The following is a 57,671-nucleotide window of genomic DNA, read 5'->3' on the forward strand; positions in this document are numbered from 1 at the left end:
ATGGTGCAGATTTCTTGTGTTATGTAACGCCTGCTGAACATTTGAGACTCCCAAATGTAGAAGATGTTCGCGAAGGAATTGTAGCTTGCAAAATTGCAGCTCATGCAGGTGACATTAATAAATTAAAGGACGCAAGAAATTGGGATTTAGAAATGAGCAAGAGACGCCAAAAAATTGACTGGGAAGGAATGTTTGACCTTGCTCTTGATAAGGTTAAACCAAGAAAGTACAGAGATTCATCCATGCCTGAAGAAGAAAATACCTGCACAATGTGCGGCTCAATGTGCTCTGCAAAAAATATGAATTTAATACTTGAAGGCAAAGATATTAAAATAGAAGCTTAATCTAAGTGAACTAATATTAAAAATTAAATAAATTTAGTTCAGTGTAAAAATTTAATTAAATAAAAAAGGGAGCTTGTTGACAGGCTGAGAGGAAATTGTTAATTTCGACCGTTACCTGATTTGGATAATGCCAACGTAGGGAATAGTTTTAGTTTTTATGTCAGCACTCTCTAGGAGGTAAATATGAAATCTAATACTAAGAAGTTAACTGTGGCAGCTCTTTTTGTTGCCCTTGGCGTTGTTTTTTCCTTTGTAAATTTTCCAGTGGGACTATCAAAGTGTTATCCAATTCAGCACATGGTAAATGTACTTTCTGCAGTAATATTGGGACCTCTCTATTCAGTCCTTGTTGCCTTTTGCATTTCACTTATTAGAAATTTATCAGGCACAGGTTCTTTAATGGCCTTTCCTGGTTCAATGGTTGGTGCCTTTTTAGCGGGCATCTTATATTACAAGACAAGAAAGCTTTCCCTTGCCTTTTTGGGTGAAGTTTTTGGAACAGGAGTTATAGGTGCCCTATTAGCTTATCCAGTTGCCAAGTTTATACTTGGAAAGGAAATGGCATTTTTTGGACTAATTATTCCTTTTTCTGTAAGTACCCTTGGCGGTTCAATAATAGCTACAATAATTATTTTGAGCCTTAAAAAGACAGGTCTTAATGATTATCTTAATTTAGAAGGAAATAAACATGGAAATTAAAAAGATTTTAAGCATAGCTGGGTCTGACTCTAGCGGTGGCGCAGGTATCCAAGCCGACTTAAAAACCATAACTTCTTATAAGTTTTATGGCATGACTGCCATTACAGCAATAACTGCACAAAATACTATGGGAGTTCAAGCATCCTCACCTATAAGTGAGGAAATGCTTAAGGGTCAGCTTTTGTCAATTTGCCAAGATATTATGCCCCATGCTGTAAAAATTGGCATGGTGGCAAGTCCAGGACAAGTAGAAATTATATCAGAAGTAGCTGAAAAATATTTTAAGGATCTGCCCATAGTTTTAGACCCAGTTATTACATCAACTAGCGGCTTTACTCTTGTGCCTGATGAGACACTTGAGAAGATGAAGGAAATTTTATTTAAGAAGGCAACTTTAATCACCCCGAATCTCATTGAAGCTGGGATTATTTACGGCAAAAAAATTGAAAGCCTTGAAGAGATGAAGGAAGTAGCAGAATTTTTATATAACAAATATAAAGTAGCCTTTCTAATAAAGGGAGGTCATCTAAAAGACTCAAAGGATGATGTGCTTTGTGGAAGAGATGGGCTCTTTGTAATAGAGGGAAAAAACATAGACAACAAAAATACCCATGGCACAGGTTGCACCCTATCCAGTGCTCTAGCTTGTGAACTTGCAAAGGGAAAAAGTCTTTATGATGCACTTGTAGCTGCAAAAAAATATTTAAGTGGTGCCATAGCTTATGGATTTGATATAGGAAGGGGCAGGGGACCCCTATATCACATGTATAATTTGAGTGATAAAAATGAAAATTAAGGCAAATTTAAAAAATCTAAGGGACAAGTCTCCCTTAGTACATATTATTTCAAATAGTGTTACAAGAGCTAGACTTGCTGACTTAGTTTTATCTCTTGGGGCAAGCCCAATGATGGCAGAGTATTCCAAGGAAGTTGCTGAAATTACAAAAAAATCTTCTGCCCTGCTCTTGAATATGGGAATGTTAAATGAAGATAAAATTGAAGCAATTAAAATTTCTGCAAAAGTTGCAGAGAAAAATAATATTCCTCTGGTCTTTGACCCAGTTGGAGTTGCTTCTAGTAGCCTAAGAAAAGACTTGGCAAAAGACCTTATCAGTAATTTTAAATTTAATGTCATAAGAGGAAATTTTAATGAAATTAATTACTTGGCAAGGGGCAAGACCTTTACTGGCGTGGATTCAAAAGATGATAATTTATCTCTAGAAGATTTTATAGATATTGCCTTAGAACTCCAAGAAAAAAGTAAAGCTACAGTTGTAGTTAGCGGCAAATATGAAGTGATAGTAAACTCTCATTTATTGATTTCAATTCCTGGTGGCGATGAAAATTTAAAAAAAATCACTGGCTTAGGAGACATGGAATCTGCCATGATAACTTCTCTTTTGGCTGCACCCATGTCAAATTTAAAAGCCTGTGCTCTTGCTGCAATATTTTTAAGGCAGCTTGGTAAAAATGTCATAAGAGATAAGGGAGTAAATGCCCAAGATATTATAAGTAAAATGCAAGGCATAGATGAAATAAGTGGAGAGATTGAAATTTTATCTCCTTCAACTAAATTTATTAAGCCAATTTTATATGGGATTTCTGAAGGCGATGATTTATGGAAAATAAAAAATGCAGTTAAGGCTGGAATGAGAATTTATCAGCTTAGAGACAAGTTTGCAGATGAAGATGTACTTGGAGAAAAAATCTTAAATATAAAAAGTGAAATTGATGGTAAGTGCCTTTTTATCTTAAATGACAACTTAAAGCTTGCGAAAAAATATGGCACTGCACTTCATCTTGGTCAAGAGGATGAAAAAATTTCTCGGGCAAGAGAAGTCTTGGGAAGAGATGAAATAATTGGTGCAACGGCAAAAACTGTAAAGCTTGGCATTGAGGCAGAAAATATGGGAGCATCTTATATTGGGACGGGAGCTTTTTTTGAAACAGAAACCAAGAAAGATGCCTCAAGGATTACACTAGAAAGCTTTAAAGAAATTAGAGAGGCTCTCTTAATTCCAGTCTTTCCCATAGGAGGAATAAGTAAGGATAAGTTAGACTTTTTCATGGGGCTAGACTTAGATGGTCTTTGCATGTCAAGAGCCATCTTTTCAGTGAGGGAAGATGAAGTAGAAAAAAATGTGAGAGAAATAATAGATAAATTAAAAAATTTATAATATAAAAAAATCTGCTAGAATTTAATTTTTAGCAGATTTATATTTTTTAGCCAGCAGAATTAGATCTTGCTTTAGCAGTGTCCTTAATATTATTTAGGCAAAGGGTAAGGGCAAGGAGGGCTTCTCTATAATTATCGTCGTGAACTGTTAGCCTATAAGTGTCAGTCATGGCAAATAAAGTTTTTTCAATTTCGCCAATTAAGTCAGAGCCCTTATAAATGTCAAAATTCATGTCCCAAAAACTGCCTTGCAAATTTAAAATCTCGCCATCATAGTCTACGTCAATTTTTCTTTTTAAAAGGCTAAGTTTTGATTCAACTCTCATATATCTTCCGTCAGTAAAATTTACATTAAATTTTTGAAAGAGACTGAGAATTTCTTTGTCAATGTCAAGGATGGTATTTTTATTTGCATCAGAAAGACTTGACTTATAGCCTAAAAAAGTAAAGTCTTGGTCCACATAGTAGGCAGGATTTTCATCGTCGTCTAATATAGGGTAGTGGTCTGTAATTTTAAAAAATTTTTCCTTGAAATAATAATTTTTCATTCTGCACCTCTTTATAAGTAAATTATACCATGAGGTCACGACTTTTATTAATTGTAAAAAAAGAATGAGGGCATAAAAAAGCCCCACAGTTTCCTGTAGGGCAATTTAAGATTATTTATTAGTCGATATTAAGTGAATCAACAGCATTATCAATTAGTTCATCTTTTACAAGATAAGGAATTGTAATGTGTCCGTATTCGCTGTCTTCGTTAAATTCTTTAGTTACTTCGATAGCGTGATCATTTCTAGCCCAGTTACGTCTAGCAACACCACTCATAACGTCCCAAGTAAGTGAAAGTTTGATGATTTCGTCAACCATTTCAGATCCGTCAAGTACTAGACCAAATCCACCGTTGATTGATTTACCAATACCAACTCCACCACCGTTGTGAAGAGCAACAAGAGACATACCTCTTGCACAGTTACCTGCGAAACATTGAGTAGCCATGTCAGCCATTACATTAGAACCGTCTTTGATGTTAGAAGTTTCTCTAAATGGAGAGTCTGTACCAGATACATCGTGGTGGTCACGACCCATCATAACAGGACCAATCTTTCCTTCTCTAACAAGTTCGTTGAATTTAAGAGCAATGTCAACTCTACCCTTAGCATCTTGGTAAAGAATTCTTGCTTGAGTTCCAACTACTAATTGGTTCTTTTCAGCGTCTCTGATCCAGATATAGTTATCCATATCTTGGTATCTTCTGTCTTTATCTATACATTCCATTGCAGCGTGGTCAGTTGCAATTAAGTCTTCGTGTTTACCACTTAGGCAAACCCATCTGAATGGTCCATATCCATAGTCAAATAGAAGTGGTCCCATGATGTCTTCTACATAAGAAGGCCAAATGAATCCGTCTTTGTCGTCTTTACCGTTCTTAGAAACTTCTTTAACTCCAGCATCGTAAATAGCCTTTAAGAAAGAGTTACCATAGTCGAAGAAGTAAGTTCCCTTAGCAGTAAGGTTCTTAATAACTTCAAAGTGTTCTCTAAGAGTTTTGTCAACTAATTCATGGAATTTCTTGATGTCAGTTCTTAATAGTTCAGTTCTTTCTTCGAAAGTGATTCCTACTGGACAGTATCCGCCATTGTATGCATTGTGGCAAGAAGTTTGGTCAGAAAGTAGGTCAATGTGAACATCGTTCTTGTCCATGTAGTGAAGAAGATCAACAATGTTTCCGTGGAAAGCAATTGAAAGAGCTTCTTTCTTTGCAAGAGCGTCTTGAGCAAGTTTAACTGCTTCTTCAGGAGTTTCAGCAAGTTTCTTAATCCATCCTTGTTCAAGTCTAGTTTCAATTCTTGAAATATCAACTTCAGCAATAATAGAAACAGCGCCTGCGATGTCTCCAGCCTTACCTTGAGCACCAGACATTCCACCAAGTCCTGATGAAACGAATAATTTTCCAGCTAAGTTATCTTTTTCGCTAAGACCAAGTTTTAATCTACCAGCGTTAAGAATAGTGTTGTAAGTTCCGTGAACAATACCTTGTGGTCCAATGTACATCCAACCACCAGCAGTCATTTGTCCGTAGTTAGCAACTCCCATTTCTTCTGCGATTTCCCAGTCTTCAAGGTTATCGTATTCACCAACCATAAGTCCGTTAGTGATAATAACTCTTGGAGAATTTTTTCTTGACTTAAATAGTCCAAGTGGGTGACCAGATTCCATTACAAGAGTTTCGTCATCGTGCATGATTTCAAGATATTGTTTGATTAAGTTGTATTGCATCCAGTCGTGACAAACTGAACCAGTTTCTCCATAAGTAACAAGTTCATATGGATAAAGAGCAACTTCAAAGTCTAAGTTGTTGTCAATCATTACTTGGAAAGCTTTTCCAGCTAAGCAATTTCCTTTGTATTCATCAATTGGTTTACCGTAAATTCTTCCTTCTGGTCTGAATCTGTATCCGTAGATTCTTCCTCTAGTTGTAAGTTCTTCTAAAAATTCAGGAATTAATTCTTCATGATATTCTTCTGGGATATATCTTAGAGCATTTCTAAGGGCAACCTTAGTTTGGTCCTTTGAAAGTCTAAATCCTCTATCAGGAGCTCTTCTAATTCCTTGTTCAAAAGATTTTTTTTCTGGTAAGTTTTTGATTTGTACCTTCATAATCTTTTGAACATCTGCGTTATGATTATTAATCACTTTTATCAACCTCCATTTACTGTCCATTATAAATTAAAATATTTAAAAAGTAAATACAAAGGGAAATTAATTTCCTAAAAATTTAAAAAAATTTTAAAATTTCATATAAAAAGTGAAAATCTTGCGATTATTGCTGTTATCAGCAATAATGGACTATCTGTTGATTTCTTTACCATGATAAATTAAAGAAATGAATCGTTTTCAAATTAAGAAAGCAGATTAATATATAGGATTTAATTTATAAAAATTTTGCTAGAATATGAAAAAATTTATCCATTATAAATCCTATAAAATAGAATAAATATCCTATGAAATTTTTTGCTATAAAAATAGAAAAAATAATTTATTATTTAATGGGTATAAGATTTGTGTTAAGATAAGGACATATAAAAGGAGGAATTATGAAAGCGGATAAAATATTAATTAATCTTGAACAAGTTTTTTCACCAAAGGACATTGGTAGACCATTAAGAGGTGAAGAAATGAATGAAGCCGACATCTTAGAAAATGCTTACATCGCTATTAAAGATGGAAAGATTTTAGAAGTTGGCGAAGGCAAGGGATACGAAAATTTAAAAGACGACGAGACAGAATTAGTTGACCTAAAAGGAAAGGTTGCAACACCAGGTCTTATTGACGCTCACACTCACTTAGTATATGGCGGAAGTCGTGAAAATGAATTTGCAATGAAGCTTAATGGCATGGAATATCTTGATATTCTTGCAGCAGGTGGAGGAATCCTTTCCACACTAAAGGCAACTGAATCTGCAAGCTTTGATGAACTTTATAATAAGACTAGAGACTTATTGGAACACATGCTTGTTCACGGTGTAACAGCTGTTGAAGCAAAAAGTGGTTATGGAATTACTCTTGAAACTGAACTTAAGGAACTTGAAGTTCTTGAAAAACTAAATAAAGATTTTCCAACAGAACTTATTAGAACTTTTATGGCAGCTCATGTAATTCACGAAAAATATAAGGACAATTCAGATGAATATGTTGACATAGTAATTGACATGATGCCAGAAGTTGCCAAGAGAAACTTGGCAGAATTTTGTGATGTTTTCTGCGAAAAGGGAGTATTCACTGCTAAACAATCAGAAAGAATCCTTGAAGCAGCTAAAAAACAAGGCTTTAAATTAAGAATCCACTCTGATGAAATTGAAAACATTGGTGGCGTAGATGTTGCTGCAAAGGTTGGAGCAGTTTCTGCAGAACATTTAATGGTAGTAGATGAAGGTGAAATTGAAACTCTAGCAAAGGCAAATGTAATTGGGAACTTGCTTCCAGGAACAACATTTTCCCTAATGCTTGACACTTATGCTCCTGCAAGGAAAATGCTTGACAAGGGAATGGCTATTACACTTTGTACAGATTCAAACCCTGGATCTTGTCCAACAGCAAATCTTCAATTCATTATGCAACTTGGTTGTCTTGAAATGAAATTAACTCCAATTGAAGTATTTAACGCAGTAACTATTAACGCTGCTTACTCAGTTGACAGAGCAAAGACTATGGGCTCCTTTGACAAGGGCAAGAGGGCAAACATTACAATTTTTGATGCTCATAACATTGACTACACACTTTACTTCTTCGCAACAAACCTATGTAAGCAAGTTTATATAGATGGAGAACTTGTAGTTGAAGATAGAAAACTAGTTAAATAATGTTTTTAATTTAATAATTTAAGATAAGTGCAGGTGAAGTTCATTTGCACTTTTTCTTTTATAAAAAATAAAATTTTGCCTAAAAAATAATTTTTTAAAAATATTTCTATAGATAAACAATGATTTAATGCTGTTAATAGAAGAGTTAGAGAATTTTTTTAAAACAATTTTACACAAGAAAGACTGTAGTGCATAGTAATATGTTAGCATGAAACGATACTAACGGATTGTATTTTTTATTGAAATTTTGCCATTTTTTTAATTATTTCATTGACTTGTAGCTTAATCTAGGTTAGAATTTACTTAGAAAACATTTTCAGCCATACAAAATTCTTATTAAATTGTTTGGCGTGCATATTAAAATTTTTTATGCAAAATTAATATGCTAAATGAAAAGTTTAGGAGGTAATTATATGAAGAACGACGGTCAAAGGACTGTTAGAGTGCCTAGCATTATTGAAGCGTTTTTGCCAATAATCGCAATGGTTTGTCTAATGGTTTATGTTTTCAACTTCAGTGATGGAAAATATGACGCAGCTCATATGCCACTAGTTGTTGCAATTACTATTGCATGTATAGTTGGTGGAATTTGTGGACACAGTTTTTCTGACATGTTGGAAGGTATAATCGAAAGACTTACAGCTACTCTTGAAGCAATTTTAATTTTACTTACAGTAGGTCTATTGATTTCATCTTTCATGATTTCAGGAACTATCCCAGCAGTTATTTATTACGGATTAAAATTACTTACACCACAATTATTCTTGCCAGTAGGTTGTATGCTTATTGCAGTTGTATCACTTGCATGTGGTTCATCTTGGACAGCAACAGGTACAATTGGTATCGCTTTTATGACAATAGGTGTTGGTCTTGGAATTAGCCCTGCACTAACAGCAGGTATGGTAATTTCTGGAGCATATGTTGGAGATAAATTCTCTCCACTATCTGATACTACAAACCTAGCAGCTGGTGTATCTGGAACTGGTCTATTTGACCACGTAACAGCAATGGTTTCTACAACAGGTCCAGTATTTTTAATTTCACTTGTTATTTATGCAATTCTTGGATCAAGAATTAATGTAGTAAACTATGACCCTACAATTGCACAAGGTATTGAAGATGCAATCGCAGCAAACTTTAACCTTAACCCACTTGTACTTCTACCTATCGTAGTTATAGTAGTAGTATGTATCTTAAGAGTTCCTGGACTTCCTGGAGTTCTTATTTCAGTAGCAACTGGTGTATTATTTGCAGTTATTTTCCAAGGTCAACATAATCTTGCTGACATCTTTAATATTCTTCACTATGGACCATCTGTTGAAACTGGAAACGAATTTGTAGATAAGGCTCTTGCTAAAGGTGGTATGGACCATCAAATGTGGACAGTTAACTTAATTTTACTTGCAGTATCCTTTGGTGGTGCTCTTGAAAAATGTGGTTCTGTTGAAAGAATTTTTGGAAACATCAAACACAAAATCAACTCTGTTGGCGGACTTGTTTTCGCTACAATGCTTACATCAATATTCTGTGACGCAGCAATGTGTGATCAATTCCTAGGAATCGGTGTTCCTGCTCCTCTATATGATACTAAGTATGATGAACTTGGTCTTGCAAGAAATATGCTTTCAAGAACACTTGAAGATGCTGGTACACTTTGGGCTTGTATGTTCCCATGGACAGCTTGTGGAGCTTACCAATCTGGTGTACTTGGAATGAATCCATTTGTATACTTCCCATTTGCTTTCGTAAACTTACTAAACCCAATTTATGCATGTGTAACAGCATTAATGGGCAGAAATATATTCTGGGCTGACGGAGCTTACACAAATGTATTTGGTAAAACTAAGATGAAGAAAGTTGCCGGCGCTCCTGAAGAAGCACACGAACGTGCTCTTGCTAACCTTGAAAGATTAAGAGCTGAAGGTAAAGCACCAAAGGTTAATGCTTAATTAATTAAGAAATAAAATTAAAAATTAAAAATTAAAAGAAATTAGAAAGAAGTGATTATGTGTCAGATATAAAATTACCTTGGGATGATGACAGCGAAGCAATTAAATACGTATATGTGAATCCTAGAAAAAAGTTTTCTGAAAAATATGCCTACGTAATCACTTCTATTTTGATTATTTTAGGTATAATAACAAGGTATAAGCTTACTTTAATTCTTGCACTTTTATTATTATTGTCTTTATTATCTAAGAAATATGTGGCAGTAAGTTCCAAGGGGCTTGAAATGTACACTGACATGAAAGTAACTCACACCTATAATGTGTGGGATTGGTCAGAGATTGAAGCTATTACCTATGAAAAAAAAGCCGAAGAGCCAAAGTTAACACTTTTATATTTCACAAAGGGAGATATAACTAAAAGATTTTTCTTTGATGAAGATTCAAAAGAAAAAGTTTTTGAAGTGGCTAAAAAGCACAATAAAAAAATAAAAATTTACGATGCTTGGGAATATAAACAAGATCTCAAGAGATTTAAAAAAGAAATGAAAATTTCCAAAAGAATTGCTCGTAAAAAATAATAATTTTAATTTTAAGAGAGACTTCAATTTGAAGTTTCTCTTTTTTTATTTGAGAATTTTTGAAATTTTACTTTAAAGAAAATTTTCAAGAAAAATTTTTGATAGCCAATAAAATTTTTCAGCTGGCAAATATTTTTCTATAGAGTCACTAAAAGTTGAATTATTTGCCTTTTAATTATAGAATTATCTTTAGTTGATAAAGTTTTTAATGAAATGTTTTTAGAAATAGGAAAAAAATAATTTTTTATAAATTTGAGGATGATTAAATGAATTTTGATTACAATAAATATCCCTATCCTTCTACAAGAATGACCATCTTTGGGAAAAAGGGAATGGTGGCAACTTCTTCACCCTATGCAACAAGTGCTGGAGCAAAAATTTTGCTTGAAGGGGGCAATGCAATTGATGCTGCCCTTGCTGTTTCTATGACTCTATCTGTTGTTGAACCAACAGGCAATGGCCTTGGCTCAGATATGTTTGCTCTCATATATTTTGAAGGCAAGCTTTATGGCATTAATGCCAGTGGAAGAAGTCCAAAATCTATTTCCATAGAAGCCTTAAAGAAAAAGGGCTATGACAAAATGCCTTCTTGTGGTGTAAATGTAATTAATACGCCGGGACTTATTGGCGGCGCCATGAAAGTTCATGAAGACTTTGCCACAATGAGCCTTGATAAAATTTTTGAGCCTGCAATTTCCTATGCAGAAGAGGGCTTCCCAGTGACACCACAAATTGCAAAACTTTGGGGGGAAAGCCTAGATAAGTATAAAAATTTTAATCGCGAGGAATTTAATGAGTTTTTTAATACTTTTTCAATAAATGGAAAAGCGCCGAGAGCGGGAGAAGTTTTTTCCTGCAAGGACATGGCAGAGACTCTAAAAGAAATTCGTGACACCAGGGGTCAGTCTTTCTATAAGGGTAGGCTGGCAGAAAAAATTTCTAATGAAGTAGAAAGGCTTGGCGGATTTTTAAATGCAGATGATTTAAAGAATTTTACTCCAAAGTATGTTGAGCCGATTTCAACAAATTACAGAGGCGTTGACATTTGGGAGATACCACCTAATGGTCACGGCATTTCTGTCTTAATGGCACTAAATATTTTAAATAAAATGGAAATAAAAGATAGAGCTGACATAGGAACTATTCATAAAATTATTGAAGCCATAAAATTATCCTTAACTGATGCAAAGACCTTTGTGGCAGATCCTGATTCAATGAAGATAAAAATTGAGGAGCTTTTGTCAGAAGACTATGCTGAAAAGAGAAGGGCTGAGGTAAAAGATTTTGCTGAAATGCCAAAATCTTATTCTATAAAATCTTCAGACACAGTTTATTTTGCCACAGCAGATAAGTATGGCAACATGGTTTCCATGATTCAGTCAAACTATGCTGGTTTTGGCTCAGGAATTGTTGTGCCAGGGACTGGAATTGCACTTAACAACAGAGTTGAAAACTTTTATTTTGAAGAGGGGCTGGCAAATTCTCTTGCAGGAGGAAAGCTTCCCTACCACACAATAATTCCTGGCTTTATGACAAAAAATGGCGAGGCCCTTGGAGCTTTTGGAATAATGGGAGCCTTTATGCAGCCGCAAGCTCATGTCCAGGTCCTCATGAATATGCTTGACTTTAATTTAAATCCACAGGCAGCTCTTGATGCACCGAGACTTATGTGGACTGGCGACAAAAACATCGAACTTGAATGTGATTTTGATGATGATATAATTAATGGTCTAAAGAAAAGAGGACACCATGTAAAGCTAATAAGTGATTTTAAAAACATGGGACGAGGACAAATTATTTTAAAGAAAGACGATGTATATATTGGCGGAACAGAAAAGAGGACTGACTCCAATATTTTTGCTTTTTAGAAGGTGATTAAGTGAAATTTAAAATTCATTCAGACTACAAGCCTACTGGCGACCAACCTCAGGCAATTGATAAGTTAGCTGAAGGCATAAAAAAGGGCTACAAGCACCAAAATCTTTTAGGTGTAACAGGCTCTGGCAAGACCTTTACCATGGCAAATGTAATAGAGAGAGTACAAAAGCCAACTCTTGTCATTGCTCACAACAAGACTCTTGCCTACCAACTTTGCTCTGAGTTAAAGGAATTTTTCCCAGAAAATGCAGTGGAATTTTTTGTGTCTTACTACGATTATTATCAACCAGAGGCCTATGTGCCTGGGACGGACACTTTTATAGAGAAGGATTCTTCAATAAATGATGAAATAGATAAGCTTCGCCACTCTGCAACTATGGCTCTCTTTGAGAGAAAGGATGTAATAATTGTAGCATCAGTTTCCTGCATCTATGGCTTGGGAGACCCAATTGACTACGAAAAGCTTGCCATTTCACTTAGACCTGGCATGATAAGAGATAGAAATGATGTCATGAGTAAACTTGTAGACATCCAATATGTGAGAAATGATTATGAATTTAAGCGTGGAACTTTTAGGGTTCGTGGAGATATTTTGGAAATTTTCCCTGCATCTTCTTCTGAAAATTCCATTCGCGTAGAATTTTTTGGCGACGAAATAGATATAATCACAGAAGTAAATGCCTTGACTGGGGAGGTTCTACATTACTTAAATCACGCCTACATCACCCCGGCATCTCACTTTGCAACTTCAGAAGAAAAGGTGAAGAGGGCAATAGTAACCATAGAAGAAGAACTTGAAGAAAGGCTAAAGGTCTTAAAGGACCAAGAGAAACTTTTGGAAGCACAAAGGCTGGAGCAAAGGACGAGATACGATTTAGAAATGCTTTCTGAAATGGGCTTTTGCTCTGGCATAGAAAATTATTCAAGACACTTATCTGGCAGAGCGCCAGGCTCAAGACCCTACACCTTAATAGATTATTTTCCCAAGGATTTTCTAACTATAATAGATGAATCTCACCAAACAATTCCACAAATTAGGGGAATGTTTAACGGCGACAGATCTCGTAAGGAAACCTTAGTTGAATATGGATTTAGACTTCCTTCTGCCCTTGACAACAGACCACTAAGGTTTAATGAGTTTGAAGAAATGATGAATCAATGCGTCTATGTTTCTGCAACGCCAGGTCCCTATGAACTTGAGCATACAGAGCAACAAGTTGAGCAAATTATTAGGCCTACGGGACTTCTGGACCCAATAATAGAAGTTAGACCAATAAAAAATCAAATTGACGATATAATAAATGAAATAAATGGAGCTATTGATAGAGGGGAAAGAGTTTTAATCACAACTCTTACTAAGAGAATGTCTGAAGATTTATCAAGACATTTAAAGGAAATTGGGTATAAAGTAACCTACATGCACTCTGATGTTGATACCTTGGAGAGAATGAAAATTATAAGAGACTTGCGTCTTGGAGAGGTAGATGTTCTCGTTGGCATTAATCTTTTGAGAGAGGGTCTTGACCTTCCAGAAGTTTCAAGAGTTTGCATACTTGATGCAGACAAGGAAGGCTTCCTTCGTTCTGTGACATCACTTATCCAAACTGCAGGTCGTGCTGCGAGAAATGCTGAAGGAAAGGTTATAATGTATGCCGATACAATAACTCCGTCAATGCAAGTTGCTCTTGATGAAACTTCTAGGAGAAGAAAAATTCAAGAAGCCTACAATAAAGAGCATGGCATCACTCCAAAGACAATAGTCAAGGGTGTGCGCGAAGTCATTAACACTGCCATTGCTGCAGAAGACAGCCTTGACTTTAAAGAACTTGTAGATACAGAAAATGAATTTACAAAAGATGAAATAAATGAAATGATTGATGCTCTAAAACCTGAAATGTACAGGGCAGCAGAGGAACTTGACTTTGAAAAGGCTGCTGAAATTAGAGATAAGATAAAGGACTTAAGAGAGAAGAAAAAATCTGCCCTTTTATAAAGAGGTGTTATATTGAAAGATGAAATAATAGTAAAGGGAGCCAGAGTCAACAATTTAAAAAATGTTGATTTAAAAATCCCTAGAAATAAATTTGTAGTTTTCACTGGACTTTCTGGTTCAGGAAAGTCATCTCTTGCCTTTGACACAATTTATGCCGAAGGTCAAAGGAGATATGTTGAAAGTTTGTCTTCCTATGCCAGACAATTTTTGGGACAAATGGATAAACCAGAGGTGGACTACATCGAAGGCATGAGTCCTTCAATTTCCATTGACCAAAAGACTACATCAAAAAACCCAAGGTCAACAGTGGGCACAGTTACAGAAATTTATGACTACCTAAGACTCTTATATGCAAGAGTTGGTCATGCCTTTTGCCCAGAATGTGGCAAGGAAATTTCTTCCTACACAATTGATCAAATGGTTGATGAAGTTATGAAACTGGAAGAGAGAACTAGAATTCAAATTCTTTCTCCAGTAGTAAGGCACAGGAAGGGTCAACACAAAAAAGTTTTTGAAAAAATAAAAAAAGAAGGCTTTTTAAGAGTTTCTGTTGACGGAGAAATGCATGACATTTCAGAAGAAATAGAACTAGACAAAAATAAAAATCACGACATAGACATTGCCGTTGACAGAATTATTGTAAAGGAAAAAATTGAATCAAGGCTGGCAGACTCTCTTGAAATTGCCACAAATTTAAGTGACGGTATTGCTAAGGTAAATGTTATTGATGGTGAAGATTTAATATTTTCAACAAAATTTGCCTGCCCTCACTGCAATATTATAATAGAAGAAGTTACGCCAAGGTCCTTTTCCTTTAACTCACCTCTTGGCGCCTGCCATGAGTGTAAGGGACTAGGCTTCTCCAAGGAAGTTTCCAGGGACTTAGTAATTCCAAATAAGGAACTTTCCATAGACGAGGGAGCAATTGCCTGCTACTCAAATTCTAAGGGAACTTATTATTATGAAATAATTTCTGAAATTGCAAAGAAATTTAAGTTTAGCACCAAAGAGCCAATTAAAAATGCGCCAGAAGAATTTATGAAGGCAATTTTTGAGGGTTACAAGGGCAGATTGAGTTTTTCCTTTAACTCCTTCTTCTCTGGAGAAAAAAAGTACTCTGGTGGCTTTGAGGGAATTTTAAAAAATTTAAAGAGAAGATATACTGAGTCCAGCTCAGACAAAATGCTTGATAAAATTGACGAATTTATGGAAGAAGTTCCCTGTCCAAAATGTCACGGTTCAAGGCTTAAAGATTCTTCTCTTGCCATAAAAGTTGGCGGTCTAAATATTTTTGAGCTGACAGAACTTTCCATAGATAAGTCTTTGGAATTTTTCAAAAATTTAGAGTTCACAAAAAATGAAATGATTATAGCCGAAGAGCTTTTAAAGGAAATAAAATCTCGTCTTGAATTTTTGGTAAATGTAGGTTTAGAGTACCTTTCTCTATCAAGAATGGCAGGAACTCTTTCTGGTGGAGAAGCACAGAGAATTAGACTTGCCACACAAATTGGCTCACAGCTTGTGGGTGTAATTTATGTCTTAGACGAGCCCAGCATTGGACTTCATCAAAGAGACAATGCAAAACTTTTGGAATCGCTGAGAAATTTAACTGACATAGGAAATACTCTAATCGTAGTTGAACACGATGAAGACACAATGTTTGCAGCAGACCAAATTGTAGACATTGGACCCCTTGCTGGTGTAAATGGTGGAAGGATTGTTGCACAGGGGACTGCTGAAGAAATTATGAAGGTTCCTGAATCAATTACTGGTGCCTATTTAAGTGGCAGAAAGAAAATTGAAGTGCCAAAGGAAAGAAGAAAGTCCAATGGCAAGTCAATAAAGGTCATAGGGGCCAGTGAAAATAATTTAAAAAATATTGATGTAGAATTTCCTCTAGGCGACTTTATCTGCGTAACTGGTGTTTCTGGTTCAGGTAAGTCCTCTCTAGTAAATGAAATTTTATATAAAAGTCTTGCACAAAAAATAAATAAATCGAGAATAAAACCTGGCAAGCATAAAAGAGTAGAAGGACTAGAAAATATTGACAAAATTGTGGATATTGACCAATCGCCAATTGGAAGAACTCCAAGATCAAATCCTGCCACATATACTGGTGCTTTTGATATAATAAGAGATATATTTGCATCTACTAACGAGGCAAAAATGCGTGGCTACAAGAAGGGAAGATTTTCCTTTAATGTAAAGGGCGGAAGGTGTGAAGCCTGCAAGGGCGATGGAATTTTAAAAGTTGAAATGCACTTCTTGTCTGATGTCTATGTGCCTTGCGAAGTTTGCCATGGTAAGAGATACAATCGTGAAACTCTTGAAGTTAAATTCAAGGGCAAAAATATTTACGATGTCCTAGACATGACAGTGGAAGAGGCCATTGACTTTTTTCAAAATCACGAGAGAGTTTTGAGAAAACTTGAAACCCTAAGAGATGTTGGCTTGTCCTACATCAAACTTGGACAATCTTCTACCCTTTTATCAGGAGGAGAGGCACAGAGAATTAAACTTGCCACAGAACTTTCTAAGAGGGCAACGGGCAGGACTCTCTATATTTTAGATGAGCCTACAACTGGACTTCACTCCGAAGATGTAAATAAACTCATAAAGGTTTTGGAAGAGCTAGTAGATAGAGGCAACACTGTTATAACTATTGAGCACAACTTAGATGTCATAAAGTGTGCCGATTATATAATAGATTTAGGACCTGAAGGCGGCGACGGTGGAGGAGAGGTTCTTTTCACTGGCACTCCTGAAGAAATTGTTAAGTGCAAAAATTCTTACACAGGAGAATTTTTAAAGGATAAATTGGAGGATTAATTTGAAGAAAATTAAAAAAATTGGAATTTTTATTTTAGCTGCAAGTCTCTTGCCAAATTTTGTTTTTGCCAAGGGCTTTGTCAGAGAAAATAATTTTATGAATAAAAGCGGCGTTGAAAAAAGAGATGAAATCAAAAGATGGCAGGCTCGCATGAATTTGCCAGTGACTGGAACTCTAAACGGCAAGACTAACGAGGCCCTACACACTGAAAATTATGAAGTTTACGACATGGTGACAAATCCACCAAGTAAGGGAAAATGGATTGTGGTAAACAAGTCCAGAAGAACCCTCACTATGTATAAAGGAAATCAGTCTATTGGCAAGTATCCAGTGACACTAGGTACCAATGCCACACCAACTCCATCTGCAAAGGGAAAAATTCAAAATATGCACAAAAATCCTGCCTGGGGCGGAATGAATGGCAAATACAAACCAGCAAAAGCAGACGATCCCAACAATCCTCTTGGGGAAAGATGGATGGGACTAAGACTTCCTGGAGCAAGTGGTTACGGCATCCATGGAAATATTAAGCCTCATCAAATTGGTGGCTACTATTCCAACGGCTGCATTAGACTATTTAATTATGATGTGGAAAATTATGTATTTCCAAATATGTCTGTGGGTTCACCAGTGTGGATAGGGACAGACAATGAACTTGAATCCTGGGGAGTTTACCAATATTCAAGAGCTAAGAAGGAAGAAGCTAAACAAGTTGTGGAAGAAAAACCTTCAATTGAGCAAAAAGAAGAGACAAAAACTCAAGAGACTATAGAGAGCATTCCAGCAGGAGATCTTTTAGAATTTTAATTAAATAAAGTGATAAAAATCGTTGAAATTCAATTAATTTTGCGTTATAATGTTTTTCAAAATTAAAGAAGACATGGAAGTACTATTTACAAGGAACTAGGAGGGTATTATGAAAAAGAAGATTTTTAATATTGCAATTATAGCAATGGCAGCCTTATTTTTATTTGGCTGTGGGAAAAAAGATGATGCAAAGGAAGAAGCAAAGGAAGCAGTTAAATTTGAAATAAAAACTACTGGACCAACTATTGATGCCATAAAGGAAAAGGGCAAAATAGTTCTTGGAACTTCAGCAGACTTTCCACCAATGGAATGGACATCCTTCCAAAATGGCAAGGAAGAATTTACAGGTATTGACCTTGCAATTGCAAAATCCATTGCCGATTCTCTTGGAGTTGAACTTGAAGTTAAGAATATGGCCTTCGAAGGACTTCTTGCTTCTCTAAATGCAGGCGATGTTGACATGGTTCTTGCAGGCATGGGTGCTGACGATGAAAGAAAGAAACAAGTTGACTTCTCTGATGAATATTCAAAAGGGGCACAAGTACTACTAGTTACTGAAGAAAATAAAGATAAGTATAAAACTTTTGATGACCTTCAAGGAAAAATTATTGGTACACAACTTGGTTCACTTCAACAAAAATTTGCAACTGAAAAATTTGGAGATAAATGCAAGGGATTTGATCTTAACAATGTAATCATTGAGCAATTAAAGAACAAATCAATTGATGCAGCTTTCCTATCTGAACTTCCAGCAAAGCAATTTGCATCAATAACAGATGGACTTGTTATAATAGACAATTTAGGAATCCCAGATGAAAGTGGATTTGCAGTAGCAATTAAAAAAGGAAATGACGATTTAACAAAAGCTGTTAATGAAGTTATTAAAGGATTAAAAGATTCAGGCCAAGTAGAAAAATGGTTTGATGAGTATATTGAACTATCTAACAAAGAAGCTAACAAATAGTAATTAAATATTCCCTACATTATGTGGGGAATTTTTATTTTCTAAATTAGATAAACTAGAAAGGAATAATATGGGAATCATATCGAAACAATTTGCCTTCGCAAGTAAATATCTTCCAACCTATTTAAATGGAGCCGTGACCACTGTTGAACTATCAATAATTGGTGTCCTTTTAGGTTTTACTATTGGACTTTTACTTGCTCTAATGAAGACATCAAAAATAAAATTACTAAATATAATTTCAAGTATTTACATCGAAGTGGTGAGAGGTACACCAATGCTTGTGCAAATAATGATTGTTTATTTTGGACTAAAAAAAATAATACCAGAACAATTTACAATTTTGACTGCCCCAATGTTTTTGTGTGCACTTTCAATAAGTCTTAACTCAGCAGCCTATGTTGCAGAAATTATTAGGTCAGGTATATCTTCAGTTGACCCTGGACAAATGGAAGCTGCAAGATCTCTTGGACTTAATAAAAAGCAAGCCATGGCTAAGGTAATTATGCCACAAGCAATAAAAAATATACTCCCCGCTCTTGTAAATGAATTTATTACACTTATAAAGGAATCTTCAATTACCTATACAGTTGGAGTTGGAGAACTCATGTATGCTGGAAAAACTATTTCTTCAGGTACTTATCAGCTAGTAAAACCCTTCATATTTGTAGCTGTAATTTATTTTATTATGACCTTTAGCCTTTCAAAGGCTTTGGGACTTCTAGAAAGGAGACTTGCAAATGATTAAGGTAGAAAATTTGACTAAATCCTTTGGAGAACTTGAAGTCCTAAAGGGAATAAATCAAGAAATAAAAGACGGGGAAGTAGTAGTTGTCATTGGACCATCGGGTTCAGGCAAATCAACTTTTTTAAGATGCTTAAATCTTTTAGAAGAGCCAACGAGTGGCAAAATTTTTGTAGATGATGAAGAGATCACTTCAAAGGACATTGACATAAATAAAGTTCGTGAAGAAATGGGCATGGTATTTCAATCCTTTAACCTCTTCAACAACTTAAACATCATAGATAACATTACACTTGCTCCAACTCTTGTGAAGAAAATGGAAAAAGATCAGGCAGAAAAAAAAGCAATGGAACTTTTAGAAAGAGTTGGACTCCCAGACAAGAGAGATTCTTATCCAAAGTCCCTATCAGGTGGACAAAAACAAAGAATTGCCATAGCTAGAGCCCTTGCCATGAATCCAAAGGTAATGCTCTTTGACGAACCAACATCTGCCCTTGACCCAGAAATGGTAGGAGAAGTTTTAGATATAATGAAGGACCTTGCCAAGGAAGGCATGACAATGGTTGTCGTAACTCACGAAATGGGATTTGCAAGAGAAGTTGGCGACAGAATTTTATTCATGGACGGTGGCTACATTGTAGAAGAGGGAAGTCCAGAAGAAGTTTTCGGCAATCCTAAGAACGAAAGAACACAAAACTTTTTGGCAAAGGTGCTTTAAATAATTTTTGTAAATACTAGATGAAAATGGCTTAGGTGACTAAGTCATTTTTTCTTGCAGTTTTTTCATGGAAAAAATTTTTTTCAGCTGATATAATTCTTTTAAGGAGAGTGTTTGATGAAGTCATCACTTAAGAAGACAATTATTTTTCTTGCCATAATATTTTTACTTTTCATCTATGCTGGACTTAGGACCTATAATTCACATAATAAGGATCAGGTAATTTCAAGTGAAGATCAAAAAAATTACAGTGGGGAAAAAAGTGAGGACAAGAAAAATTTTGAAATAGAAGATGTGCCTAATGAAGAGAAAAAACAAATTGAGGAAAGCCTAGGCTCCGAAATTTCAGAAATAAAGCACATAAAATTTTTTGAAGATGAAGCTTATATTAAGCAAGAGGTAAAAAATAAAGAAGACTACATGATTGAAGATATTTCAGAAGTTAAAAATGTAGTAGAGTTTAGTGGAGAACATTATCAGTCAATATATGACAACAAGGAAGATGAAAAAGTCACTATAAAAATTGGAGAGAAAAAATTTAAAAATGATTATATGGCAGACCTGCCCATTGATGAAAAAATAATTTCCAATGCCTTGGGCTTCGATGTAAAAAGAGAGATTTTAATTGATTTAAATCTTGATATAAAAGTTGAAGGAAAAACTTTTGCAACTGCCAGCCTTTACCCTGAAATTAATTCTTATGACTTTAAAATTCTTAATAGGGATGGGGAGACAAGGAAGGGCAGTGCAAAAAAAGTTGTGGGAGCTTATTTAATTGTAAGAAAGGAGCAAATAAATGAAATCTAGAGACAAGTATATTATAACTGGCGTGATCTTGACTGTTTTATTAATAATATTTTTACATTTCATGCCGCTTTTAGATTTAAAGGTTACATCCTCTTATAAAAATTATTTAGTTGATTATTTGAAGGACGACATAGGCCTAATGATTGCCTTTATTCTTTCTCTTGGCTTGATAGTTTTTGGATTAATAAAAAAAGATTAAGATGAATTTTATGACTTAGGGGACTAAGTCATTTTTTATTTGAATAATTTTTTCTAAGATGCAAATATGTAAAATACATAGATTAATATAAATGATGTAATTTTTTTAAAAGTATTTATTATAATTTTTTACAAAAAGGAAGGATTACCAATTATGTAGACTAAGTTTTGTTTAAAACACGAAATCAGAGGATCAAATTACTAAAAAAAAGAGATAAAATATTGTACTTTTTTTAGTAAAAGAGTTTAATTTCATTGAAAATTATTGACAATAATTTATATTTGGAATAGAATCATTGTAGAAAACATTTGCAAACAATTAAAGTTTAGCAAGTGCTGGTAAATTTTTAGGAACTACTTTTCAAAGGATGACATAATTTTTCATCTTTATATTTTCTTTTGAATTAGTAAGTAAAATGTAATCAATTAAAGGAAAGGGAGTACAATTATGAACAAAGTAGTATTAACAGGTAACGACCTAACTCTTGAAGAGTTAGTAGCAGTAACAAGAAATCATGTAGAGGCAGTAATCGACGAAAAGGCAATTGCTGATGTAGAAAAATCAAGACAATACGTTGAAGAAATTGTTGAAGAAGAAAGAGTAGTTTACGGAATCAACACAGGATTTGGTTCTCTATCAAGAGTAAGTATCTCTAAAGAAGATTCAGCTCAACTTCAAGAAAACATCATTAGAACTCACGCTTCTGGATTTGGCAACCCACTTCCTGAAGACGAAACAAGAGCAGTTATGCTTATTAGAATTAACTCATTATTAAAGGGAGTTTCTGGAATCAGACTTTCTACTATTGAATTACTTCTTGAAATGTTAAATAGAAATGTTGTTCCATTTATTCCAGAAAAGGGATCTCTTGGAGCATCTGGAGACTTAGCACCACTTGCACATATGGTTCTTCCAATGCTTGGACTTGGAAAAGCTTTCTATGAAGGCGAACTTCTTCAAGGAAAAGTTGCTATGGAAAAAGCAGGACTTAAACCAATTGCACTTGCAGCTAAAGAAGGTCTTGCACTAATTAATGGTACTACAGTTCTTACTGCAACTGGAGCACTTGCACTTTATGATGCACTTAAACTTTCTAAGATCGCTGATATCGCAGGAGCTATGGCTTGTGAATCTTCAAGAGGAATCATTGACGCATTCTGGGAAGAACTTCACACAATTAGACCACACGCAGGTTCACTAAAGACTGCTGAAAACTTAAGAAATATTCTTGAAGGTTCAACTTATGTAACTCACACTGCTGAACTTAGAGTTCAAGATGCTTACACATTCAGATGTATGCCACAAATTCACGGAGCTTCTAAGGATACTCTTGAATATGTTAAAGAAAAAGTTGAAATCGAACTTAACTCTGCAACTGATAACCCAATCATCACTCATGATGGTAAAGTAATTTCTGGTGGTAACTTCCACGGAGAATTAATGGCACAACCATTTGACTTCTTAGCAATTGCTGTTGCTGAACTTGGTAATGTTTCTGAAAGAAGAATTGAAAGAATGGTTAACACTACACTTTCTGGAATGCCTTCATTCTTAGTTAAACACCCAGGACTTAACTCTGGATTTATGATCACTCAATATGCTGCAGCCGCTTTAGCATCTGAAAATAAAACACTATCTCACCCAGCAAGTGTTGACTCAATAACATCTTGTGAAAACCAAGAAGACTTCGTATCTATGGGTAACTGGGCTTCAAGAAAAGTTAGAGAAGTTGTTAAAAACACTGCAAGAATTTTAACTACTGAACTTATGATAGCTGCTCAAGCTCTTGACTTCAGAATGGAAATGGAAGACAACAAATATCAACTAGGAAAAGGTACTAAAGTTGCTCACGATGTAATTAGAAATCAAGTAGACTTTATCGAAGAAGATAAGAAGATTGAAATGTACGAAGAACTTGAAAAAGCTCAAGAATTAATTACAAGCGGAAAACTTCTTGAAGAAGTTGAAAAAGTAGTAGAACTTTAATATTTAGTTTAAATATTATATAATATATCGGTAAGAAAAAAGTATTAGATAACCTATAGGAGGAAATCAATTGAAAAGAGTAATGTGTATTCCTAACTATTCTGAAGGTAGAGACCTAAAGAAAGTTGAACAAATCACTGAATGCTTTAGAGCAAAAGAAAACATTAAATTAATCGATTATCAACCAGATGCTGACCACAACAGACTTGTTGTTGAAGTAATTGGTGAACCAGAAGCAGTTATTAATGCAGTTATTGAATCTGTAAAAGTTGCAACTGAAATAATCGACATGTCAAAACACAAGGGAGCTCACCCAAGAATGGGAGCTGTTGACGTTGTACCTTTCGTTCCAGTAACTGAATGTACTACTGAAGAATGTGTTGAATATGCTAAAAAAGTTGGTAAGGCAATTGGTGATATGGGAATTCCTGTTTATCTATATGAAGATGCAGCTTCCACTCCGGCAAGAAAGAATCTTGCAAAAGTAAGAAAAGGACAATATGAAGGATTCTTTGACAAAATCAAAGAACCTGAATGGAAACCAGACTTTGGTCCTCAAGAAATGAATGTTAAATCAGGAGCTACTGCTGTTGCAGCTAGATTCCACCTTATTGCATTTAATGTTAACTTAAACACAAGCGACTTAAGTGTTGCTGATACAATTGCTAAAAAAGTTCGTCACATTGGTGGAGGACTTAGATTTGTTAAGGCCATTGGTCTTGAACTTGAAGAAAAAGGTCAAACTCAAGTATCAATGAACCTTGTAAACTTCGAAAAAACTGCAATTTACCAAGCTCTTGAAATGATCAAATCAGAAGCTAAGAGATATGGTGTTACAGTTGTAAATACTGAACTTATTGGACTTCTTCCACTTCAAGCCCTAGTAGATTCAGCAGCTTATTATATGCAAATCGAAGGCTTAAAATCAGAACAAGTTCTTGAAACATTATTAATTGAGGAGTAATTAAATATATGGCATTTAAAACAGATATACAAATAGCTGATGAAGCTACAATGCTTCCTATTGAAGAAGTTGCTGCAAAGATTGGTCTTGAAAAAGATGATCTTGAAAACTACGGAAAATATAAAGCAAAAATTTCTTGGGATGCAATCAAAAAAATTGATGAAAAAAATGAATATGGAAAACTAATTTTAGTTTCTGCAATTTCACCTACACCAGCTGGTGAAGGTAAATCAACAGTTTCTATTGGACTTACTCAAGGCCTTAATAGAATTGGCAAAAAATCTGCAGTTGCACTTCGTGAACCATCTCTTGGACCAGTTTTTGGTGTTAAGGGTGGAGCTGCAGGTGGTGGATACTCACAAGTAGTTCCAATGGAAGATATCAATCTTCACTTTACTGGAGACCTTCACGCAATGACAGCTGCAAATAACCTTATTTCAGCTTGTATAGATAACCACATTCACCAAGGAAATGCTCTAAGAATTGACTGTAGACAAATTACTTGGAAGAGAGTTCTTGATATGAACGACAGATCTCTAAGAAATGTTGTTATTTCTCTTGGTAAAAAAGCTGATGGCTTCCCTAGAGAAGACCACTTCATGATTACTGTTGCATCTGAAATCATGGCTGTTCTATGTCTTTCTGAAAATATTGAAGACTTAAAAAATAGAATTGCTAAAATGATTATTGGCTACAACCTAGATAACGAACCTGTTACAGTAGCCGATCTTGAAATCCAAGGTGCAGTTGCTATGCTTCTTAAAGATGCATTAAAACCAAACCTAGTACAAACACTTGAAAATACACCTGCCTTTATTCACGGTGGACCTTTCGCAAATATTGCTCATGGATGTAACTCAATTTTAGCTACAAAACTTGCTCTAAACACTAGCGATTACGCTGTTACAGAAGCAGGTTTCGGTGCTGACCTTGGTGCAGAAAAATTCATGGACATTAAATGTAGAATGGCTGGCCTTGCTCCAGATGCAGTAGTAATTGTTGCTACAATTAAAGCTCTTAAAATGCACGGTGGAGTAGATAAAAAAGAATTAAAGACAGAAAATGTTGAAGCTCTTGAAAAGGGATTTGCTAACTTAAGACGTCACGTTGAAAACATCAAAAAATTCGGTGTTCCAGCTATTATTGCAATCAACAGATTCGCTGACGATACTGAAGCTGAAATTGCAAAATTAGAAGAACTTTGCAAAGAACTTGGAGTAAGAATTTCTCTTTGTGAATGTTTCGCAAAGGGTGGCGAAGGTGCAGAAGATTTAGCTAAACAAGTTGTTGAATTAATTGATGAAGATTCAGCTAACTTCAAACCTCTATACGATGAAAATGACAGCATTACTGATAAAGTAAACACTATCGTTACTGAAATTTACAGAGGTAGACAAGCTAAATTTACTACAGCTGCTAAAAAACAAGTTAAAAAACTTGAAGAACTTGGACTTGACAAACTTCCTATCTGTGTTGCAAAAACACAATTCTCATTTACAGATGACAAGAATATAATGGGAGCACCTACTGACTTTGACATTGAAATTCAAGATGTAAGAGTTTCAGCAGGAGCAGGATTTATTGTTGTTCAAACTTCTAACATCATGGTTATGCCAGGACTTCCAAAAGTACCAGCTGCTAACAAGATGGACATTGATAATGACGGAGTTATTACTGGATTATTCTAGGAGGAAAAATGCTTAAAGATTTAACTATAGTAGAATTCGCAGACGAAACTGCTTCAAATTCACCAGCACCAGGAGGTGGATCCATTGCTGCACTTAATGCATCAATGGCAGCTTCACTTCTTGCAATGGTTGCAGGTTTAACTATTGGAAAGAAAAAATATATGGACGTTTCTGAAAGAATGGAAGAAATCCATGCTGAACTTGTAAAATACAAAAAAGAATTTGTTGATGGAATTGACAAAGACGCTAGCTCTTTTAACGGAGTTATGGATGCTATGCAACTTCCAAAGGAAACTGAAGAAGAAAAGAAAATAAGATCAGCAAAAATTCAAGAAGGTTACAGAAATGCAATTGAAGTACCTCTTGGACTTGGTATGAAGGTTACAGAACTTTATGACTTTGCAAGGGAACTTGCTGAAAAGGGAAATTCAAATGCCATCACTGATGTTGCAGTTGCTCTATTAAATATTGAAGCTGCAGTTAATGGGGCTTTCTTAAATGTAATCATCAACCTAAACTCACTTAAAGACCAAGACTACAGACATGAACTTGAAGATAAAATGGCTGCTACAAGAAAAATTGTAGAAAAAAATCACGCTGAAATCATGAAAGTTGTAGATGAAAAATTAGCATGATTTACCTTTTAGTCGATGTTGGGTCAACTTATACTAAACTTAATTTAGTGGATACTGACAAAAATGAAATTCTAGGTAGTGCATCAAGCTACACCACTGTAGAAACTGATGTTAGAGAAGGCTTTAACAATGCCTATAAAAAATTAAGGGAAGTTACTGATGTCAAATATGACAAAGTTTTAGGTTGCTCTTCAGCATCAGGAGGACTAAAAGTTGTAGCAATAGGTTTTTCAAAGAATCTTACTACTGACGCTGCAAGGCTTGCGTCACTATCTAGTGGTGCCAGAATTTTAAAGGTGTATTCCTATGAACTCACAGATGAGCAAGTAGATGAAATTAAAAATTCTGGTGCCGATATAATAGTTTTATGTGGTGGAACTAATCACGGCAACAAAGATAATATTATCTTTAATGCAAAAAAACTTGCAAAGGGTAGCCTTAAGACACCCGTTGTTGTGGCAGGAAATATTGACACTCATGAAGAAATCAGGGAAATATTTAAAAAAAATAATGTTCCTTGTGACTTCACAGAAAATGTCATGCCAACTACTAACACTATAAATTACAGACCACTTAGAAAGACAATTGGCGACCTTTTTATAAGGACAATTGCTCACGCTAAGGGTATTGATTTATTGAGTAAGAATTTTGAAATTCTTTTGCCAACGCCAGTTGCAGTTCAAAAGGCAATGTCTGTCTATGCAAAACATTTAGATAAAGTTATTTTATCTGTGGATATTGGTGGAGCAACTACAGACATCCATTCCATTGGCAAGACTTATTATGGAGAAGAAAATGTAATTTCACCTCCCATTGATGAGCCCTTTGAAAAGAGAACTGTGGAAGGCGACATGGGCATGAGGTATTCAGCCACTGCTCTTTACGAGTCAGTAGGTGAAGAGCCCTTCCTAAAATTTGGCATAAAGGATGCAAGGGAAAAGACGGAGTATCGATTCAATCACACAAATTATATTCCAGACAATGACAAAGATTTATTCTTTGACAATGTCCTTTGCTATATTGCTACTCACACTTCACTTATGAGACATATTGGTCACATAAAAAAAGTTAAGACTCCTACTAGGACGATTTACGAGCAATACGGAAAAGATTTGAGACCTGCTGAAATGTTTATCGGAACTGGTGGATCGCTTATTAATTCTAATGAGCCGAAAAAAATTCTCCAAGCAATAGAGGATTTAGACGATAAATATTTAATCAATAGGAATATAAAATATTATTTAGATAAAAAATATATTTTATCATCAGCTGGACTAATTTCTACCGTAGATGAAGAAGCTTCCTACAAATTATTAAATAAATATTTAAAAGAATTATAAAATACTTTGAGAAGTTGCCATTGAGGCAGCTTCTTTTTTTCAATTAAAAAAATTTTTGAATTTATAAAATTTCCTTAAAAACTTATTTTTTATGAAAATAATTATTTTGGGTATAAAAAAAACAGGAGGTTTTTATGAAACTTAGAAAAATTTTTGCTTTGACACTTTTACTTTTAATGACGCCAGTTTTTGTATTTGCAGAAGATTTTAAAGAAATGAACCTTGATGTAAGTATAGATAAAAAGGGCATAGGAGAAGTTAAAGAAGTATGGAAAATTGATGAAGACGAGGAAGATTACACAGAGAGATATAAGGCCATAAACAATTTGCAGGGTATTAAAATTGAAGATTTTTCTGTTAATGCTCTTGGAAGAGATTTTACTGAACTCATGCCCTGGAATATTGATGCCAGCTTTGAGGACAAGGCATATCACTATGGAAGAATTGACAAGGATGACCAAGTGGAGCTAACTTGGGGCATTAGCAAGTTTGGTGACAATACATATAACTTGTCCTATAAGATAAATCCTCTTGTAGTGGGACTTAAAGACAGCGACATGTTGTTTTTTAAATTCGTGGGAGAAAATTTTGACCCAAAACCTAAAAGCGTACAAATAAAAATTAGGGGCTTTGAGCCCTTTAAGGATGTAAAAATGTGGGGCTTTGGCATGGAAGGTGAAATTCATAATGTTGATGGAGAAATCCTCATGACTTCATCAGGCTTTGTTGACTATGCAACGGTGATGCTAAAATTCCCAAAGGGTTATTTTAATACTGCCTATAAGATTGACAAAAATTTTGAAGATTATGCAAACATAGCTGCCAAGGGTTCTGATTGGGAAAATAGAGAAGGGGAAGCTTACCAAAAGCCAATGTCAACAGGAGAAAAGGCAGCTCTTGGCACAGTTGGCTTAGCTGTTCTCGGCATAATTTATTTTGTAGGGCGTTTGATTGCCCTGGGCTTTAGTAAAAAGAGAATTGAAAATAAAAAAGAACTTGCAAGTATAAAAGACTTAAAGGGAGAATATTATAAGGACTTGCCTTACCATGGTCCCCTTGAAGATTTGGCATTTTTCATCAGTCAATCCTATTTAGTGATAAGTGACTTAGTGGGAAATTACATCAACGCCTTTATCTTAAAGTGGAGTCTAAATGGAGCCATTGAATTTATAGAAGATGATGAAATTTTTTCTAAAAATAAAATAAAAATTATTTCTAGACCAGAAAATATGGGTCCCCTTGAAGAAGAACTTTTTGATATGATTGCTGGAGCCAATGAATATAATGGCAAGGACTACATGACAGCCAAGGACTTCAAAAAATATGTAAAGGCAAACAAGGAGGACATGGAAAATTATTACGATGAATTTGAAGATAAATCTATTGAAGCCCTAAAGGCTGGAGGATATTTAGAAAATTACAAATACGAAAAGAGATTTTTATTCTCCAAGAAAACTGGAACAGAACTTAGAGTCACTGAAAAAGGAAAAGCCCTATGGGAAAATCTCATAAAATTCAAAAATTATTTGAAAGACTATAAAGACCAAGTTACAGATGAAGTTGAATTTGAAAAGTGGCAGGACTTTTTAATTTATTCATCAATATTTTTCTTAGATGAAGAATTTGCAAGAGGAGCGTCAGCCTACCCGGCTTATATTAATAATTATGCCCTCTACAACACTCACATAATGACTTCAAGAAAGTTTTCAAAGGAAATCAATAATTCTTACCAAGCTGCAACTGGCTTTAATAGTGCAGGTTTTGGTGGCGCAACTTCTGTTGGAGGTGGAGGTGGATCCTTCGGAGGCGGCGGCGGTGGCGGTCGCTAAAATAAAATTAAACTCTTTACTGTAAAAAATTTTGCAGCGAAGAGTTTTTTATTGCTTAAAAAAATTTTTATGGAAAAATATTTTTAACTGATAAAAATTGTTAGGCTTAAATTTTTTTCAGGATAATTTTTTATGGATAATATTTTACTTAAATAAAGTCCTCATAATCTTTTAAAAACTTGATAAATGGTGTAAAATAACAATAAGGAGTTTTGTCGTGGAATATTGGGATGTATATGATAAAAAGGGAAAATGGAAGAGGCGCGCCATAAGAAAGGGCGAGCGTCTAAAAAATGATGAATACCATATTATTGTTGAAGGATGGATTTTGCGTGAGGATGGAAATTTTATAATCCAAAGAAGGGCTCTCGATAAAAAATCCTTTGCTGGCATGTGGTACTGTTCTGCTGGTGGTTCTGTTATATCAAGAGAAACGCCAAAGGAAGGGATGGTGCGTGAGTTCAAGGAAGAACTTGGCATAGACATAAGCGAAGATGAGCTTCATCTAAAGAGAATAATTACAGAGAGAAATACAATTTTTTATATTTTTTTAGTTCGCAAAAATATTTCCCTTGATGAGATTAAACTGCAAGAGGAAGAAGTCATGGATGTTGACCTTGCAGACCCAAGTAAGATAAGAAAAATGATTGAAGACAAAACTTTTATAGGACTTGATTACTACGAAAAATTTTTCAAAGGTATATAATCGTCTCACAGGAGACGTTTTTTTATAGGAGGATTTATGAAATTATACAATACTCTAAGTAGAACAAAGGAAGAATTTGTGCCAATTAAAGAAGGCGAAGTTGGAATTTACAATTGTGGTCCAACTGTTTATAACTTTATTCATGTTGGCAATGCTAGACCCCTTGTTGTCTTCGACACCCTTAGAAGATATTTTACTTACAAGGGAATGAAGGTAAAATTTGTTGTGAACTTCACTGACATTGACGACAAGATGATAAATAAGGCAAATGACGAAGGTGTAAAAGTATCTGATATTGCTGAAAGATACATCAAGGAGTTTAAAAAAGATGCCAATGGTCTTCACCTTTACGATTATGAAACTCTAAATCCTAGAGCAACAGAGCACATAGATGAAATTATTTCCTTTATCAAGACTTTAATAGATAAGGGCGCAGCATATGTTTCCAATGGAGATGTTTACTTTGATATTAATTATGCCAAGGACTATGGCAAGCTTTCTAAGAAAAATATTGAAGATTTAATTTCTGGTCACAGAGTTGACATAAACGACAACAAAAAGAATCCAAGTGACTTTGCCCTTTGGAAAAATAAAAAGGAAGGGGAACCCTTCTGGAAAGCACCTTGGGGAGAAGGTAGACCTGGCTGGCACATTGAATGTTCTGTCATGGCAAAGACATTAATTGGCGATAACATTGACATTCACACAGGTGGAGAAGACTTACAATTCCCTCATCACGAAAATGAAATTGCACAATCAGAAACTTGCAATGGCGTTCCCTTTGCAAATTATTGGCTACACAACGGCATGATTACCGTTGACAACGAAAAAATGTCTAAGTCCAAGGGCAACTTCTTTACAGTAAGAGAAATTGCAGATGAATTTGACCTTGAAGTCTTGAGATTTTTCCTTTTGACTACTCAATACCGTTCACCAATTAATTTCTCAAGAGAAGTTATGGAGCAAACTAAAAATTCCAGCAAGAGACTTTATAACGCAAAATATAAACTTGAAGATGCAATAGAAAAGTCTAGTGTAGATAAAATCAATGATGAAGAAGAAAAATTATATAAATCCTTTGACAAACACATTGAAAAGTTTGAAAATGCCATGGATGACGACTTAAATACAGCTGATGCCATTACTGCAATTTTTGACTTAGTTAAGGATATAAACTTAAACCTTGATGAAAGTAATTCCAAGGAGATGTTAGAAAAGACTCTTGAACTTTTGAAAAAACTTACAAAAGTACTGGGCATCATGGAAGGTGAAAGAGAAGAAATTTCTGAAGATATTGAAGGTCTAATTGCCGAAAGAAATGCTGCTAGAAAGAATAAGGACTTTGCCAAGTCTGACGAAATAAGAGACAAGCTTAAGGAAATGGGCATTGAAATAGAAGATACGAGAAGTGGGACAACTTGGAAGAGAATTTAAATTTTTTAGAAGTTAAAAATTATAGGGAGGCAGAAGTTAGGGAACTAAGCCCCCTTGCCCTTGCCTATATTGGCGATGCCTGCTTTGAAATCTTAGTGCGAAGTGAAATTTTAGATGTCAGGAAAAATCCCAACAAGCTTCACAGAGAAAGCATAAGATTTGTACGTGCAAAATCACAGAGAGAACTTTTTGAAAAAATAGAAGAAAAGCTCACAGAGGAAGAGATTAAAGTTTTTAAGAGAGGGAGAAATGCCAAGTCCCACACAGTTCCTAAAAATGCAGATCCCATAGATTATAGGATTGCAACTGGAGTGGAGGCCCTTTTTGGCTACCTCTATCTTTTGAAAAGGTATAATAGAATTAGAGAAATATTTAAGGAGATGATCAGATGAAGGTAAAAATTATTTCGCACACAATGGAGCCAGATAAAACCATTGCTGCAGCTGCAAAACTTTGCTATTCAAGAGTTGGTGTTGAAGAAATCACAGAAAATTTGACTGAAGAATCTACAGAAAAGTTTTTAAATAGACTTATGTCATTTTCCCACCTTTCACCACTGGAACATGTAAGCTTTACCTTTGCCATTGAAGGTGTTTCTAGGACACTTACTCATCAACTAGTGAGACATAGAATTGCTTCTTACTCACAACAATCACAAAGATATGTAAAGCTTGACAGCTTTGAATACATTATTCCGCCTCAAATTGAAAAGAATGAAAAGGCCAAGAAAGTTTTCCTTGAAGCCATGAAAAGAGACCAAGAAGATTACGACAAATTAGTTGAAATTCTTGTAAGGGAAAATGCAAGACCTCTCATCGAAAGTGGAATGGAAGAAGAAAAGGCAAAAAAGGCAGTGGAAAAAATGTCCATAGAAGATGCAAGATATGTCTTTCCTAATGCCTGCGAAACAAAAATTGTTGTTACAATGAATGTCAGAACTTTAAGACACTTCTTCACAGTGAGATGTTGCGAAAGGGCGCAATGGGAAATAAGAGAACTTGCAACGGAAATGCTAAGAGAAGTAAAGGAAGTTGCACCACTTTTATTTAAGGATCAAGGACCAGCTTGCGTGTCAGGACCATGCCCAGAAGGTAAGATGACTTGTGGCAAGGCAGCAGAAATTAGAGAGAAGTTTAAGAATTTAAAATGAAATATATTTACGGAAGAGGTCCAGTTATTGAGGCCCTAAAAAATGAAGAAGTAGAAAAAATTTATGTGGGGAAAAATGCCACTGGTTCCATAAAAAAAATTATTGGCATGGCTAGAGACGCAAAAGTTCCCGCAGTTACTAGCGACAATGAAAAGTTGGAAGAACTTGCTGGTACAAAAAACCATCAGGCAGTTGTGGCTCTTGTAAGTGATTTTGAATACCTTGAACTTGATGAGCTCATAAGTAAACTAAGAGACAAGGAAAATGCGAAAATTTTTATCTTAGATAAAATTGAGGACCCCCACAATTTTGGTGCCATAGCAAGAAGTTCAAACTTTTTTGGCGTAGATGGAATTATTTTTCCAAATAGAAGGGCAGCTACAGTTAATGACACAGTGGTAAAGTCTTCTGCTGGTGCAATTTACGATATCGATGTTTCAAAGGTTACAAATATTTCTCAGGCAATAGAAAATTTAAAGGAAGCTGGATTTTGGATTTATGCCACAGACCTTGAAGGCGAAGACATAAGAAAGTGTGACTTCTCTGGCAAAGTTGCCATAGTTATTGGCAACGAAGGCAAGGGAGTTTCAAAAAATATTTTGAAAAACTCTGACAAAATCATAACTATTCCAAATTTCTCTGACTTTGATTCTCTAAACGCATCAGTTGCAGCTGCAATTGTCATGTACGAAATTTTTAGATAATAAGATTAAAAATGAAGAGACGCTTAAGTCGCTACAAAAGAGATGTGAACTATCTCTTTGTAGATGGATACAATATTATAAATTCTTGGCAAAATTTAATAAAATTAAAAAATATTTCTCTTGAAGATGCGAGAAATGAACTTATAGATACTATGGTTGAATTTTCTCACAGCACCAAAGATCACATAATACTTGTCTTTGATGCTTACTTGGTGAAAAAATCTGGAGGAAAGAATTATAAGAGAGATGGAATAGACATAATCTTTACTAGGGAGTTTGAGACGGCAGACCACTACATTGAGAGGCAACTTGACGAGATAGGAAAGCTTACTAATGTGCGTGTGGCAACAAGTGACAACATTGAGCAGCAAATTATTTTGTCTCGGGGAGGTACGAGAATTTCTGCAAGAGAACTTGAAGCTGAAGTATTAAATTCAAAAAATAAAGTTTTTCATGTTGCAAAAAAATTAAAGGAAGAGAAGGTTACTGCTCTCGACGAAGAAATTATTCACAAGCTAAAAATTTTTCGAAGAGATATTTCTAATAAAAATAAAAATAAAAAATAGTGAGGAGGCTTTTAAATGAGATGTAAGAATTGCGGAAAAGAAAATGCAGAGGGCGCCCTATTTTGTATGGAATGTGGTCACTCTTTGAGGGAGGACATGGATTTTTCCAAGACTCAAAAAATAAATAGAGATTATGACTATGAAGATGAAGAAAAAATCCTAAAAAATAATTCCTTTAAAGATGATTCCATGGGAACAAAGCAAAAGGGTATCGTTTTTGGATTTGTAATTGTGGGCTTAATTGTCTTTTCTCTCTTATTTAATTTTGGCTTTGGGAAATACAAATTTAGCAAATTGGAAAGTTCTGCAAGGGCAAATTTAGAAGCCAAAAACTATAAGGAAGCTAGAGAAAAATTCAGCCAGCTTTACGAAAAATCTTCAGACAAAAAATACTTAGATGAAATTAATAAAATCGACAAAAATATTGAAGCCAAGGATACTTTTAACAAGGCAAATCAAAAGTTTGAAGGCAGAGACTATGAAGCCTCTCTTGCCTATTTAAAGGACATGGAAAGTGACGACGATGAGTTAAAAGAAAAGAAGGATGCCCTTATAGAGAAGAATTATTCTGCAATTAAGGCTGAAATTTCACAGCTAACTAGCAGCAATAATTATGAAAGCGCAATTAATAGACTTAATTCTTATTTGGCTGTTGACCCAGAAAATGCTGACTTCAAAAAATTGTTAGATGACATAAATGCGAAGAAGCTAAATAGTGAAAAGAAGGCAGAAGAGGAAAGCCAAGCTTCAAAGGAAAAGGCCAGGGCTGACGAATTAGAAGCTCAAGTTGCGAAATTAAAAAATCAAGAGGCATCAAATTTAATTGGCACTTACCAATTTGTAACTTCAAGCAGGGCCAATGTTAGAAGTGGACCTGGATTTTCCTATGGAGTTGAGTTTAGCCTTTTCAGGGGAGACCCTGTCTATGTCTATGATACTAGAAGAGCCAATAGAAGAACTTGGTGCAATATTGGAGCTGGATGGATAAGTTACAGAACTTTAAATGGCGAATCAAAATAAAATAATTTAAGGCAGTCATAAGACTGCCTTTTTTAATGGTTTTAAATTTTTCTTTAATTTCTCACTAACAAATGCTCTCCTACTAGTGCAACTTTAAAGCTTTTATAAAAATCCTTTTCGAAGAATATTTGACAGTCTCTTATATAAGGATTCTTAAATAGAACATTCTCGTAAATTGCCCTAATATTTTCCATCTTTAGTCCAAAGTCAATGGCAAGGAGAAAGTCTTCTTCTTCATCTCCCAAGCCCTTCAATAGTTTTTCTTCCACTTTTTCTAGTTCTCTATATTTTTTGTTGCCAAGCTCTGTCATCTTGGAGAAGCTTGCTATTAGCCTTGCGTAAAATACTAGAGCCAAGATTATGCTTATTATGCCAAAGAATTTTTCGTTATAGACTGTGACTATGCCAACGAAAAATAAAAGGGAAAAGACTACAAAGGATAATAAAATTTTTAGTGTCTTTTTTTCTCTAGTAAAAAGTTTTTTTGCCACCATTTCTTCTTCCAAGAAATATATAAAGTCGTTGAATTTTTTGTTGTAGTTGTCGGGCTCTCGCCTTCTCATTTTATCCAAAGTGCGAGTTGAAATTTCTCCCTCGCCAAAGGAAAATAAGGTGTCAAAAAGTTTTTTTTCACCACCATCTAGTCCATCTCCCCTTAAATTTTTAAGGCTGTAGGAAATTTTTTCTTCGCCAGCTTTTGTCTTGTAAAAATTTTTTTCGATTTCTACATGTCCTTCGCCAATAACTTTTACTATCATGGCTATTATTGTGTTGTAGATAAAGTTTGGTCCCTTGTAGAGGTAGCCCTTCTCGTAATATTTTAAGTCTACTTCTCCATCTTTTGCTGGTCCTTCTTTTTTCTTGGCTAAAAGATATGCCATGAAAAGGGACAAGACTATGACGAAGATATTTATTGTCAAAAAGTATGTATTTGATAAGTTCATTTTCAATTCCATTTAATCACCTCTTTCTATTATATACAAAAAAATTTTTTTGGGTATAATATTTATATTGGAGGGATTGCATGTACGATATTATTATAATCGGCGGAGGTCCTGCTGGTTTATCTGCAGGTCTATATGCTGCTAGAAGTAAAAAGAAAACTTTAATTATAGAAAAGGGAATCGAAGGCGGACAAATCGCTGAGACTACTAATGTTGAAAATTATCCAGGGATTGACTCCATTGATGGCGTTGAACTTGGTAAGAGAATGGCTGATCAAGCGAAAAAGTTTGGGGCAGAAATTGTCATGGACGAAGTTGAAGACATTGAACTTGAAGGCAAGGTCAAAAAGATCAAGGGTCATGTGGATTCTTACGAAGCCAAGGCTCTTATAATTGCAACAGGTGCTTCTCCAAGGGAAATTGGAGCTCCTGGTGAAAAAGAATACAAGGGTCGTGGCGTAAGCTACTGCTCAACTTGTGACGCTGCTTTCTACGAAGATGAAACTGTTTATGTTGTTGGCGGCGGCGACTCTGCTGTTCAAGAGGCAATTTTTATCACAAACTTTGCCAAGAAAGTTTACATCATTCACAGAAGAGATGAGCTTAGGGCTTCAAAGGTGCTTCAAGAAAAGGCCTTTAAGAATGACAAAATTGATTTTATTTGGAATACTACTGTTAAGGAAATAAAGGGCGACAAAATTGTCAATGAAATGATTTTAAAGGACACTAAGACTGGCGAGGAAAGATCTATCAAGGCTGATGATCCTTTCGGCATCTTTGTCTTCATCGGCTATGTTCCTAAGACAGAATTGTTTAAGGGCAAGCTTCAATTAACAGATGATGGCTACATCAAAACTGACGAAGAGATGAGGACAAATGTGGCTGGCGTTTTTGCAGCAGGAGATATTAGAAAGAAGACTGTTCGCCAAGTTGTAAATGCAGCTGGTGACGGTGCAGTTGCTGCTATGAATGCGCAAAAGTATATTGACGAAGAAGAAGGAAATCTTTACGAAGGTTTCAAGGAAAATAAATAAAAATTTGCAAAAAAAAAACATTGCTTGAAGTAAATTTCAAACAATGTTTTTTTATTGCCTTATATAATTTATTTTGTCCAATCTGCCTTTAGGGTGTATCCCACCATGAGGACTGCGCCAAGAGTCCAAGAGATGGGATAGAGGAGGTAGACATTTTCTATTGCCATGTAATGTGGAATTACAAATTTTGCGGCGAGAATCCTAAAGAGACAAAGGGACAAGAGCATTATTATCATTGGTGGAAGTGTCCTTCCAGTGCCTCTCACTGTGCCTGCCAAGGAGTGGAGGATGGCAAGAAGAAAGTAGAAGGGACAGAAAAATTTTGTGGCGAGAACTCCTGCCGCAATCACATCAGGCTCCTTTGTAAAGAGGGCGATGACTCTAGGTGCAAAGTTATAAAGCATGGTGCCAGAGATAATTGTGTAGAATATAGTCATAAGAAGGGTAGTCCACATGCCCTTCTTCACTCTGTCGATTTTGCCTGCCCCATAGTTTTGCCCTGCAAAGGTAGTTATGGCAAGGCTTAGGCTTAGTATGGGAAGGATGTTAAAGCCATCAATTTTTATAAAGGCACCGAAGCCTGCCATGGGCATGGCACCAAAGAAATTGACACTAGACTGCATAATTACATTGGATAGAGATATTACTGTGCCTTGAATTGCTGTTGGTATGCCAACTTTTATTATGCGAAGTGCCATGTCAGCCTGAATTTTTATCTTCTTCAAGTGAACTTTATAGATTTCAGGAACTCTTAGCAAAAACAAAAGTGCCAGTAGGGCTGAAATGAATTGGCTGATGTTTGTGGCAATGGCTGCACCTCTTACGCCCATGGCAAAATTTTTTATGAATAAAAAATCTAGGACTACATTTGTAGCTGATGCTATAAAAAGGTATAAAAGGGAGCGCTTTGAATTTCCAACAGCATTTAGTATGCCAGCCTCCATGTTGTAGATGACATTAAAGACAAGACCCAGAGAAAAAACTCGAAGGTATTGGATAGACTCGGGCATGACTTCACTTGGCGTCTGCATCTTTTCCAAGAGCCAGGGGGCAAAGATGTAGCCCAAGATGGAAATCACAAGGCCAAGGACTAGGGAAAGAGCCATGGAAGTGTGGATGGAGACTCTCACATCCTTTCTCGCATTAGAGCCAAGGGACTGGGCAACTATTATGCCAGATCCCACAGCTATGCCTTGAGCAAAGGATATAAGTAGATTTATTAGTGCTGTGCTTGAGCCAACGGCTGCCAAGGCACTACTTCCCACGAAGTTTCCAACTATCATGGAGTCAATGGTATTGTAGGTTTGTTGAAGGAGGTTGCCAAGGATTAAGGGTATAGAGAAGATGAGAATTGTCTTCCAAATACTTCCTTCAGTCATTAAATTTTTCTCAATATTTGTAATTTCTTTTTCTTTCACTTTAATCCTTCCATTATTTTAAATTCATTTTTTGAAAATTTTATTAGGAATAAATAACATTGTACTTGAAAAGATAAAAAATTACAAAGTCATGGATTTATTAGAAAATTTTTATAGACTTGCAATAATTTTTTCGATTTATAAAAAAATCCCATTAATAGGAGACCTATTAATGGGATAAAAATTTTATTCTATAGGAACTACTTTTAAGTCCTTTGATACATGGTTTAATACTTCTGGACCATCTTCTGTTATTAGGACAAGGTCTTCTATGCGGACGCCAATGCCTTCATCTAAGAGATAAATGCCTGGCTCAACGGAAAAGATTTGTCCAACTTCTATGATGCTGTCGTTTACTGATGATACATCGCCTGCTTCGTGTGTTTCAAGTCCAATGGAGTGGCCTGTTCTGTGAGTGAAGTATTTGCCATAGCCCTTTTCTTCGATGTAGGACCTTGCGGCCTTATCAACATCTGACATCTTGTTGCCAGCTTTTGCTGCTTTTATGCCGCGAAGGTTGGCTTCCTTTACTATTTCATAAATTTCACGAGCCCTGTCACTTACTTCGCCAATGAAAACTGTGCGAGTCATGTCTGATGCGTAATTTTTATACATTCCTCCAATGTCAAGGACTACGCAGTCGCCAAGCTTTCCACAAGTATCGTCTGTAAAGTGATGAGGGTCAGCAGCTGATCTTCCGTAGGCTGTAATTGGCTCAAAGGAAACTTCTTCCACGCCATGAGCCTTATAAATTTCCTTTAGCTTGGCGCTTAGTTCCTTTTCATTTAGTCCCTTAACAACCCAAGGTATTATTTCTTCCATAACCTTGTCATTTATTTCAGAAGATTCACGCATAAGCCTTATTTCTTCTTCATCCTTAACGCGTCTTACAGCGTCAACTATGTCTGAGCCGTTTATATATTTTTTGTCAGGGAAAATTTCTTGAAGGCGAAGCAAAAATTTTGCAGACCAAAACTTGTCAATGCCAATGACTTCATCTTCCTTGATGTATTTTGACAACTTTTCAATGCCATCTTCCACATCGTTATACCAAATTAGGTCGGCACCGATTTCACCATCTTGTGGGAAGAGTTCGTTTATCAAAAGTTTTATGTCGCCATCCTTGTGAAGGTAAAGGGCAAGGGCTCTTTCGCCTGGCTCAATTTTTCTATCAAGTAGATAAAAAATTGCATAAGGGTCACTTATTATCATGTGAGCCAAATTATTTTCTTCCATTTTTTTTATTAGTCTATCAATTCTATTTTTGTGCATAATATCCTCCATTCTTTTTTAAAATATATCACAAAATGCTTATAATATCCATGGACTAGAGCCAGGAATAAAATTTTTCAAAAAAAATCTGCGGTTTCCCACAGATTATTTTTCTTCCAGTGATTTAATTATGTTTGCCACCTTTGAAGGCATGAGTATTTCGTGACTTCCTGGAGCAAATTTTGTAACGCCAAGATTATTGCAGCTAGCTATAAAGTCATTAGGCGATTTAATTACGCCAATTTCCATTAAAGTATTTGCAACATCAGCTGGGCTTGCGCCTTCAGCAATGTTTATCTTGAAGCTTTGAAGACTTGTGTTTGAAACTATGGCAAGAACTTCACGCACAGTTAGTTCTTTACTTAAGTCGTAAGCGCCAGGAACAATTTTATCGCCAATTTGCATGTCGTCTACTAGTGCCTTGTAGGCATTTAAATCTTTTATTAGCCCATTTTCCATTAAAATTTTGCCAAGCCCATCGGCATTTGTGCCTTCAGGAATAGTAATTTTACTTGTCGCCATATTTTCTGCTGTCTCTTCTTTTTCTTCATCATCATCAATTACCACTATTGGCTTTACATATTCTTCTTCTCTAAGACCAGTGGCAACTAAAATTTCGTTGACGGTCTTAGAAAACTCGTCGCCTATGCCAATACTTACATTGCGATGAGAAATTGAATTTACATAAAGGCATTCCATTCTCCACTTGATTACGAAAACCAAGAAGAGGAAAAATAAAATTGACAAGATAACTTGCAAAAATTTAATAAAAAAGAGTTTGCCTCTGTTAATATTTTTCAAAATAAACCTCTTTTCAACTTGTTTTGATATAATTATAACAGTAAAGTTAAAAAATGAAAAGTTTGGAGATCTTATGCGAGAAATTATTGTAAATAAAAATGACCAGGGTAGAAGGCTTGACAGGTTCTTAAAAATTTATTTTGAGAAGGCACCTCTATCCTTCATATATAAAAATTTGAGAAAGAAAAATATTGTCCTAAATGGTAAAAAGGCAAAGCCTGAAGATATTTTGTCTGATGGTGATGAAATTAAATTATTTTTGTCAGAGGATACAATAAATAAATTTAAAAAAGATATTAAGAAGTCAAAAAATTCTAAGTTGCCAGATATTTTGTATGAAGATGAGGATATTATTTTGGTAAAAAAACCAGTTAACATGCTCACTCACAACGACAGCAGTTCTTACCAGGACAATGCCCTTGACAGGATGGTGGACTATTTAATAGCAAGGGGCGACTACAGCCCAAGGCTTGAAAAATCCTTTAGACCTGCCTTTGTAAATAGGCTTGATAGAAACACTTCTGGGATTTTAATTGGGGCAAAAAATTTAAAGACTCTGCAAATTTTAAATGAAGCCATAAAAAATCGCCAGATTAAAAAATATTATGTGACTCTTGTCTTTGGCAGAGTGAAAAAAGATTTTGATGTGGACATAAATTTAGTAAAAACTGCAAATAATGTCATGAAAAAATCGGGTAAAGATGAGGGCAAGAGGTCTATTACAAAATTTCACCTCCTAAAAAATAAGGGGGACTACTCCCTTCTTTCAGTCAATTTGATAACGGGAAGGACCCACCAAATCAGGGCATCCTTAAAGGAAAAAAATCTCTTTATCATTGGCGACAGAAAGTATGGTCATGAAGGGGTCAATAAAATTTTCAGAGACAAGGGACTGGACAGTCAATTCCTCCACAATTATTCCATAGTTTTTGACTCAGAAAAACTTGAAAGTTTAAGGGGCAAAAAATTTATTTATCTGCCAGGAGAAAAGATGACAAGTATTGCTGAAGAAATTTTCGGCGTAAATTTAGGTGATTTATTAAATGAAAAAAATAATTTTTAGAAACCCAAGGGAAAAATTAGATTTTGAAAATTTAAAGGGTGAGAAGACTCTTGTCATCTTGCCCTCTCAGTCTGCAATAAATTTTTACATAAGGGATATGCTAAAAAAGGGCATTGACATAACAAAGACGGAATTCGAAACTTTTGACGGCATTGGTAAAAAGAATAGGAAGAAAAAGCCCGACTCAATTTTAAAATACATCATCCTCTCAAAAATTTTGAAAAATAGTTTTAGGGACATGGAAATTTTTCCAGAGACAGTGGACATTGTCTTGGACTTTTTTGACGACCTATGCGAAAACAATTTGTCTAGTGAGGACATTTTAAAAATTGATGGGGAAATTTTTAAGGAGCTTTCTAAAGTTTTTGAGCTTTATAAGGCATATTTTGATGATAAAGGCTACGACCTTTACGGAAGACTAAAGGATTCTTCTGTGGAAAAGAGTCCCTACGACAGCATAATTATCTCTGGCTTTTTGGAATTTAGAAAAAATGAAGAGGAAATTATAGAAAAACTTGCTGACCTGTCAGACAAAAATATTTACCTTGACCTGCCCTTTAATTTTATAAAATCTGATTTGATTTCTTCCACTATAAGTAGCCTAGAGGACCTTGGCTTTATTTTAGAGGAGTCAGAATTTTTGGACTACAAAGAGGACTTAAAGAAGAAGGATATAAAAATTATTTCATCAGATAAGGATTTTTACAATTTATTTTTCTCACAGCTAAAACTTTTGTTAAAGGACAAGGAGGTGGGGGACCTTGGCATCTTAAGTGGCTCAAAAAGTCTTGCTGAAAAGATAAAATCCAGGGAATTCTTTGAGGGGCTTGAATTTAATGTAAAAAGCAGTGAAAAATCCCTTCTTGAAAGCGAATTTTTAATCCTCATGGACTATTTTTTAAATAAAAATAAAGAAGGCAGCTTAAAAAGAGTGAGACTAATATATTTCCCTCTTGATGTAGATGAAATTTCACTGGAAAAGGCACTGATGACCTACAATTTTAAGAACTTATCTGACATAGACTTTTCAAATGTAAAAAGCCTTGAAGTAAATACAGATTCTCCAGAAAATTTTTTTGCTGGTCTAGACTTTTTGCAAAAAGAAAAAATAGATGACCTTGGGACTTTAGATTATTACATCAAATTTTTTGAAAATTATTTAGAGTCTGCAAGGGAAAAAATAAGGGAAGAAGTAGAAAAAAATCCAGAGACTTTGGCACTTCGTGATCTGAGATTTCTTGACAAAATGGAAGAAAATTTTTCTAAGATGAAAAATCTCTCTTCACTATACAAGGAGATTTCACTTTTTGATTTTGTCTTGATCACGAAAAAATACCTTGAAAAGTCAAAACTTGATGAAGTTCAAAACTTAGAGGGCATAGAAATCGCATCTTATGCTGCAAACTATTATAGGGACTTTAAAAATTTAATTTTAATTGGCTTTGACAAAAATTTTGAGAGAAAAAATAAAAATAACTTCCTTTACAATAGGGAAGGGGAAAAGGACATGGAGAGGATTGGCCTTGTAAGGGACAATTTTAAGCGGGATTACATCTATCTCGTCTACGATTTGCTTTCATCAGATAAAATTTTTATTTTAATTGAGGACCACAAGAAGGGACTTTCAAAACTTTTAAACACCTTGATTTATGACTTAGACTTAAAAATTAAAGATCACGAAAAAATTTACACCACATCAAAGCTTGACCTGGACTATGAGAGTCATGATTTAGACTACAAGGTTTCTGCCGCTGAACTTAGTGGCATCAACAAAAAAATTAAGGATAGAAATTATTCTGTCACAGATTTTGATATTTTAAAGGACTGTCCAAGGAGATTTCTCTTTGAGAGAGTTTATAAAATTGAAAGATTGGAAAAGGAATATGAGGAAAAATATTATTTAAGTGAGGGGGACAAGTTCCACCACATTTTGGAGAAATATTTTAAGAGTGAAAGAGATTTAAATATAAATACTTTAAAAAAATTAATTCTCCAGGAAGAAAATTTGGGGGACTTTAAGGATTTGTCCTTCCTTGAAAAAATTTCTGTCATAAATTCCTTTAAGATCTTAAGGAATTACATTGAGAAGGACTTGGAAGAGCAGAAAAAATATGGCTTTAGCCCAAAATATTTTGAAGAGGGCTTTGTAACTGATGTCAGTGGACTAAAAGTAAAGGGCAGAATCGACAGAATTGACGCCTTGGGAGACCAAGAAATTTTAATTGACTACAAGAGGTCCAAGGGCAGGACGAGAAAGGAAATAGAAGATTTAAAATCTTTTCAAATGCCTCTTTATGCTATAGCCAGAAGAAAAGTGGGTAAGAAAATAGCAAGTGCCACTTACGGCTCTGTGAAAAGGGCAGAGATTGCCACTGTTATAAAAAATTCTGACCTCTTGCCAAGAGACGACAAGAAGAAAAATTATTTTTCCTCTGAAGACTTGGCTGTACTATTAAAAAATGTTGAAGATGAAATAATTAGAATGACCAAGAGCATAAGAGCAGGGGATTATACGTCCACTAGCACTTGCGAAAATTGCGACTACAGAGAAATTTGCGAGAATAAGGAGATTTAAATGGATAAAAAAGAACTTAGAAAAAAATATACAAAAGTTAGAGCAGAAGTTCAAGATAGAGATGAAAAAAATAAAAAAATTAGGGAAAATCTTAAAAATTTAGAAATTTACAAGAAGGCAAAGTCTGTTTTTGTTTTTATTTCCTATAAAAGTGAAGTTGACACAAAAAAAATCATCGACGACATAATTAAGGATGGCAAAAAACTTTTGGTGCCACTTGTAAAGGGCAGGGACATGATTGCAGTTGAAGTAAAGGGAATAGAAGACTTAGAGGCAAATAAAATGGGAATCCTTGAGCCAAAGTCTGGCGAAGAAGTTCTTGATGTGGACTTAACTATTACGCCGGGTCTTGCCTTTGATAGTGAGGGCTATAGACTTGGCTACGGCGGAGGCTACTACGACAAATTTTTTGCCAAAGTGGACACTATAAGAATGGGCATTGGCTATTCTGATCAAATTGTAGAAGAAGTCCCTCATGAAGATTACGACAAAAAATTAAATTATCTTTTGACAGATAAGGGCTTAATCGAGTTTGATGCTAAATGAAAAGACACTACCCTAAGATAGAAGCAAAGACCTGGAAGTGGCTCCTTGCCCTTGTAATTTCTGTTGGCTCCTTTTATGGAGTTAGCCTTTTATTTTACGCACTTAAGGTAAAAAATGAAATTGTCTATGCCCTAGCCATAAGTATTTTATGTCTACTTTCACTTTTAGTAGTGGACAAAAATTTTATCAAAAAAATATTTTTGCCCATAAAGATGAAGGACCTAGGCTACATTGTTATTGGTCTTGGCTTTTCTGTAGTGGCAGTTATAATTTCTGCTATTGCAGTAGAAAGGCTGGGCATAAAGGGTGCTACCAATCCAATATTTGATGTGCTTACGCCAGATAATTTTAAGAGCTTTTTTGTCTCAACAACAATTCAATTTATTGCAGAAGAAATTATTTTTATTATTCCCTTTTTGTTTGTCATAAATAAAATGAAGACGAAAAATAATATTTTAAAGACAACTTTAGCTATTCTTCTTTCATCAGTTATCTTCGGCGCAATGCACCTTTCAACTTATAATTTTAACCTGCTTCAAGCAGTCCTTATAATTTCAATAATAAGGACGGGTCTATCCATGTCCTATGTTCTTTCAAAAAATTTAAGCGTCACCTATGTCATTCACATAATTTACGACTGGAGCTTGATTTTAATCTATCTTGCAGCAGGACAAATGATACAATAAATAAAACCACGAGTTTTAAATTTTAAAGCCCGTGGTTTTTTTACGCGAAAATTAAATTTTAAATTGAATAAAGCTTAAACTGAAAGCTCTTTAAAGCCCTTGCCCAAAATTTCTGAAGTGTCAGAGACGGAGACAAAGGCATCGGGGTCGATCTCTTTTATAATTTGTCTAAGCTTAACAAGTTGTTTGGAAGAGCAGACTACATACAAAATGTTGACATCCTTCTTTTTGTAAGAAGTGATTCCCTTGATGTAAGTTGCACCTCTGTGAACTTCCTTGTAAATTTCTCTTGCAATCTCTTCGTTCTTTTCAGAAATGGCAAGGACTTGCTTTTGTTTTCCAACTCCAAGTTGAATTTTATCTACAACATTGTAGTTTATAAACATAAGGATTAAAGTAAAGAGGACCTTGTCTATGGAAAAGAAATAGCCAAGAGAGCTTACTATTATAAAGTTGATGCCCATTAGGACACTTCCTATAGTGATGTTAAATTTCTTTTTAAGAATTGCCGCTACTATGTCAAGACCTCCCGTTGATGTTCCGTTTCGAAAGGCAATGCCCATGCCAATACCATTTAAGAGACCACCAAAGATTGAGGCAAGGATTGGTTCCTTTGTAATGTAAAAACCTGGCAAGATTTTTTGATAAAAGGAAGCAAAAATAGATAGGAGCAAAATCGATAGGGTAGAGAAAAATGTAAAGTCTCTATCTAAAAAGAAAAAGCTCAAAAGAGATGTTGGTATATTTAATATAAATATTAGCAAAGGAAGACTTATGCCTGTTACATTAGATGTCAAAATACTAAGACCAGTCAAGCCTCCAGATATCAATAAATTTGGTTTTATTATGTAAACTATAGAAAAAGATACTATTAAAGTGCAGACAATTACTGATAGAAGTTTTCTCTGAAAAGTTTTAGAAAAAATCCATTTTTTTAAACTCATTGCACCTGAGTTCATAAAATCACCTCATAAGCTATGATACACTAAAACCATGAGAATTTTAAGTAAAAAATGAAATAAAAATTCTAAAAAAACCTTATTGTAAGGCAAATTTCTTTTAAAGAATTTATATGAATTTAGTGAAAATGATTACCCTAAAAAATGATAAAATTATTGGCGAAAATGGAAATAAAAAGGGACTTAGAATTAAGGAAAGAAAGAAAAAAAATTTTACCATTGTTTACGATTTGCATTATTATTTGCCAAAAAAAATTAAAATTTAAAGCTATAAGTACAAAAATAAACAATTCGTTAAAGTTAATTCCACAACTTGAACTTAATATTTCTATTTGATATAATTATGGCTGTAAGAAATGGTTATCATGATTATACATAAAGGAGAGTGTTTTAAAATGACAGATACTTTAAATCCGTTAGTAGCAGCTCAACAAAAAGTTAAGGCTGCATGTGACAAGCTAGGTTGTGACCCAGCTGTTTATGAAATTCTAAAAGAACCTGAAAGAGTAATTGAAATTTCTATCCCAGTAAAGATGGATGATGGTTCAGTTAAAACTTTCAAAGGTTGGAGATCAGCTCACTCAACAGCAGTTGGTCCAGCTAAAGGTGGAGTTAGATTCCATCCAAATGTATGCCTAGACGAAGTTAAGGCTCTTTCACTTTGGATGACTTTCAAAGGTGGCGCACTTGGCCTTCCATACGGTGGAGGAAAAGGTGGAATTTGTGTTGACCCATCAGAACTTTCTGACAGAGAATTAGAACAACTTTGTAGAGGTTGGGTAAGAGGTCTTTACAAATACCTTGGAGAAAGAATTGATATTCCAGCACCAGACGTTAACACTAACGGACAAATCATGTCTTGGTTTATTGATGAATACATCAAAGTAAACGGAGACAGACAAGATATTGGAACTTTCACAGGTAAACCAGTTGGACTTGGTGGATCTGAAGGAAGAAACGAAGCAACAGGATTTGGTGTTGCTGTAGTAACTAGAGAAGCTGCTAAACGTGAAGGAATTGATTTCAAACACGCTAAGATTGCAGTTCAAGGTTTCGGTAACGTTGGATCTTTCACAGTTAAAAACATTGAAAGACAAGGCGGAAAAGTTTACGCTCTAGCTGAATGGGACAAAAAAGAAGGAAACTACGCTCTATACAATGAAAATGGACTAGATTTCAAAAAACTTATTGAATATAAGAACGAACACCACACACTAATCGGTTACCCAGATGCAAAACAAATTTCTGCAGATGAATTCTGGACAGGTCAATGGGATATCTTAATTCCAGCTGCTCTTGAAAATGTAATCACTGGTGATGTAGCTCAAAAACTTAATGTTAAATTAGTTTGTGAAGCAGCTAACGGACCTACTACTCCAGAAGGAGATAAAGTTCTTGCTGAAAGAGGAATTCCTCTAACTCCAGACATTTTAACTAACTCAGGTGGAGTTCTTGTTTCTTATTACGAATGGGTTCAAAACCAATACGGAATGTACTGGACTGAAGCTGAAGTAGAAGAAAAACAAGAAGCTGACATGATGAAAGCTATCAAAGGCGTATTCGGAGTTTGTGATGAATATGATGTAGTTCCTAGAGAAGGAGTTTACATGTACGCTATCCAATCTATCGATAAAGCTATGAAACTTAGAGGATGGTATTAATCCTCGGGCTTAAATGAAAAGCTTAATAAAATGACTAAAAACCGCAGCATATGTTGCGGTTTTTTTGTTTAAATTTATTTTTAAATATTTATTTTGCAAGAAAAAAGTGGAGAAAATATCATTGCCTCCACTTTTTTATTTATAAAAATTATATTATATTTTTTCTCTTGGAATATATGATGTGTGAAGCAAATCGTGGGCTCTTTCGCCATAAGGCCTTCCTAGATAATTTTTGTAGATTTCTTTTATCATTGGATTTTCATGAGCCTTTCTAATTTTTTTATTTTTGTCAATTTCGTAAAGTGCCCTTTGTCTTTTCAAAAGAATTTCTTCGTGACCATGGTGGTAAGGTTGACCGCCGCCACCAATGCAGCCGCCAGGGCAAGCCATAATTTCTATGGCTTGGAAGTCGTACTTCTTGCTCTTTATTCCATCTAATAATTTTCTGGCGTTGCCAAGTCCGTGAGCTATGCCAACTTTTAAGTTCAAGTCGCCAATTTTAACTTCTGCACCTCTTATGCCCTTAAGACCTCTTAATTCTTCAAATTCAATTTTTTCTAGCTCTTCGCCAGTTAACCATTCGCTGGCAGTTCTTATGGCTGCTTCAATTACTCCGCCAGTTGTGCCAAAAATTGTTCCAGCACCGGAAGATTCGCCCATTAATTTATCAAATTTGCCTTCTTCAAGTCCGTTAAAGTCTATGCCGTAAAGTTTTATCATTCTTCCAAGCTCTCTAGTTGAAAGGACATAGTCCACATCGCGAATATCCTTTGTTCCAAGTTCTGATCTTGCTGCTTCAGCCTTCTTTGCTGTGCAAGGCATTACTGAAACCATGACAATGTCCTTGGCAGGGATGCCTGTTTTATTTGCGTAATAAGTTTTTACCATGGAGCCCATCATAATTTGTGGGGACTTACAGCTTGAAGGTATGTCTAACATATCAGGATAATTCATTTCTATAAATCTAACCCAGGCAGGGCAGCAGGAAGTCAAAATTGGAAGAGTTTTGTTGTTTTTAATTCTGTCAACAAGTTCGCTTGCCTCTTCCATAACTGTCAAGTCGGCTGAAAAGTCTGTGTCAAAGACTACATCAAAGCCAAGCTTTCTAAGAGCAGTGACAAGTTTTCCTGTTGTAACTTGTCCTGGCTCCATGTCAAAGAGTTCTCCAATGGCAACTCTAATTGATGGGGCAACTTGTACTACTACATGCTTCTTTGGATTTTTTATGGCATTAAAAACTTTTGCCGTTGCATCAATTTCTACTATTGCACCTGTTGGGCAAACTGCCACACATTGTCCGCAGAAGGTACAGGAACTTTCTCTTAGGGGAATGTTAAAGGCAGGGGCAACTATGGCATCGAAACCACGATTTAGTCCGCTAAGTGTTCCCACAGTTTGAACTTCGTTACACATTGTTTCGCATCTTCTGCACATTACACATTTATTTGGATTTCTGTAAATGGAGTTGGAAGATGCATCCACCTTATGTTGCATTCTCTCGCCCTTGTAGGCAATTTCTCTTATGCCCATTTTTTCTGCCAAGGCTTGAAGTTCGCAGTTTAAATTTTTGGGACATACTAGGCAGTCCTTAGGGTGGTTGGAAAGGAGAAGCTCTAGGTTAATTTTTCTCGCTTCAACTGCCCTTGGCGTGTCAGTATTTACTATCATGCCTTCAGTTATTTCTTCAGAGCAAGCTGTGCAAAGTTTTGGCCTTCCCACAACTTCAACCATACAAATTCTACAGCTTGAAGGTTTATTTTCATAATTAAAGTTAGGAAGCTTCATATGACAAAGTGTAGGGATGTCGATGCCAATTTCTTTTGCAGCTTCTAAGATTGTCGTGCCTTCATTAACTTTCAAGTTTTTATCATTAATAACACAATTTATCATAATTCACCTCTATTTAGGTTCCACAACTGCACCTACAGGACATGTCTTAAAGCAAGTTCCGCAGGCTATGCACTTGTCCTCATTAATTTCGTGTTTTTCCTTTGGCTTTCCTGATATGCACTTAACAGGGCATTCCCTTGCACATCTGTGACAGCCAATGCACTTGTCCTTATTTATCTTGTAGGCTCTCCTCATTTCGTGTCTAGCATATTTTAAATATTCATCAGGGAAATATTTCATAGTAGATAAAATTGGGTTTGGTGCAGTTTGTCCAAGTCCACAGGCAGCTGAGTTTATGATGTTGTGACAGAGATCTTCGATTTTTTGCAAATCTTCCTCTGAACCCTTGTCATCTAAAAGATTTTTTAGCATTTCAAGAAGTCTCTTTGTGCCAAGTCGACAAGGTGTGCACTTGCCGCAGGATTCGTCTTGGGTAAATTCAAGATAAAATTTTGCAATCTCAACCATGTCGTTGTCTTCGTCCATGACAATTAGTCCGCCTGAACCCATCATGGCGCCAATTTCTTTTAAATTTTCATAATCAATTGGAGTGTCAATATTTTCCTTGGTGATCATTCCACCAGAAGGTCCACCAATTTGCACTGCCTTAAACTTCTTGCCATTGGGAATGCCGCCACCGATGTCGTAGACAATTTCACGAATAGTTATGCCCATAGGCACTTCAACAAGACCAACATTGTTTACTTTGCCAGCTAGGGCAAAGACCTTTGTGCCCTTAGATTTTTCTGTTCCCATGGAAGTGAACCAGTCAGTTCCCTTTAAAATAATCTTTGGAATATTTGCATAGGTTTCAACATTATTTACAGTTGTAGGCTTACCCATATAGCCCTTTACGCTAGGGAAAGGAGGCTTTCTCGTAGGTTCGCCTCTCTTGCCTTCCACAGAGTGAATGAGAGCAGTTTCTTCGCCGCAGACAAAGGCACCAGCACCGTATCTAATTTCAATGTCAAAGTCAAAACCAGAATTAAAAATATTTTTTCCTAAGAAGCCATAATCTCTTGCTTGAGAAATTGCAGTCTTAAGTCTATGAATAGCGAGGGGATATTCAGCCCTGATGTAAACTACTCCGTGGTTTGCACCAGTTGCGTAGCCGCCAATTGTCATAGCCTCAACAATGGAGTTGGGGTCGCCTTCCAAAATACTCCTATCCATAAAGGCACCAGGGTCGCCTTCGTCAGCGTTGCAGAAAATATATTTTTCATGACCTGGAGAATTATATGTATTTTGCCATTTAATGCCAGTAGGAAAACCTCCGCCGCCACGACCGCGAAGTCCAGATACTTTAATTATGTCTATAACTTCTTGCGGGCTCATTTCAGTTAAAACTTTAAAAAGAGCTTGGTAGCCGTCGTAGGATATGTAGTCCTCAATATTTTCTGGGTCAATTTTGCCGCAGTTTTTTAAGGCAACACGAGTTTGTTTGCCGTAAAAACTCATTTCCTTTTGATTGTAAATTGGCTCCTTATTCTTTGGGTTCTTGTAGAGAAGTCTCTTGACAGGTCTACCATGAAGAATGTGTTCCGCCACAATTTCGTTTACATCGCTAGGTTTTACATGAGTGTAAAAGACATTGTCGGGTTCAACCTTTACAATGGGACCTTCGCCACAAAAGCCAAAGCAACCAGTTATCATGGCTTCCACATCTTTGATTTTGTAATGTTCAATTGCCTTGTCAAAATTTTCTTTAATTAAATCACTTCTTGCAGAGACGCAGCCCGTTCCCTTGCAAATAAGTACTTGTAATCTCAAATTATTCATATGTCACCTCTTTTTCGTACTCAAGAGTCTGACTCTTAACAGAAGCAACATTTAAAATAAAATCCTTTATGGCTTCAGTGTCAAGGGAGTTGCTCTTGACATTTGCGCAGACATTAAATCTTATTTCAATGTTAAACTTTTCTTTTTGGTTTGGGTCGTCTTTAAATAAAAATTTGCAGTTTCGCATGCCCTTTTCGCGGACAAAGCTCTTTAAGTCGTCAAAAACTTTTTCTATTTCTGCATATTTTTCTCTTTCATTTCCAGTTATAAAAATTTCTATAACATCATCGTCAGGCATGTCGCCTATATCTCTTAAAATAGTTTGGTGATGTCTTGATTCTTTTATAGAAATAAGTTTTTCCAAGGAATCTATTTTTGCCATAACTACCTCCTTTGAAATTTATAAATTAATTTTCTTCTGTAGCTAATTCATTTCTGTGTGCCTTTATAATTTCTTTGACATCACTAACTTCAACATGACCATAAATCTTGTCGTTTACGCGAACTACTGGACCAATGCCACAAGCTCCAACGCATCTAATAGAATTTACATTAAAGAGACCATCTTCGCTAAGTCCATCGCCATCAACGTTAAGTTCATCTTTAAAGGCCTTCATAATTTCTTCTGAGCCCTTAACAAAACAAGCAGTGCCAAGGCAGACATCAACTTTAAATTTGCCCATTTTATTTTCATTGAAGAAGGAATAAAAAGTTACAATTCCATTTATTCTACTTGCAGGAAGATTTGTAAGTCTTGCAATGTAAACTTGAAGTTCCTTTGGAAGATATCCAAAAATATCTTGAGCGTAGTGAAGAATACTTATAATATTGTTTTCCTTATTATCAAAAGTATCTATGTAGTCCTTTAAACTCTTTAAAAGAGCATTGTCTAGACCCATAGTATCAAACTTCATAACTATCACCTCTTATTTCATTGTAATACAATGAAAAGGTTTTATCAAAGAAAAGGGACATTTTTTAAAAATTTATTTAAAATATATTTAAAATTTATGCAAAAGTGCAAATAAAAAAGGAGCCGAAGCTCCTTAAAAATTCATATTTTTAAAATATTATTCACTTGCAAAGTTGTCGAAGTAGCCTTGGATTAAAACTACTGGAGTTCCCTTGTCGCCTGAACCACTTGTCAAGTCGCAAAGACTTCCAAGTAGGTCAGTGATTCTTCTTGGTGTTGTGCCAAGAGTTTCATTAGTTCCAACTAAATCTTTATTTTTGTGAGAAATTTTTTCTTTCATTGCAGCAGTTGCATGTTCTGTGTCCATATCCTTAAGGTCAGTGTCTGCAATGTATTTTATCTTAAGTTCGCTTGGTGTACCAGCAAGTCCCTTAGTGTGGGCAGGTGAAACTACTGGGTCAGCAAGTTCCCAAATTTTTCCAACTGGATCTTTGAAGGCACCGTCGCCGTAAATCATTACTTCAATATCTTTATTGTACTTGTCAATCAATTTCTTTTGAACTGCATTTACAAATTCTTCGCCATCTCTTGGGAATAATTTTAATTTACTTTCAGAAGCAAAGTTTGAGCCAAGTAGACCGAATTCTTCATTGTAACCACTGCCATTAATTGATTTTGTTAGGATGTCGTCTAGACCAAGAACAACTTTTGCTCCTTCGTCCTTTAGAAGTCTCTTAATGGAAAATCTTGTGTGAGTTGAACCAACAAGAACTTCATCTGTATATTTTAAAATTGTCTTAGGGTCATTTGAGAAGTGGATTTCACAGTTGCCGCCACAAATTTCCTTGTAAAGAGTTACATAGTCAATGCCTGTGAATTCGTGCTTAACAACTTCGCCAAAAATTCTTCTATAATCTTTTTCTTCTAATACATCCACGAAAGGATTAATTTTAGCTTCGTAAAGAAGATTTGGGTCCATTAGTGAGTTTCCAACTTCATCAGAAGGGTAGGAGAATAGAAAATGGATTTTCTTTCCTGATTTTGCGATTCCTCTTAAGATAGTTGAAAATCTGTTACGGCTAAGAATAGGGAATACTATTCCAATTTCTCCGTCGTATTTATTATTAATATCACAAGCTATGTCATCTATAGAGACATAATTATTTTGTGCTCTAGCAACTAAGGATTCAGTTACTGCCACTACATCTCTATCTTTCATAGAAATATTTTCTGATTCAAGAGCCTTATCTAGAGAATCAACGACAATATCTACTAGATTGTCTCCACTTTTTACAATCGGAGTACGAATTCCACGCACTACTGTTCCAATGTATCTTTGCATATTTCCTCCTACATTTAATAACAATTAAATAAATTACTTTTTTACTTCAAAATTATACACGAAGTCTTTTGAAATGTAAAATATTTTTAAAAAATTTTTAAAAAAATTTTTTTTAATCCCTTAAAAATATTCATATTATTTGAAAAATCACATAAAATTAATAAATACACTGTACATTTGTAACCACTTTGTAATATAATTATAAAAGATTATAGAAAGGTGTAATTATGATTAAATTTGAAAATGTATTTAAAGAATATAGCAATGGTGTAACTGCACTTTCAAATGTGAGTATAGAAATACCTCGTGGTGATTTTGTATTTTTAGTTGGTCCATCAGGTGCCGGTAAATCTACTATGATAAAACTTCTTATTAGAGAAGAAAAAGTTAATCGTGGCAAAATTTACATGGGCGACACTGACATAACTAAACTATCTAAATACATGATACCCAAACTTAGGAGAAATATTTCTGTAGTATTCCAAGATTACAGATTGTTAGAAAAAAAGACTGTCTATGAAAATGTGGCTTTTGCCCTAGAAATTCTTGGAGAGTCCAAAAAAGAAATAAATGAAAATGTTGATTACGCTCTTGATCTTGTAAATTTAAGCGACAAGAAGAAGGCCTATCCATCTGAACTTTCTGGTGGAGAATCCCAAAGAGTTTCTATTGCCAGGGCAATAGTAAATAAGGCTCCCTATCTTGTCTGTGATGAACCTACTGGAAACCTTGATGAATCCACTGCATGGGACATTATGAGTGCCTTAAAAAATATTAATGACGATGGCAAGACTGTCATCATGGCTACTCATGCAGTTAACATCGTAGATAAATTTAACAAGAGAGTTGTAACTCTAGATCAGGGACAGATTGTTTCTGATATTAAAGAAGGAGGTTATTATGAAAGTAATAAGACAGTTCTTTAATGTTGTGAAAGAATCTTTTTCCGGTCTTTGGAGAAACAAGACTATGGCTCTCACTTCCATTATTTCCATTTCTGCAATGCTTACACTTTTTGGCGTTGTAATGCTTATGGTTTTAAATCTTAATGGAATTGTCTTCCAAACTGGTGAAAAGCTAGATAAAGTTGTCTTTTTCTTAAAGGACGATGCCAATCCTAGCGATGTAAATGCCTTTATTGATGAGCTTCACGACAATGACAAGGTTAAAAAAGTTTCCTATGTTTCAAGAGATGAGGCCCTAAAGGAATTTAAGGAAAGCTTTGGAGAAAATTCTAAAATTCTAGAAAATATTCCTGGCGGCAATCCTCTACCTGCATCAGTAACTGTTGAGATGAAGGAACTTTCCTATGGAAAAGAAGTTGAAGACAAGTATAAGGACCTTCCCATAGTTGAAGACCACAATTATTATTATGACTTTGTCACACAAATGCTAAAGGTACAAAATGGTGTAAAAGTAGTTGGAGCAGGTATTGTTCTTATTCTTGTCCTTGTGTCTATACTTATTATTCACAATACAATTAAGATTGCCATTTCCAACAGAAAAAAAGAAATTAATATAATGAAATATGTAGGTGCCACTAACACTTATATTAGGGGGCCCTTCCTTATTGATGGAATAATTTTTGGAGCTTTGGGAGCAGGCATAGCTGGCTTTATAACTCTAAAGCTTTATGAAATTTTATTTGAAAGACTTAATCCACAATTATATGACATGACTGGCGTCGACTTGGTGTCCGCCTTGTCCATTAGATTGGATTTGTATATAATATTTTTATGTATTGGTGTAGGAATAGGCTTCTTTGGAAGTTTGTTCTCCACTAAGAAATTTTTAGATGTGTAGGTGAAGGAGAAAAATGTATAGTAAGAAAAAATTTCTTGCTCTATGTCTTGCAGGGCTTATGGCTGTGCCCACAGGTGCCCTTGCAAAGAGCTCAAAGAGCCTGACAATTGAGAAAAACAAAAAAAAGCAAGAACAAGTGCAAATAAAAAATAAAATTAATAAAGAGAAGAGCAATATTTCTAATACTGAAAGTGAAAAGAAATCAGTAAGTGTAGATATTGAAAATCTTGATGCAAAAATTCAAGTTACTTCTGCAAAGATTTCAAGTCTTGAAAGTGAAATAGGAAGACTTAATAAGGATATAGACGAAAATCAAGAAAAATTAGAAGAAGCTCAGGTAAATCTTTCAGAAAATACTGATGCACTTCGCATGAGACTTAGGGAAATGTACAAGAGAGGCAATGTAAATTACCTTGAAGTCCTTTTAAATTCAAAAGACATAGAAGAACTACTTAGAAATAACGAAATCATTTCATCTATAGCAAGAGCTGATAGGGAATTAATTGAGTTTATACAAGAACAAATTGACACAATAAAGCAAACTGAAGAGAGACTTCAAATAGATAAGGCTAAGGTATCCGCAAGCAGGGTTGCCGTTGTAAATGAACGACAATCCTATCAAGCAGCTGTAGATGCCAAAAATAATTACATGAAGGTTTTAGAGTCAAACTTAGACTTATATAAGGCTGAATTTGAAAAAGCTCAAGCAAATTGGGATAGTTTGAATGCAGAAATAGTGAGACTTCAAAAACAAATTGCAGAACAAAAGAAAGCAGAAGATGCTGCAGCAAGAGCAAGAAGGGCGACTAGAGTCCACAGCAACATCACTGTTTCTTCTGCGCCAAGAAATGGACAAAGCTACACTTGGCCCCTACCTGGTCACTATTCTATTTCCTCTCCTTTTGGATATAGGATGCACCCAATACTTGGATACTCAAAATTTCACTCAGGAGTAGATATTCCTGCACCAAGTGGCACGCCAATAGTTGCTGCCAAGTCTGGTACAGTTATTATGTCACAGCTAATGAGTGGCTATGGAAATGTAGTAATGGTTGATCATGGCGACACAGTTACAGTCTATGCTCACTGTTCAGCTCTAAATGTAGGCGTTGGCGATTCTGTAAGTGCTGGTGATGTAGTTGCCTTTGTTGGTTCAACAGGTCTTTCAACGGGAGCACATTTGCATTTTGAAGTGAGGGTTAATGGATCACCTGTAAATCCATTGGGATATGTTTAATGAAAAATAATAAATTTTTAAAAATCATAGCAGTTGTACTTTTAGTAATTACAACTGCTTTTGTTACGAGAATAATAACTGTAAGACAAGTCCTATCTTCCAATGAAAATTTTGGCAAGGTAATAGTCTTAGAAAAATATTTGAGAGAAAATTATCTTTACAACAAAGATATCAAAGATGAAAACCTAGAGGCAGGTCTTTTAAAGGGTCTTGTTGCAGGTTTAGGTGACCCCTATTCACAGTATCTAACTGCAGAAGAGATGACAAAGCTATCTGAAACCACTACGGGAAAGTTTCAAGGTATTGGAGTTATAATTTCGCCTGACGAAGATGGAACTGTGACTGTCATTTCTCCCATTAAGGGTTCACCAGCAGATAGGGCTGGAGTTGAATCGGGAGATAAAATTTTAAAGATCAACGGCAAGGACTTTAGTGCTGAAAAAATAAACGAGGCATCAAAGGAGATGCGTGGCGAAAAGGGAACTACTGTTAAGATTTTGCTTCTCAAAAAGAAAAATTTAAAGACAGAAGAAGTTGAAATAAAAAGAGAAGAAATTAAAATCGATTCAATTTTAAAAAATAAAATTGGAGACCTTGGCTACATTGGCATAACTATGTTTGATGAAGAAACTGGAAAGGACTTTGTAAAGGCTTTAAATGAGCTTACAAGTGAAGGAG

At 35.2% G+C, this 57,671-nt stretch carries 52 protein-coding genes and 1 riboswitch (2 of these 53 only partly in view); of the genes, 40 read left to right on the forward strand and 12 right to left on the reverse strand.

Translation table 11 applies throughout. From position 1 onward, the window contains the following. From thiC to Q0U74_RS00865, 4 genes are all read left to right on the forward strand, one after another. On the forward strand, positions 1-344 hold the final stretch of the coding sequence (thiC, locus tag Q0U74_RS00850; RefSeq protein WP_297392015.1) for a phosphomethylpyrimidine synthase ThiC. It extends 958 nt beyond the left edge of the window; 344 of the gene's 1,302 nt are visible here — the last part of the coding sequence; its start codon lies off the left edge, out of view; its stop codon occupies positions 342-344. Positions 345-399: 55 nt separating this feature from the next. Further along, positions 400-504, forward strand: a riboswitch (TPP riboswitch). A 23-nt stretch (positions 505-527) separates the two neighbouring features. Further along, a complete protein-coding gene (gene thiW, locus Q0U74_RS00855) occupies positions 528-1,043 on the forward strand; it encodes an energy coupling factor transporter S component ThiW (protein WP_297392017.1) in 516 nt (171 codons plus the stop codon). Then, positions 1,033-1,839, forward strand: coding sequence for a bifunctional hydroxymethylpyrimidine kinase/phosphomethylpyrimidine kinase (gene thiD / locus Q0U74_RS00860; protein ID WP_297392019.1), 807 nt, complete (start codon positions 1,033-1,035; stop codon positions 1,837-1,839). Before thiW ends, thiD begins: the two co-directional genes overlap by 11 nt. After that, on the forward strand, positions 1,829-3,220 hold the full coding sequence (locus Q0U74_RS00865; RefSeq protein WP_297392021.1) for a hydroxyethylthiazole kinase: 1,392 nt from the start codon (positions 1,829-1,831) through the stop codon (positions 3,218-3,220). Before thiD ends, Q0U74_RS00865 begins: the two co-directional genes overlap by 11 nt. A gap of 46 nt (positions 3,221-3,266) precedes the next feature. On the opposite strand, the gene Q0U74_RS00870 is transcribed toward Q0U74_RS00865, so the two are convergent. After that, positions 3,267-3,767, reverse strand: a complete 501-nt coding sequence (locus tag Q0U74_RS00870) for an LURP-one-related/scramblase family protein (RefSeq protein WP_297392023.1) — start codon at positions 3,765-3,767, stop codon at positions 3,267-3,269. Between the two features lie 118 nt (positions 3,768-3,885). Continuing rightward, positions 3,886-5,913 (reverse strand): urocanate hydratase, encoded by a 2,028-nt coding sequence (locus Q0U74_RS00875; protein WP_297392025.1) that lies wholly within the window; start codon positions 5,911-5,913, stop codon positions 3,886-3,888. A 401-nt stretch (positions 5,914-6,314) separates the two neighbouring features. Between Q0U74_RS00875 and hutI the strand changes: the two genes are divergently transcribed. The 25 genes from hutI (at position 6,315) to Q0U74_RS01000 (ending at position 35,070) form a co-directional block, all read left to right on the forward strand. After that, on the forward strand, positions 6,315-7,580 hold the full coding sequence (gene hutI / locus Q0U74_RS00880) for an imidazolonepropionase (protein ID WP_297392027.1): 1,266 nt from the start codon (positions 6,315-6,317) through the stop codon (positions 7,578-7,580). 413 nt (positions 7,581-7,993) lie between these two features. Continuing rightward, positions 7,994-9,529 carry a Na+/H+ antiporter NhaC gene (gene nhaC, locus Q0U74_RS00885; protein WP_297392029.1) on the forward strand — a complete coding sequence of 512 codons (1,536 nt, stop codon included), beginning with the start codon at positions 7,994-7,996 and terminating at the stop codon, positions 9,527-9,529. A gap of 59 nt (positions 9,530-9,588) precedes the next feature. Further along, positions 9,589-10,107: a hypothetical protein gene (locus Q0U74_RS00890; protein WP_297392031.1), complete on the forward strand. Its 519-nt coding sequence runs from the start codon at positions 9,589-9,591 to the stop codon at positions 10,105-10,107. A gap of 266 nt (positions 10,108-10,373) precedes the next feature. Beyond that, on the forward strand, positions 10,374-11,975 hold the full coding sequence (locus tag Q0U74_RS00895) for a gamma-glutamyltransferase family protein (protein ID WP_297392033.1): 1,602 nt from the start codon (positions 10,374-10,376) through the stop codon (positions 11,973-11,975). An 11-nt stretch (positions 11,976-11,986) separates the two neighbouring features. Next, positions 11,987-13,978, forward strand: a complete 1,992-nt coding sequence (uvrB, locus tag Q0U74_RS00900; protein ID WP_297392035.1) for an excinuclease ABC subunit UvrB — start codon at positions 11,987-11,989, stop codon at positions 13,976-13,978. Positions 13,979-13,987: 9 nt separating this feature from the next. Then, the gene (gene uvrA / locus Q0U74_RS00905) at positions 13,988-16,807 is read left to right on the forward strand and encodes an excinuclease ABC subunit UvrA (RefSeq protein WP_297392187.1); all 2,820 of its coding nucleotides are present in this window, start codon (positions 13,988-13,990) and stop codon (positions 16,805-16,807) included. A 1-nt stretch (position 16,808) separates the two neighbouring features. After that, entirely contained in the window at positions 16,809-17,615 is an 807-nt protein-coding gene (locus Q0U74_RS00910) for a L,D-transpeptidase (RefSeq protein WP_297392037.1), read from the forward strand. A gap of 109 nt (positions 17,616-17,724) precedes the next feature. Next, positions 17,725-18,579: a transporter substrate-binding domain-containing protein gene (locus Q0U74_RS00915; RefSeq protein WP_297392039.1), complete on the forward strand. Its 855-nt coding sequence runs from the start codon at positions 17,725-17,727 to the stop codon at positions 18,577-18,579. Positions 18,580-18,649: 70 nt separating this feature from the next. Further along, entirely contained in the window at positions 18,650-19,327 is a 678-nt protein-coding gene (locus Q0U74_RS00920; protein WP_297392041.1) for an amino acid ABC transporter permease, read from the forward strand. Continuing rightward, complete coding sequence (locus tag Q0U74_RS00925) at positions 19,320-20,042, forward strand: amino acid ABC transporter ATP-binding protein (protein WP_288166690.1); 723 nt, start codon at positions 19,320-19,322, stop codon at positions 20,040-20,042. Before Q0U74_RS00920 ends, Q0U74_RS00925 begins: the two co-directional genes overlap by 8 nt. A gap of 117 nt (positions 20,043-20,159) precedes the next feature. Further along, a complete protein-coding gene (locus tag Q0U74_RS00930) occupies positions 20,160-20,849 on the forward strand; it encodes a hypothetical protein (RefSeq protein ID WP_297392045.1) in 690 nt (229 codons plus the stop codon). Next, positions 20,839-21,048, forward strand: a complete 210-nt coding sequence (locus Q0U74_RS00935; RefSeq protein WP_297392047.1) for a hypothetical protein — start codon at positions 20,839-20,841, stop codon at positions 21,046-21,048. The genes Q0U74_RS00930 and Q0U74_RS00935 overlap by 11 nt, the downstream gene beginning before the upstream one ends. Positions 21,049-21,495: 447 nt before the next feature. Beyond that, positions 21,496-23,034 (forward strand): histidine ammonia-lyase, encoded by a 1,539-nt coding sequence (gene hutH, locus Q0U74_RS00940; protein WP_297392048.1) that lies wholly within the window; start codon positions 21,496-21,498, stop codon positions 23,032-23,034. A gap of 70 nt (positions 23,035-23,104) precedes the next feature. Then, positions 23,105-23,998, forward strand: a complete 894-nt coding sequence (gene ftcD / locus Q0U74_RS00945; protein WP_297392050.1) for a glutamate formimidoyltransferase — start codon at positions 23,105-23,107, stop codon at positions 23,996-23,998. Between the two features lie 8 nt (positions 23,999-24,006). Then, on the forward strand, positions 24,007-25,686 hold the full coding sequence (locus tag Q0U74_RS00950; RefSeq protein ID WP_297392052.1) for a formate--tetrahydrofolate ligase: 1,680 nt from the start codon (positions 24,007-24,009) through the stop codon (positions 25,684-25,686). Positions 25,687-25,694: 8 nt separating this feature from the next. Then, the gene (locus Q0U74_RS00955) at positions 25,695-26,321 is read left to right on the forward strand and encodes a cyclodeaminase/cyclohydrolase family protein (RefSeq protein WP_297392054.1); all 627 of its coding nucleotides are present in this window, start codon (positions 25,695-25,697) and stop codon (positions 26,319-26,321) included. Next, positions 26,318-27,661: a methylaspartate mutase accessory protein GlmL gene (glmL, locus tag Q0U74_RS00960; protein WP_297392056.1), complete on the forward strand. Its 1,344-nt coding sequence runs from the start codon at positions 26,318-26,320 to the stop codon at positions 27,659-27,661. The genes Q0U74_RS00955 and glmL overlap by 4 nt, the downstream gene beginning before the upstream one ends. 134 nt (positions 27,662-27,795) lie before the next feature. Continuing rightward, complete coding sequence (locus Q0U74_RS00965; RefSeq protein WP_297392058.1) at positions 27,796-29,490, forward strand: DUF2207 domain-containing protein; 1,695 nt, start codon at positions 27,796-27,798, stop codon at positions 29,488-29,490. A 217-nt stretch (positions 29,491-29,707) separates the two neighbouring features. Continuing rightward, a complete protein-coding gene (locus tag Q0U74_RS00970; protein ID WP_297392060.1) occupies positions 29,708-30,196 on the forward strand; it encodes an NUDIX domain-containing protein in 489 nt (162 codons plus the stop codon). Positions 30,197-30,232: 36 nt separating this feature from the next. Next, a complete protein-coding gene (cysS, locus tag Q0U74_RS00975; RefSeq protein ID WP_297392062.1) occupies positions 30,233-31,630 on the forward strand; it encodes a cysteine--tRNA ligase in 1,398 nt (465 codons plus the stop codon). Then, the gene (locus Q0U74_RS00980) at positions 31,615-32,022 is read left to right on the forward strand and encodes a Mini-ribonuclease 3 (protein WP_297392064.1); all 408 of its coding nucleotides are present in this window, start codon (positions 31,615-31,617) and stop codon (positions 32,020-32,022) included. The genes cysS and Q0U74_RS00980 overlap by 16 nt, the downstream gene beginning before the upstream one ends. Then, the gene (thyX, locus tag Q0U74_RS00985) at positions 32,019-32,780 is read left to right on the forward strand and encodes an FAD-dependent thymidylate synthase (protein WP_297392067.1); all 762 of its coding nucleotides are present in this window, start codon (positions 32,019-32,021) and stop codon (positions 32,778-32,780) included. The genes Q0U74_RS00980 and thyX overlap by 4 nt, the downstream gene beginning before the upstream one ends. Continuing rightward, positions 32,777-33,484 carry a 23S rRNA (guanosine(2251)-2'-O)-methyltransferase RlmB gene (gene rlmB / locus Q0U74_RS00990; protein ID WP_297392069.1) on the forward strand — a complete coding sequence of 236 codons (708 nt, stop codon included), beginning with the start codon at positions 32,777-32,779 and terminating at the stop codon, positions 33,482-33,484. The genes thyX and rlmB overlap by 4 nt, the downstream gene beginning before the upstream one ends. An 11-nt stretch (positions 33,485-33,495) precedes the next feature. Then, entirely contained in the window at positions 33,496-34,050 is a 555-nt protein-coding gene (locus Q0U74_RS00995) for an NYN domain-containing protein (RefSeq protein ID WP_297392071.1), read from the forward strand. A 15-nt stretch (positions 34,051-34,065) separates the two neighbouring features. Beyond that, positions 34,066-35,070, forward strand: coding sequence for a zinc-ribbon domain-containing protein (locus tag Q0U74_RS01000; RefSeq protein WP_297392073.1), 1,005 nt, complete (start codon positions 34,066-34,068; stop codon positions 35,068-35,070). Between the two features lie 53 nt (positions 35,071-35,123). Here Q0U74_RS01000 and Q0U74_RS01005 read toward each other — a convergent pair whose 3' ends face one another. Continuing rightward, entirely contained in the window at positions 35,124-36,026 is a 903-nt protein-coding gene (locus Q0U74_RS01005) for a DUF2207 family protein (RefSeq protein ID WP_297392075.1), read from the reverse strand. Positions 36,027-36,094: 68 nt separating this feature from the next. On the opposite strand from Q0U74_RS01005, the gene trxB reads away from it, so the two are divergent. Further along, positions 36,095-37,048: a thioredoxin-disulfide reductase gene (gene trxB / locus Q0U74_RS01010; RefSeq protein ID WP_297392076.1), complete on the forward strand. Its 954-nt coding sequence runs from the start codon at positions 36,095-36,097 to the stop codon at positions 37,046-37,048. Positions 37,049-37,116: 68 nt separating this feature from the next. On the opposite strand, the gene Q0U74_RS01015 is transcribed toward trxB, so the two are convergent. The 3 genes from Q0U74_RS01015 to Q0U74_RS01025 all read right to left on the reverse strand — a co-directional run bounded on the left by Q0U74_RS01015 (position 37,117) and on the right by Q0U74_RS01025 (position 40,539). After that, a complete protein-coding gene (locus tag Q0U74_RS01015; protein WP_297392079.1) occupies positions 37,117-38,466 on the reverse strand; it encodes an MATE family efflux transporter in 1,350 nt (449 codons plus the stop codon). 186 nt (positions 38,467-38,652) lie between these two features. Beyond that, positions 38,653-39,738: a Xaa-Pro peptidase family protein gene (locus Q0U74_RS01020; protein ID WP_297392081.1), complete on the reverse strand. Its 1,086-nt coding sequence runs from the start codon at positions 39,736-39,738 to the stop codon at positions 38,653-38,655. 105 nt (positions 39,739-39,843) lie between these two features. Continuing rightward, entirely contained in the window at positions 39,844-40,539 is a 696-nt protein-coding gene (locus Q0U74_RS01025) for an endolytic transglycosylase MltG (RefSeq protein ID WP_297392083.1), read from the reverse strand. 73 nt (positions 40,540-40,612) lie between these two features. On the opposite strand from Q0U74_RS01025, the gene Q0U74_RS01030 reads away from it, so the two are divergent. From Q0U74_RS01030 to Q0U74_RS01045, 4 genes are read left to right on the forward strand one after another with little or no spacing between them, the layout of a single operon-like run. Beyond that, the gene (locus Q0U74_RS01030; protein ID WP_297392085.1) at positions 40,613-41,602 is read left to right on the forward strand and encodes an RluA family pseudouridine synthase; all 990 of its coding nucleotides are present in this window, start codon (positions 40,613-40,615) and stop codon (positions 41,600-41,602) included. Next, positions 41,583-44,177, forward strand: a complete 2,595-nt coding sequence (locus tag Q0U74_RS01035) for a PD-(D/E)XK nuclease family protein (RefSeq protein ID WP_297392087.1) — start codon at positions 41,583-41,585, stop codon at positions 44,175-44,177. The genes Q0U74_RS01030 and Q0U74_RS01035 overlap by 20 nt, the downstream gene beginning before the upstream one ends. Beyond that, positions 44,178-44,723 (forward strand): 5-formyltetrahydrofolate cyclo-ligase, encoded by a 546-nt coding sequence (locus tag Q0U74_RS01040; protein WP_297392089.1) that lies wholly within the window; start codon positions 44,178-44,180, stop codon positions 44,721-44,723. Next, entirely contained in the window at positions 44,720-45,409 is a 690-nt protein-coding gene (locus tag Q0U74_RS01045; RefSeq protein WP_297392091.1) for a CPBP family intramembrane glutamic endopeptidase, read from the forward strand. The genes Q0U74_RS01040 and Q0U74_RS01045 overlap by 4 nt, the downstream gene beginning before the upstream one ends. Positions 45,410-45,483: 74 nt before the next feature. Here the strand turns inward: Q0U74_RS01045 and Q0U74_RS01050 are convergent, their stop codons facing one another. Beyond that, entirely contained in the window at positions 45,484-46,368 is an 885-nt protein-coding gene (locus tag Q0U74_RS01050; protein ID WP_297392093.1) for a YitT family protein, read from the reverse strand. Positions 46,369-46,481: 113 nt separating this feature from the next. Here Q0U74_RS01050 and Q0U74_RS01055 point away from each other — a divergent pair, with 113 nt between their 5' ends. Next, positions 46,482-46,634, forward strand: coding sequence for a hypothetical protein (locus tag Q0U74_RS01055; RefSeq protein WP_297392095.1), 153 nt, complete (start codon positions 46,482-46,484; stop codon positions 46,632-46,634). Positions 46,635-46,763: 129 nt separating this feature from the next. Next, positions 46,764-48,029, forward strand: a complete 1,266-nt coding sequence (locus Q0U74_RS01060) for a Glu/Leu/Phe/Val dehydrogenase (RefSeq protein ID WP_297392098.1) — start codon at positions 46,764-46,766, stop codon at positions 48,027-48,029. A gap of 153 nt (positions 48,030-48,182) precedes the next feature. Here Q0U74_RS01060 and Q0U74_RS01065 read toward each other — a convergent pair whose 3' ends face one another. The 5 genes from Q0U74_RS01065 to Q0U74_RS01085 all read right to left on the reverse strand — a co-directional run bounded on the left by Q0U74_RS01065 (position 48,183) and on the right by Q0U74_RS01085 (position 53,953). Beyond that, positions 48,183-49,919: an NADH-dependent [FeFe] hydrogenase, group A6 gene (locus Q0U74_RS01065; RefSeq protein WP_297392100.1), complete on the reverse strand. Its 1,737-nt coding sequence runs from the start codon at positions 49,917-49,919 to the stop codon at positions 48,183-48,185. A 9-nt stretch (positions 49,920-49,928) separates the two neighbouring features. Next, a complete protein-coding gene (locus tag Q0U74_RS01070; RefSeq protein ID WP_297392102.1) occupies positions 49,929-51,698 on the reverse strand; it encodes an NADH-quinone oxidoreductase subunit NuoF in 1,770 nt (589 codons plus the stop codon). Continuing rightward, positions 51,691-52,080 carry a hypothetical protein gene (locus tag Q0U74_RS01075; RefSeq protein ID WP_297392104.1) on the reverse strand — a complete coding sequence of 130 codons (390 nt, stop codon included), beginning with the start codon at positions 52,078-52,080 and terminating at the stop codon, positions 51,691-51,693. Before Q0U74_RS01075 ends, Q0U74_RS01070 begins: the two co-directional genes overlap by 8 nt. 25 nt (positions 52,081-52,105) lie before the next feature. Continuing rightward, positions 52,106-52,612, reverse strand: coding sequence for an NAD(P)H-dependent oxidoreductase subunit E (locus Q0U74_RS01080; RefSeq protein ID WP_297392105.1), 507 nt, complete (start codon positions 52,610-52,612; stop codon positions 52,106-52,108). A 156-nt stretch (positions 52,613-52,768) separates the two neighbouring features. Further along, positions 52,769-53,953 (reverse strand): coenzyme F420-0:L-glutamate ligase, encoded by a 1,185-nt coding sequence (locus Q0U74_RS01085; RefSeq protein WP_297392107.1) that lies wholly within the window; start codon positions 53,951-53,953, stop codon positions 52,769-52,771. A gap of 227 nt (positions 53,954-54,180) precedes the next feature. Here Q0U74_RS01085 and ftsE point away from each other — a divergent pair, with 227 nt between their 5' ends. The 4 genes in view from ftsE to Q0U74_RS01105 are tightly spaced (at most 13 nt apart) and all read left to right on the forward strand, a layout consistent with a single transcriptional unit that may run on beyond the window. Then, entirely contained in the window at positions 54,181-54,879 is a 699-nt protein-coding gene (gene ftsE, locus Q0U74_RS01090; protein WP_297392109.1) for a cell division ATP-binding protein FtsE, read from the forward strand. Continuing rightward, the gene (ftsX, locus tag Q0U74_RS01095; RefSeq protein WP_297392111.1) at positions 54,854-55,756 is read left to right on the forward strand and encodes a permease-like cell division protein FtsX; all 903 of its coding nucleotides are present in this window, start codon (positions 54,854-54,856) and stop codon (positions 55,754-55,756) included. Before ftsE ends, ftsX begins: the two co-directional genes overlap by 26 nt. Positions 55,757-55,769: 13 nt before the next feature. After that, positions 55,770-56,993, forward strand: coding sequence for a murein hydrolase activator EnvC (locus Q0U74_RS01100; protein ID WP_297392113.1), 1,224 nt, complete (start codon positions 55,770-55,772; stop codon positions 56,991-56,993). Further along, positions 56,993-57,671, forward strand: partial view of a S41 family peptidase gene (locus Q0U74_RS01105; RefSeq protein WP_297392115.1) — the 5' portion only. Its footprint extends 491 nt past the window's final position; the window shows 679 of its 1,170 coding nt (coding positions 1-679); the start codon lies at positions 56,993-56,995; the stop codon falls past the right edge of the window. Before Q0U74_RS01100 ends, Q0U74_RS01105 begins: the two co-directional genes overlap by 1 nt.

The organism is uncultured Peptoniphilus sp. (assembly GCF_946998875.1).
Taxonomy (GTDB): Bacteria; Bacillota; Clostridia; order Tissierellales; family Peptoniphilaceae; genus Peptoniphilus_A.

Bases quoted from the DNA above. Each gene is read 5' to 3' on its own strand.
- Q0U74_RS01005 (WP_297392075.1), bottom strand. From the start codon at position 36,026: ATGGAATTGAAAATGAACTTATCAAATACATACTTTTTGACAATAAAT.
- Q0U74_RS00865 (WP_297392021.1), top strand. From the start codon at position 1,829: ATGAAAATTAAGGCAAATTTAAAAAATCTAAGGGACAAGTCTCCCTTA.
- Q0U74_RS01045 (WP_297392091.1), top strand. From the start codon at position 44,720: ATGAAAAGACACTACCCTAAGATAGAAGCAAAGACCTGGAAGTGGCTC.
- Q0U74_RS00930 (WP_297392045.1), top strand. From the start codon at position 20,160: ATGAAGTCATCACTTAAGAAGACAATTATTTTTCTTGCCATAATATTT.
- Q0U74_RS01065 (WP_297392100.1), bottom strand. From the start codon at position 49,919: ATGATAAATTGTGTTATTAATGATAAAAACTTGAAAGTTAATGAAGGC.
- ftsE (WP_297392109.1), top strand. From the start codon at position 54,181: ATGATTAAATTTGAAAATGTATTTAAAGAATATAGCAATGGTGTAACT.
- Q0U74_RS00915 (WP_297392039.1), top strand. From the start codon at position 17,725: ATGAAAAAGAAGATTTTTAATATTGCAATTATAGCAATGGCAGCCTTA.
- Q0U74_RS00920 (WP_297392041.1), top strand. From the start codon at position 18,650: ATGGGAATCATATCGAAACAATTTGCCTTCGCAAGTAAATATCTTCCA.
- Q0U74_RS01085 (WP_297392107.1), bottom strand. From the start codon at position 53,953: ATGCAAAGATACATTGGAACAGTAGTGCGTGGAATTCGTACTCCGATT.
- Q0U74_RS00965 (WP_297392058.1), top strand. From the start codon at position 27,796: ATGAAACTTAGAAAAATTTTTGCTTTGACACTTTTACTTTTAATGACG.
- Q0U74_RS00925 (WP_288166690.1), top strand. From the start codon at position 19,320: ATGATTAAGGTAGAAAATTTGACTAAATCCTTTGGAGAACTTGAAGTC.
- Q0U74_RS00870 (WP_297392023.1), bottom strand. From the start codon at position 3,767: ATGAAAAATTATTATTTCAAGGAAAAATTTTTTAAAATTACAGACCAC.
- thyX (WP_297392067.1), top strand. From the start codon at position 32,019: ATGAAGGTAAAAATTATTTCGCACACAATGGAGCCAGATAAAACCATT.
- glmL (WP_297392056.1), top strand. From the start codon at position 26,318: ATGATTTACCTTTTAGTCGATGTTGGGTCAACTTATACTAAACTTAAT.
- Q0U74_RS00950 (WP_297392052.1), top strand. From the start codon at position 24,007: ATGGCATTTAAAACAGATATACAAATAGCTGATGAAGCTACAATGCTT.
- Q0U74_RS01035 (WP_297392087.1), top strand. From the start codon at position 41,583: ATGAAAAAAATAATTTTTAGAAACCCAAGGGAAAAATTAGATTTTGAA.
- Q0U74_RS00895 (WP_297392033.1), top strand. From the start codon at position 10,374: ATGAATTTTGATTACAATAAATATCCCTATCCTTCTACAAGAATGACC.
- Q0U74_RS01080 (WP_297392105.1), bottom strand. From the start codon at position 52,612: ATGAAGTTTGATACTATGGGTCTAGACAATGCTCTTTTAAAGAGTTTA.
- rlmB (WP_297392069.1), top strand. From the start codon at position 32,777: ATGAAATATATTTACGGAAGAGGTCCAGTTATTGAGGCCCTAAAAAAT.
- ftsX (WP_297392111.1), top strand. From the start codon at position 54,854: ATGAAAGTAATAAGACAGTTCTTTAATGTTGTGAAAGAATCTTTTTCC.
- Q0U74_RS01050 (WP_297392093.1), bottom strand. From the start codon at position 46,368: ATGAACTCAGGTGCAATGAGTTTAAAAAAATGGATTTTTTCTAAAACT.
- cysS (WP_297392062.1), top strand. From the start codon at position 30,233: ATGAAATTATACAATACTCTAAGTAGAACAAAGGAAGAATTTGTGCCA.
- nhaC (WP_297392029.1), top strand. From the start codon at position 7,994: ATGAAGAACGACGGTCAAAGGACTGTTAGAGTGCCTAGCATTATTGAA.
- thiW (WP_297392017.1), top strand. From the start codon at position 528: ATGAAATCTAATACTAAGAAGTTAACTGTGGCAGCTCTTTTTGTTGCC.
- hutH (WP_297392048.1), top strand. From the start codon at position 21,496: ATGAACAAAGTAGTATTAACAGGTAACGACCTAACTCTTGAAGAGTTA.
- hutI (WP_297392027.1), top strand. From the start codon at position 6,315: ATGAAAGCGGATAAAATATTAATTAATCTTGAACAAGTTTTTTCACCA.
- Q0U74_RS00955 (WP_297392054.1), top strand. From the start codon at position 25,695: ATGCTTAAAGATTTAACTATAGTAGAATTCGCAGACGAAACTGCTTCA.
- Q0U74_RS01030 (WP_297392085.1), top strand. From the start codon at position 40,613: ATGCGAGAAATTATTGTAAATAAAAATGACCAGGGTAGAAGGCTTGAC.
- Q0U74_RS00995 (WP_297392071.1), top strand. From the start codon at position 33,496: ATGAAGAGACGCTTAAGTCGCTACAAAAGAGATGTGAACTATCTCTTT.
- Q0U74_RS01040 (WP_297392089.1), top strand. From the start codon at position 44,178: ATGGATAAAAAAGAACTTAGAAAAAAATATACAAAAGTTAGAGCAGAA.
- Q0U74_RS00935 (WP_297392047.1), top strand. From the start codon at position 20,839: ATGAAATCTAGAGACAAGTATATTATAACTGGCGTGATCTTGACTGTT.
- trxB (WP_297392076.1), top strand. From the start codon at position 36,095: ATGTACGATATTATTATAATCGGCGGAGGTCCTGCTGGTTTATCTGCA.
- Q0U74_RS01055 (WP_297392095.1), top strand. From the start codon at position 46,482: ATGAATTTAGTGAAAATGATTACCCTAAAAAATGATAAAATTATTGGC.
- Q0U74_RS01000 (WP_297392073.1), top strand. From the start codon at position 34,066: ATGAGATGTAAGAATTGCGGAAAAGAAAATGCAGAGGGCGCCCTATTT.
- thiD (WP_297392019.1), top strand. From the start codon at position 1,033: ATGGAAATTAAAAAGATTTTAAGCATAGCTGGGTCTGACTCTAGCGGT.
- Q0U74_RS01100 (WP_297392113.1), top strand. From the start codon at position 55,770: ATGTATAGTAAGAAAAAATTTCTTGCTCTATGTCTTGCAGGGCTTATG.
- Q0U74_RS01060 (WP_297392098.1), top strand. From the start codon at position 46,764: ATGACAGATACTTTAAATCCGTTAGTAGCAGCTCAACAAAAAGTTAAG.
- Q0U74_RS01070 (WP_297392102.1), bottom strand. From the start codon at position 51,698: ATGAATAATTTGAGATTACAAGTACTTATTTGCAAGGGAACGGGCTGC.
- Q0U74_RS01075 (WP_297392104.1), bottom strand. From the start codon at position 52,080: ATGGCAAAAATAGATTCCTTGGAAAAACTTATTTCTATAAAAGAATCA.
- Q0U74_RS01020 (WP_297392081.1), bottom strand. From the start codon at position 39,738: ATGCACAAAAATAGAATTGATAGACTAATAAAAAAAATGGAAGAAAAT.